7 protein-coding genes and 1 pseudogene (1 of these 8 running past the window's edge) are annotated in these 57,671 nt (G+C 75.4%); 1 reads left to right on the top strand and 7 read right to left on the bottom strand.

Annotated elements, in window-relative coordinates; all coding sequences use genetic code 11:
• The 3 genes in view from ACFPIJ_RS62245 to ACFPIJ_RS62235 are tightly spaced (at most 25 nt apart) and all read right to left on the bottom strand, a layout consistent with a single transcriptional unit that may run on beyond the window.
• Nucleotides 1-3,470: the start of a type I polyketide synthase gene (locus ACFPIJ_RS62245; RefSeq protein ID WP_465252356.1), read on the bottom strand. 8,107 nt of this gene lie to the left of the window's left edge; 3,470 of the gene's 11,577 nt are visible here — the first part of the coding sequence; the start codon lies at nucleotides 3,468-3,470; its stop codon lies off the left edge, out of view.
• 19 nt (nucleotides 3,471-3,489) lie between these two features.
• Nucleotides 3,490-8,358: a type I polyketide synthase gene (locus ACFPIJ_RS62240; RefSeq protein WP_465252354.1), complete on the bottom strand. Its 4,869-nt coding sequence runs from the start codon at nucleotides 8,356-8,358 to the stop codon at nucleotides 3,490-3,492.
• A 25-nt stretch (nucleotides 8,359-8,383) separates the two neighbouring features.
• The gene (locus ACFPIJ_RS62235) at nucleotides 8,384-24,760 is read right to left on the bottom strand and encodes a type I polyketide synthase (protein ID WP_380129009.1); all 16,377 of its coding nucleotides are present in this window, start codon (nucleotides 24,758-24,760) and stop codon (nucleotides 8,384-8,386) included.
• Between the two features lie 351 nt (nucleotides 24,761-25,111).
• Here ACFPIJ_RS62235 and ACFPIJ_RS62230 point away from each other — a divergent pair, with 351 nt between their 5' ends.
• Entirely contained in the window at nucleotides 25,112-26,329 is a 1,218-nt protein-coding gene (locus ACFPIJ_RS62230) for a cytochrome P450 (RefSeq protein ID WP_380129008.1), read from the top strand.
• A 139-nt stretch (nucleotides 26,330-26,468) separates the two neighbouring features.
• Here the strand turns inward: ACFPIJ_RS62230 and ACFPIJ_RS62225 are convergent.
• From ACFPIJ_RS62225 to ACFPIJ_RS62210, 4 genes and pseudogenes are all read right to left on the bottom strand, one after another.
• Nucleotides 26,469-36,623: pseudogene (locus tag ACFPIJ_RS62225) on the bottom strand (type I polyketide synthase); the annotation flags it as partial.
• Between the two features lie 53 nt (nucleotides 36,624-36,676).
• A complete protein-coding gene (locus ACFPIJ_RS62220; protein ID WP_380129006.1) occupies nucleotides 36,677-46,117 on the bottom strand; it encodes a type I polyketide synthase in 9,441 nt (3,146 codons plus the stop codon).
• 36 nt (nucleotides 46,118-46,153) lie between these two features.
• Nucleotides 46,154-56,572 carry an SDR family NAD(P)-dependent oxidoreductase gene (locus tag ACFPIJ_RS62215; protein ID WP_380129371.1) on the bottom strand — a complete coding sequence of 3,473 codons (10,419 nt, stop codon included), beginning with the start codon at nucleotides 56,570-56,572 and terminating at the stop codon, nucleotides 46,154-46,156.
• A gap of 36 nt (nucleotides 56,573-56,608) precedes the next feature.
• Nucleotides 56,609-57,671: beta-ketoacyl reductase (locus ACFPIJ_RS62210; RefSeq protein WP_380129005.1), on the bottom strand; the 1,063-nt coding region annotated here is incomplete at its 5' end.

Below are 57,671 nucleotides of genomic sequence, written 5' to 3'. Positions count from 1 at the left end.
GGACGGATCGCCACCTGGTCCTCGTCGCCCGCCGCGAGCACGGCCACGAGGCGGTGCGCGGTGCGCGCGTCCAGGACCTCGGACAGGTCCGCGCCGGGCAGGTCGACGAGGCCGCCCCAGCGCCGCGGCTGTTCGAGCGCGGCCACCCGGCCGAGGCCCCAGACCTGCGCCTGGGCCGGATGCGGGACCTGGTCCGCGGCGGCGGTGCGCACCGCACCTCCGGTCAGGCACCAAAGGGCGCCCGGCAGCTCGGCGTCGCCGAGTGCCTGCAGCAGCGTCAGCGTCAGGCCCGCACCGCGGATGAGCCCGCCGCCGGGCAGCGGGGTGTCGTCGAGGCCGGCGAGCGAGACGATGCCGGCGAGGCCGTCGGGGGCCAGCCCGCGCAGTCGCGCGGCGAGCCGGGCCCGGTCGAGGTCGGCGGTGGTGAGGTCGAACAGCGTCACCTCGGCGCCACCGGCGTGCAGCGCGTCCGCGACGGGGCCGCCGTCGACGCCGTCGGGCGCGGCGACCAGCCAGGCGCCGGTGAGGCTGCCCGCGGGTGGGGTGACCGGGCGCCAGACCGTGCGGTAGCGCCAGTCGTCGATGGTCGCGCGGGCGCGGCTGGTGCGGCGCCAGGAGGACAGCGCGTCGACGGCCGTGCGCAGCTCGTCCGGGTCGGCGACGCCGAGCAGGCCGGCGAGTCCGTCGGCGTCGGCGCGCTCGACCGCCGCCCAGAACCCGCCCTCCGCGGCGCCGGCGCCCCCGTGCTCCGCGGTCGGGACCGGCCGGTGCGGCCCGGGCCAGAACCGCTCCCGCTGGAACGCGTAGGTCGGCAGGTCGAGCGGCGGTCCCGCCCAGGCCTCGGCCGGGCCACCGAGCACCGCCCGCCAGTCGACGGGCACGCCCGCGGTGTACAGCCGGCCCACCGCCTCCAGCAGGACCTCCGGCTCGTCGCGGTCCTTGCGCGCCGCGGGGACCAGCACGGTGTCGTCGCCGTCCGGGCGCTCGGCGAGGCAGGTCCGCGCCATGGCGATGAGCACGCCGGACGGACCGACCTCCAGGTAGCGCGCGACACCGTCCTCGGCCAGCCGGTCGACGCCGTCGGCGAACCGGACCGCCTCACGCACGTGCCGCACCCAGTAGTCGGCGGTGTACTCCTCGACGAGCTGCCCGGTCAGGTTGGACACGATCGGGATGCTCGGCGGTGCATAGGACAGGCCGGCGGCGACCGCCCGGAATTCCTCCAGCATCGGTTCCATCAGCGGCGAGTGGAACGCGTGCGACACCGTGAGCCGCGAGGTCTTCCGGTCCCTGAAGAGCTCGTCGATCGCCGACGCCTCCCCGGACACCACGATTGAGGTCGGGCCGTTGACGGCGGCGATGTCGACCCGGCCGGCGAACGGCTCCAATGCGGAACGGACCTCGGCTTCGGTGGCCTGCACCGCCAGCATCGCCCCACCCGCGGGCAGCGCCTGCATCAGCCGGCCCCGCGCGGCGACCAGCGCAACGGCGTCGTCCAGCGGCAGCACGTCCGCGACGTGGGCGGCGGCCAGCTCGCCGATCGAGTGGCCGAGCAGGCGGTCCGGGACGATGCCGAAGGACTCCAGCAGCCGGAACATCGCGACCTCGAACGCGAACAACGACGCCTGCGTGTACACGGTCTGGTGCACGTCCGCCTCGCGGAGCGGCACATCCAGCAGGGTGTCGAACCGGGCGCGGATCTGGTCGTACACCTCAGCGAAGACGGGGAAACGTGCGTGCAGCCCCCGACCCATCCCCGGGCGCTGCGCACCCTGACCGGTGAAGAGGAACGCGAGTTTGCCCGCACCGACCTCGCCCGTCGCGACGCCCGGTGCGGTCTCGCCCCGCTCGACGGCCGTGAGGCCGTGCACGAGCGCCGCCGCGTCGTTGCCGATGACGACGGCGCGGTGTTCCAGCCCGGCCCGGCTGGTCGCGAGCGCGCGGGCCACCCCGGCCGGTTCCGGGACCGGCCCACAGGTGACGAAGTCGCGCAGGCGGGCCGCCTGGGCCCGCAGCCCCGGCGCGGTCCGGGCCGACACGACCCAGGCCAGCGCGGCGCCGTCCGGGTCGGCGGGCGCCGGAGGTGCCGACCCGTCCGCGACGGCGGGTGCCTCCTCGATGATGGCGTGGGCGTTGGTGCCGCTGACGCCGAACGACGACACACCGGCCCGGCGGGGCCGGTCGGTGGCCGGCCACGCCACCGGCTCGGTGAGCAGCCGGACGGTGCCGCCGCTCCAGTCGACGTGCGGCGACGGCGCGTCGACGTGCAGCGTCCTGGGCAGTCGCCCGTGGTGCAGCGCCATCACCATCTTGATGACCCCCGCCACGCCGGCGGCGGCCTGGGTGTGGCCGATGTTCGACTTGACCGCACCGAGCCACAGTGGACGGTCGGCGGGCCGGTCCCGGCCGTACGTCGCGATCAGCGCCCGTGCCTCGATCGGGTCGCCCAGCCGGGTCCCGGTGCCGTGCGCCTCCACCGCGTCGACGTCGGCGGCGTCCAGCCCGGCACCGGCCAGCGCCTGGCGGATCACCCGGCGCTGCGCGGGGCCGTTGGGTGCGGTGAGCCCGTTGCTGGCACCGTCCTGGTTGACCGCGCTGCCGCGCAGGACCCCGAGGACACGGTGCCCCAGCCGCTGCGCGTCGGCGAGCCGCTCCAGCACCAGCACGCCGACGCCCTCGGCCCACCCGGTGCCGTCCGCGCCGGCGGCGAACGGCTTGCAGCGGCCGTCGGCCGCGAGGCCCTGCTGGCGGCTGAACTCACTGAACACGTCCGGTGTCACCAGGACCGTGACGCCGGCGGCCAGCGCCGTCGAGCATTCCTCGCGGCGCAGCGCCTGCGCGGCGAGGTGGAGCGCGACCAGCGACGAGGAGCAGGCCGTGTCGACGGTGACCGCCGGGCCCTCCAGGCCCAGCGCGTAGGCCACCCGGCCGGACAGGACACTGGTGGCGCTGCCCGTCAGGGCGTAGCCCTCGGCCGTGGGATCGCCGTGCAGCACGAAGTTGTAGCCGGAGGTCGCCGCGCCGACGAAGACGCCGGTGCGGGTGCCCCGCAGCGCGTCGGCGTCGATCCCGGCGCGCTCGATGGCCTCCCAGGACGTCTCCAGCAGCAGCCGCTGCTGCGGGTCCATCGCCACGGCCTCCCGTGGGGAGATCCCGAAGAACGTGGCGTCGAAGTCGGCGCCGCCGGTCAGGAAGCCGCCCTGCGCCGCGTACGTCGAGGCGTCCGGGTCGACGTGCCAGCCCCGGTCGGCCGGGAAGCCGGTGATGGCGTCGCCGCCGGTGTCGACGAGGCGCCACAGGTCCTCGGGCGACTCGATCCCGCCCGGAAACCGGCAGGCCATGCCGACGATCGCGATCGGTGCGCTCGCGGCCTCGGTCAGCGCCCGGTTCTGGGCGCGCAGGCGCTCCGTCTCCTTCAGCGAGGACCGCAGGGCGGCGACGTAGTCTTCGGTCGAGGCAGCCATCACCAGCTCCAAGCGGTGTGCACGGTCAGTGGTCCCGGTCGCCGAGGGCCAGCCGCAGCAGGTCCTCGCCGTCCAGCTGGTCGATCGCGTCCGGCTCCGCGGGCGGATCCGACGGGCCGGTGCCCCGATCCGTCAGGCGCATGAGGGCGTCGAGGAGCCCGGCGTCGCGCAACCGGGCGACCGGTATGGTCGCCAGCACCCGCCGGACATTCGCGTCCTCGTCATCGGGGTCCTCCGCCGCGCCGAAGAGCACCGCGTCGAGCTCCGTGGCGAGGGCCCGGACCGTGGGGTGGTCGAACACGATCGTCGCGGGCAGGCTCTCCCCGACCGCCCGGCTGAGCTGGTTGCGCAGCTCGACCGCGGTCAGCGAGTCCAGCCCCAGCTCCTGCAGCGCCCGGTCGACGCGCAGCGCGGTGGGGTTCGCATAGCCCAGGACGAGCGCGGCGTGCCGCTGGACGGCCTCCACCAACGCGCCGGTCCGGACCGGGCCGGTGAGCGCGGCCAGCCGGGCCCGCAGCTCGCCGGACCGCTCGCCGGCGGTCTCGTCCCGGTCGGCGGCGACCTGGGCCGCGCGCACCGCGGGGATGTCGGCCAGCAACGGCTGCGGCCGCGACGCGGTGAAGGACAGCGCGAACCGGGCCCAGTCGACGTCGGCGACCAGGATGCACGCGTCCCCGCCGTCCACGGCGCGGGCGAGCGCCGCCACCGCCCGCTGCGGCTCCATCGGCAGCAGCCCGCGCCGGGCCAGGTATTCGTCGGTGCCGTCGTGGCCGGCCATGCCGTCGCCGGCCCACGGACCCCAGGCCACCGAGGTCCCGGTCAGGCCGCGGGCCCGGCGCCGCCGGACGAGGGCGTCCAGGTAGGCGTTCGCCGCCGAGTAGGCCGCCTGCCCGCCCGCGCCCCAGACCCCGGCGACCGAGCCGAAGACCACGAACGCGTCGAGCGGTGTCTCGCCGAGGACGTCCTCGAGGATGTCGGCGCCGGCGGACTTCGCCCGCAGGACGGCGGCGAAGCCCTCGGCCGTGCTGTGCGCGATCGGGGAGACCGCGCCCGTTCCGGCGGCATGGACCACTGCGGACAGCGGCCACTGCCCGGGCACGGCGTCGAGCATCTCCACCACGGCCGCGCGGTCGGCGACGTCGCAGGCGGCGACGGTGACCTCGGTGCCGAGCCCGCGCAGCTCCGCGACCAGCTCGGCCACGCCGGGCGCCATGGCGCCGCGACGGCCGGCCAGCAGCAGGTGCGGTGCACCCCGGGCGGCGAGCCACCGGGCGACGTGGGCCCCGAGCGCGCCGGTGCCGCCGGTGACCAGGACCGTGCCGGAGGGCCGCCATTCGCCTGCGACCGACCCGGCGGGACCGTCGGACGCGCCGCTGCCGGCGGTGACGAGCCGGCGGGCGAAGGCGCCGGCGACACGGATCGAGATCTGGTCCTCCCGGCCGTCGGCGAGGACCGCCACGAGATGCTGGGCGCTGCGCGCGTCGAGCACCGCCGGCACGTCGACGAGGCCGCCCCACCGCTGCGGGTGCTCCAGCGCCGCGACCCGGCCGAGGCCCCAGACCAGCTCCTGGTCCGGGTCGCCGCCGCCGTCGGAGGGCGCGACCACCGTCGCCGCCCGGGTCAGGCACCACAGCCGGGCGGCAGTGCCGGTGTCGTCCAGGGCCTGGATCAGCGCCAGGGTGAGGGCCGCGCCCGCCGGCAGGACGCCGTCGACGGCCGGGCCGGCCGCCGCGGCGGTCGCCGCCACGATGCCGGTGAGGTCCGCCGTGAGGTGGTCCCGCAGCCGCCCGGCCACGGACGCGGGGTCGGGCGCGGCCGGGTCGAGGCGCACCACGGCCGCGTCGGCGCCGCCGGCGCGCAGCGCGTCGACGAGGTCGCCGACGTGTGCTCCGGGCCCGTCGTCGGGGGCCACGACCAGCCAGGTCCCGGCGAGTGGGGCGGGGACCGGATTCGTCGGCCGCCACTCGGTGCGATACCGCCAGGCATCGGTCGTCCGCTCCACGACGGCGCGGCGGCGCCACGCCGACAGCGCGGGCAGCACCCGCTCCACCGCGTCGGGCTCCTCGACGCCGATCGTGCGCGCGACCCGGCCGGCGTCGCCGTCCTCGACCGCCAGCCAGAACAGCGACTCGGTCGCACCCGTGTCACCGGGGACCGCGCCGGTGCGCGGCGGGGCGATCTCGGGCCAGTACCGGTCCCGCTCGAACGCGTAGGTGGGCAGCTCGGTCTGGTGCCCGCCGAAGTTGCGGTAGACCGCGGCCCAGTCGACGCTCTGGCCGACGACGTGCAGCTCGGCGACGGCACCCAGCAGGGTGGCCACCTCGGGCCGGTCCCGGCGCAGGGCGGTCGTGATGACGGTCGCCGCGCCGTCCGAGCGGAACGTCAGCGAGTCCTGCGTCAGGGCGGTAAGCACCGCCTGCGGCCCCAGCTCCAGGAACCGGGACACGCCCTTGGCCTCCAGCAGGTCCACCCCGTCGGCGAACCGGACGGCATGGCGGACGTGCTCGACCCAGTAGTCCGCGTCGAGCCGGTCGATCAGGTCGCCGGTCAGGTTGGACACGATCGGGATGCGCGGCGGCGCGTAGGTCAGCCCGGCGGCCACCGCCCGGAACTCGGCGAGCATCGGCTCCATCCGCCGGGAGTGGAAGGCGTGCGAGACGCGCAGGCGGCTGGTCTTGCGGCCGAGGGCGCCCCAGCGGGCCGCGAGCTCCACCACGGCGTCCTCGTCGCCGGAGACGACCACCTGCGCGTGGCCGTTGACCGCGGCCAGGTCCAGCCGGCCGGTGAAGTCCTCCAGCGCCGCGACGGCCTCCTCCTCGGTGGCGTGCATGGCCAGCATCGCTCCGCCCGCGGGCAGGTCCTGCATGAGCCGGCCGCGGGCGGCCACGAGCGTGCACGCGTCGTCGAGTGACAGCACCCCGGCGACGTGCGCGGCGGCGATCTCGCCGATCGAGTGCCCGAGCAGGAAGTCGGGCGCGACGCCCCAGCTGCCGACCAGCCGGTACAGCGCGACCTCGAGCGCGAAGAGCCCGGCCTGGGTGTAGCAGGTCTGGCCGAGCCGCTCGGGATCGTCGAGGATGACCTCCTGCAGCGGCCGGTCGAAGTGGCCGTCGAAGCGGGCGCACACGGTGTCGAACGCGGCCGCGAACACCGGGAAGGCGGCGCGCAGCTCGAATCCCATGCCGGGGCGCTGGGCGCCCTGGCCGGTGAACAACATGGCCAGACTGCCGTCGGCGATGGTGCCGCGCACCACGGCCGGGCTCGCCTGGCCGTGCCGCAGCGCCGCCAGCCCGTCGAGGAGGGCCGCGGCGTCGCCCGCGAGGACGACCGCGCGCTCGTCGAGCCCCGTGCGGGTGGTGGCCAGCGACAGCCCGACGTCGACCGGCTCGGGGGCCCGGCCCAGCAGGAACCCGTGCAGCCGGGCGGCCTGGTTGCGCAGCGCCGCGCCCGAGCGCGCCGACAGCAGGAAGGGCAGGGTGCCGTGCGGCGCGTCGGTGCCGTCCGTGGCGGCGGGCTGCGCCGCCGGGACCGGGGGCTCCTCGACGATGACGTGCGCGTTGGTGCCGCTCACCCCGAACGACGAGATGCCGGCCCGCCGCGGATGGCCGTTGACCTTCCACGGCACCGGCTCGGCCAGCAGCGACACCGCGCCCATCGACCAGTCGACGTGCGGCGTGGGCCGGTCCACGTGCAGGGTGCGCGGCAGCAGCTCGTGCCGCATCGCCATGACCATCTTGATGATGCCGGCCACCCCGGCGGCGGCCTGGGTGTGCCCGAGATTGGACTTGATCGAGCCGAGCCACAGCGGGCGGTCGGCGGGCCGGTCCTGGCCGTAGGTCGCCAGCAGCGCCTGGGCCTCGATGGGATCGCCGAGCCGGGTGCCGGTGCCGTGCGCCTCGACCGCGTCGACGTCGCCGGCGGACAGGTCGGCACCGGCCAGGGCCTGTGCGATGACCCGCTGCTGGGCGGGGCCATTGGGCGCGGTCAGGCCGCTGGAGGCGCCGTCCTGGTTGACGGCGCTGCCGCGGATCACCGCGAGGACCGGATGCTCGTTGCGCAGTGCGTCGCTGAGGCGTTCCAGCAGCAGCAACCCGGCCCCTTCGGACCAGGAGGTGCCGTCCGCCGCGGCGGCGAACGACTTGCAGCGGGCGTCGGCTGCCAGCCCGCTCTCGACGGTGAAGTCCGCGATCACGCTCGGGGTGGCCATGACGGTCACCCCGCCCGCGAGCGCCATCGTGCACTCGCCCTGCCGCAGCGCCTGCGCGGCAAGGTGCACCGCCACGAGCGACGACGAGCAGGCCGTGTCGACGGTGACGGCCGGACCCTCCAGGCCGAACGTGTACGCCACCCGGCCGGACACCGCACTGCCGGCCGTTCCGGTCGCCCGGTAGCTCTCGGTCTGCTCGCCCGCGGCCGCCGCGTAGGCGCCGTAGTCGTGGTACATGACGCCGGCGAACACGCCCGTCCGGGTGCCGCGCAGCTGGGTGTGGTCGAAGCCGGCCCGCTCGAACGCCTCCCACGCCACCTCGAGCATGAGCCGCTGCTGCGGGTCCATGCCGAGCGCCTCGCGCGGGGAGATGCCGAACAGCTCGGCGTCGAACTCGGTCGCGCCGCGCAGGAAGCCGCCCTCGCGCGGGCGGGTCGCCGTCGCGCCGAGGCGGTCGAGGTCCCAGCCACGGTCGGTCGGCAGCCCCGCGATCGCGTCGCCGTCGGAGGCCACGAGGTCCCAGAGGTCCTCGGGGCCGGCGACGTCGCCCGGGTATCGGCAGGCCATCGCGACGATCGCCACCGGCTCACGGGAGCGGTCCTGCAGCTCCCGCATCCGCTCGCGGGTGTCGCGCAGCTCGACGGTGGCCCGCTTCAGGTATTCCAGCAGCCTGGCGTCTTCGGGCATCTCACATCACTCCTGCCGGGCCGGCCTACAACGACCGGTCGAGGAAGTCGAACAGCTCCTCGGCGGTTGCCGATTCGAGGTTGCCGGCGGCGCCGGCGTCCGGCCCGCCGTTCCACGTCGCCAGCAGCTCGCGCAGCCGGCGACCGACCCTCGCGCGGTCCTCGTCGTCGGCGTGCACCGCGCCGAGCACCACTTCGAGCCGGTCGAGTTCGTCGAGCGCCGTGTCGGCCGGGGCCTTCGGCGGCGGCACCAGTGCGTGCCGCAGATGATGGGCGAGCGCGACCGGCGTCGGGTGGTCGAACACCAGCGTCGCCGGCAGTCGCAGGCCCGTCACGGCGGCGATGCGGTTGCGCAGCTCGACCCCGGTGAGCGAGTCCATGCCGAGGTCGAGGAAGCCGCGTTCGGACCGGACCTCGCCCGGCGAGGTGTAGCCGAGCACGATCGCCACGTGTGACCGGACGAGGTCGAGCACGGCGCCGTGACGCTCCTCGTCGGGCAGGTCGTGCAGCTGCCGGCGTAGCTGCGCGGAGTCGCCATGCGCCGGTGCCGCCTCCTGGCGCACCGGGGTGCGCACGAGCGAGCGCAGCAGGTGCAGCAGCGGCCCGTTCGCGGCCCGCAGCGCGCCGGTCTCGAAGAGCATCGGGATGACGACCGGCGCCCCGTCGCGCACGGCCGCGTCGAACAGGGCCATGCCGTCGGGGGTGGACATCGGCCGCAGCCCGGTGCGGCGCACGCGCATGACGTCGGCCTCGCTCAGCGCGCCGGTCATCCCGGTCGGCTGCTCCCACGGCCCCCACGGCAGCGACGTCGCGACCAGTCCCGCGGCGCGCCGGCGCTGGGCCAGGGCGTCGAGGAACGCGTTCGCGGCCGCGTAGTTGCCCTGCCCCGCGCCGCCGAACGTGCCGGCCGCGGAGGAGAAGAGCACGAAGGCCGACAGGTTCGCGTCGCTGGTCAGCTCGTGCAGGTTGACCGCGCCGCGGACCTTGCCGCGCATGACCCGGTCCACCCGCGCCGGGTCCAGCGCGGCGATGATCCCGTCGTCGAGCAACCCGACGGTGTGCACGACCGCGGTGAGCGGCCGGTCGGCGGGGATCGCCGCGAGCAGTTCCGCCAGCGCGTCCCGGTCGGCGGTGTCGCAGGCGGCCACGGTCACCTCGGTGCCGAGCGCGGCCAGGTCGGCGGCGAGCACGTCCGCACCCGGTGCGGCGGGGCCGCGGCGGCTGGTGATCAGCAGGTGGCGGACGCCGTGCACGGTGACCAGGTGCCGGGCGAGGGCGCTGCCGAGGGTACCGGTGCCGCCCGTCACGAGCACGGTGCCGGCGGGATCGATCACCGGCCCGGTGTCGCCGGCCGAGGTGGCGATGCGGGTCAGCCGGGGCGCGGTGATCCGCCCGGCGCGGATCGCGGTCTGCGGCTCGCCGGTCAGGACGGCGGCCGGCACCTGGTCCAGCGAGGCGTCGTCGGCGACGTCGACCAGGACGAACCGGCCGGGATGCTCGGACTGCGCGGAGCGCAGCAGGCCCCACGCCGAGGCGTGGGCGAGGTCGGGCGCCTCGGTGTCGTCGATCGCGACCGCGCCCCGGGTGAGCACGACCAGCCGGGCCTCGCCGAACCGTTCGTCGCCGATCCAGCGCTGGGCGAGCGCGAGCGCCCGATGGACGGCGCGCTCCGCCGCACCGGCGGGATCGCCGTCCTCGGGCCCGGGCAGCTCGACCGTGACCAGCCCGGGATCGTCGCCGCCGGTCCCGAAGTGCTCGCCGATCTGCGCCGCGTCGGCGCAGGTGAGGACCGTGTTGCCGGACGCCTCGACGGCCGTGGCGAGCGCGGGCCCGTCGACGACCAGCCAGCGGCCGGGGTAGCCGGCGGGGTCGGCCGGCACGTCGACCCAGTCGAGGTGGAACAGCGCGTCGCGGCGCAGCCGGTCGGCCGCGCCCGCCGCGCCGAAGCCGCTGGGCAGCGGGCGGGCGACGAGCGCACCGACGGTGGCGACCGGCGCGCCGGTGGCGTCGGCGACCCGCACCGCGATGCCGTCCGGGCCGTGCGCCGACAGCCGGACCCGCACGCTCGCCGCGCCGGTGGCGAAGAGCCGCACGCCGGACCAGGAGAACGGCAGCTCAGCGCCGCGGGGCGGGGCGTCGTCGCCCTGGTTCAGCGTGCGCAGCAGCCCGATGCCGTGCAGGGCCGCGTCGAGCAGCGCGGGGTGGATGCCGTAGGCACCGGCCGGTCCGGCCTCGTCCTCGGGGAGCGCCACCTCGGCGAAGACCTCGCCGTCGCGCTGCCACATCGCCCGCATGCCCTGGAAGGAGCGGCCGTACTCGTAGCCCCGGTCGGTGAGGTCGTCGTAGAACCCGTCGATCTCGACCGCCTCGGCGCCGGACGGGGGCCATTGCGCCAGGTCGAAGTCGGGTGCGCCACCGGTGGCGGTCAGGGTCGCGCTCGCGTGCCTGGTCCAGGCGGCTGGACCGGATGTGTCGTCGCCTTCCGGCCGCGCGTGGATCGTCACGGTGCGCCGGCCGGCGGCGTCGGCTGCGCCGACCACGACCTGCAGCTGCGCCGCGCCGCGCTCGGGAAGCACCAGCGGCGACTCGATGGTCAGCTCCTCCAGGTCGGCGGCGCCGACCTGCTCCCCAGCCTGCAGCGCGAGCTCGACGAAGGCGGTGCCGGGCAGCAGCACGGTCCCCATGACGGCGTGGTCGGCGAGCCAGGGCCGGTCGGCGGCGCTGAGCCGGCCGGTGAGCAGCAGGCCGTCGGTCTCGGCGAGGCCGACCGCCGCACCGAGCAGCGGGTGGTCCGGCGTCGCCAGGCCGGCCGCGCGCAGGTCGCCCTGCACCGCGGCGGGACCGGGGGTGAGCCAGTACCGCCGGTGCTGGAACGGATAGGTGGGCAGCGGGACGATCCGCGCGGCGGGCGCGGCGGTGACCGCCGCCCAGTCGACCGGCACGCCGTGGACGTGGAGTTCGGCGGCGGAGCGCACCATCCGGTCGAGGCCGGTGTCGTCGCGGCGCAGCGAGCCGACGACCACGGCCGCGTCGTCGGCGCGGTCCTCGACGGTGTCGAGGGTGCCGCGGACCGCGACGGCCAGCACCGGGTGCGGGCTGACCTCCAGGAAGGCGCGGTATCCGTCCGCGGCCAGGGCACGGATGCCGGGCTCCAGCAGGACGGTCTGGCGCAGGTTGCGGAACCAGTACTCCGCGTCGAGCGTCCGCGTGTCGGTCCAGCGGTTGTCCACAGTGGACCAGAATGGGACGTCCGACGCCCGTGGGGTGAGGCCGGCGAGCGCGGCCAGCAGCGGCTCGCGCAGCACCTCCATCTCCGCGGTGTGGGAGGCGTAGTCGACGACAATGCGCTTCACCCGGACCTGGTCGGTGCCGCAGTCGGCGGTGAACGCGTCGAGGTCGGCCACCGGGCCGGCGACCACCGTCACGCCCGGTCCGTTGACGGCCGCGACGGACAGCGTGGGGAAGCGCTCCAGCCGTTCCTGGGCCTGTGCCGGTGACAGCCAGACCGAGGCCATGCCGCCACCGCCGGTGATCCCGGCGAGCAGCCGGCCGCGCACCGCCGCCAGGCGGGCGGCGTCTTCGAGGGTGAGGCCACCGGCCGCGTATGCGGCGGCCACCTCTCCCTGCGAGTGGCCGATGACGGCGTCGGGGCGCACGCCCCACGAGCGCCACAGCGCGGTGAGCCCGGCCATGACGGCGAACAGCGCTGGCTGCACCACGTCGACCCGGTCGAGCGACGCGGCGCCGGGCGTGTCGCGCAGCACGTCGTGCAGCGACCAGTCGACGTGTGGGGCCAGCGCCAGCGCGCAGGCGTCGATCGCGTCGGCGAAGACCGGCGAGGAGTCCAGCAGCCCCGCCGCCATGCCCGCCGACTGCCCGCCCTGCCCGGGGAAGACGAAGGCGACGCCGCCCTCCCGGGCCGTGCCCGTGATGATCCCGGCGCCGGCCCGGCCCTCGGCCAGGTCGTCCAGGCGGTCCAGCAGCGCGTCCCGGCCGGCGCCGAGGAGCACCGCGCGGTGTTCGAACGAGGTGCGGGTGGTGGCCAGGGAGTGCGCGACATCCGTGGCGCCGCTGCCGGCGGCCCCGCGCAGGTGGTCACGCAGCTGCCGGGCCTGCTCGCGCAGCGCGTCCTCGCTGCGGGCCGACACCAGCCACGGTGCGACGCCGTCCGCGGGTTCGGCGGCGACCGGCTCCGGGTCCGGTGCCTGCTCGATGACCGCGTGGGCGTTGGTGCCGCTGCCGCCGAAGGACGAGACCCCGGCGCGACGCGGCCGGCCGGTCTCCGGCCACGGCTGGGTGTCGGTGAGCAGCTCCACCGCGCCGGCCGTCCAGTCGACGTGCGGGGTCGGCTCGTCGACGTGCAGCGTCCTGGGCAGGACGCCGTGCCGGATGGCCATCACCATCTTGATCACGCCGGCGACGCCCGCCGCGGACTGGGTGTGGCCGATGTTCGACTTGACCGAGCCGAGCCACAGCGGGCGCTCGGCCGGACGGTCCTGCCCGTAGGTCGCCAGGATCGCCTGCGCCTCGATCGGGTCGCCGAGCGTCGTGCCGGTGCCGTGTGCCTCCACCGCGTCCACTTCGGACGCCTGCAGGCCGGCGTTGGCGAGGGCCTGGGCGATGACCCGCTGCTGTGACGGACCGTTCGGGGCGGTGAGACCGTTGCTGGCGCCGTCCTGGTTGGTCGCCGAGCCAGCGAGGACCGCCAGGATCGGGTGGCCGTTGCGCCGGGCGTCGGAGAGGCGCTCGACGAGCACCACGCCGGCGCCCTCGCCCCAGCCGGTGCCGTCGGCGGCGGCCGCGAACGCCTTGCAGCGCCCGTCGGGTGCGAGGCCGCGCTGGCGGCTGAACTCGGTGAAGGACACCGGGGTCGGCAGCACCGCCACGCCGCCGGCGATCGCGAGGTCACACTCGCCCTGCCGCAGCGCCTGCGCCGCCAGGTGCAGGGCGACCAGCGACGAGGAGCAGGCCGTGTCCACCGTGACCGCGGGGCCCTCCAGTCCGAAGGTGTAGGCGACCCGCCCGGAGACCGCGGCGGTGCCGGTGCCGGTGAGGAAGAAGCCCTCCGCGGCGCCGAGGCCGTGATGGGCGCCGAGGCCGTACCCCTGGAACGACGTGCCGACGAACACCCCGGACCGGCTGCCGGCGAGGCTGCGCGGGTCGATGCCGCCGCGTTCGATCGCCTCCCACGACGTCTCCAGCAGCAGCCGCTGCTGCGGGTCCATGGCGAGGGCCTCACGCGGGCTGATGCTGAAGAACTCGGCGTCGAAGAGGCCGGCGTCGTAGATGAAGCCACCCTCGCGGACGTAGGAGGCGCCGAGCTTCTCCGGGTCCGGGTCGTAGAGCGCCTCGAGGTCCCAGCCCCGGTCGTCCGGGAAGCCGCCGATGGCGTCGCCGCCGGTCAGCACCAGCTCCCAGAGGTCCTCCGGGCTGCGCACGCCACCGGCGTACCGGCAGCCCATCCCGATGATCGCGATTGGTTCGTCGGCGCCGGCCGCAGCGACCGCGACCGGGCCCGCGACCTCCCCGCCGAGCAGGGCGGTGCGCAGGTGCTCGGCGAGCACGACCGGCGTCGGGTGGTCGAACACCAGCGTCGTGGGCAGCTTGAGGCCGGTGGCGGCGCGCAGCCGGTTGCGGACCTCGACCGCGGTCAGCGAGTCGAAGCCGACCTCCCGGAAGGCGCGACCGGGCTCGATCTCCTCCGGGCCGGAGAAGCCCAGCGCCGCGGCCGCGTGGGTGCGCACCAGGTCCAGCAGGTAACGCTTGTGCTCACCGGCCGGCAGCGTGGCGAGATGGGCCGCGACCTCGTTCGTCTGCGCCTCACCCGGCGCCGAGCCGGACCGGTCGGTCTCCTGCAGGAGGTGTACCTCCGCAATGTCGCCGATGAGCGGCCGGGACCTGGCGGCGGTGTAGCCGGGGGTGAACCGTTGCCAGTCGATGTCGGCGACGGTCAGCAGCGGCTCGGTGCCGCCGATCGCCTGGGCCAGGGCCTCGATCGCCAGGTCGGGCGCCATGACGTGCAGCCCCCGCCGGCCGAGCTGCTCGACCGCTTCGGCGGAGGCCATGCCACCGCCGGCCCAACCGCCCCACGAGACGGACAGCGCCGCCAGCCCGCGGGCGCGCCGGCGCAGGCACAGCGCGTCGAGGTGGGCGTTCGCCGCCGCGTACGCGGCCTGGCCGGCGCCGCCCCAGACACTCGCGCCCGAGGAGAAGACGACGAACGCCTCGAGGTCGTCGCCGGTCAGTTCGTCGAGGTTGGTGGCGCCGGTCGCCTTGGCCCGGGCCGTCATGGCGAACTCCGCCAGGTCGATCCCGGTCACCGGCGTCGACTGGGCGACGCCGGCCGCGTGGATCACCGCGGTGAGCGGCGGGCCGTCGGCGAGCGAGGCCAGCAGGCCGGCGAGGGCGGCCCGGTCGGCGACGTCGCACGCCTCGACGCGGACGTCGACGCCGGTGTCGGCGAGCTCCCGGGCCAGTTCCGCGGCACCGGCGGCGCTCGGGCCGCTGCGGCTGGTCAGCACGAGCCGCTCGGCGCCGGCGCCGGCCAGCCACCGGGCCACGTGTGCGCCGATCGCGCCGGTGCCGCCGGTGACCAGCACCGTCCCGTGCGGCTGCCAGCGCTCGCGCGGGTCGGCGGTCGCCGGCTCCGCGCGGACCATGCGGCGGGCGTGGACACCGGCGGCGCGGACCGCGACCTGGTCCTCGCCGTGCGCACCGCCCAGCACGGCCGCGATCCGCGCGGCGGCCCGCGCGTCGACGGTCTCCGGCAGGTCGAGCAGGCCACCCCACAGGCCCGGCAGCTCCAGGCCCGCGACGAGGCCGAGGCCCCAGGTCTGTGCCTGGGCCGGGGCGGCGACCCGATCGGCGCGGCTCACGCCCACGGCGCCGCGGGTGGCGAACCAGAGCGGGACCTCGAACCCGGCGTCGGTCGTCAGCGCCGCCATGGCGTGCACGAACGCGAGGTTGCCGGCGGTGCCGCGGGTGACGTCGGGGTGCTCCGGGTGGGCGGTCCCGTCGAGGGCGAGCAGGGACAGGATGCCGGCCGGAGGCGCCGCCGGGTCGACCGCCGCGGCGAGGATGCCGGCGACCTGCCCGGCGTCGCGGCACGCGAGGGTGATCGCGCTGCCGCCGTGCTCGGTGAGCAGGGCCGCGCACCGGTCCGTCAGGTCGGCCGCGCCGTCCTGCGGGGCGAGCACCAGCCAGGTGCCGGACAGCGCCGGCTCGCCGGGGGTGACGGGCCGCCACCGGACCTCGTAGCGCCATCCGTCCACGGTGGACCTGCGGCTCTGCCGGGCCCGCCACGACGCGAGGACGGGCAGGGCGGGTGCGAGCCGGTCGGTGTCGTCCTCGGCCAGGGCGTCCGCGAGCGCGGTGAGATCGGCCCGGTCGACCGCGTCCCAGAACCGTGCCTCGGCGGGGTCGTGCCCGCCCGTCGCGACGGCCGGCTCGGCGGCGGGCTCCAGCCAGAAGCGGCGGCGCTGGAACGCGTAGGTCGGCAGGGGCACCGCGTCCGCTTGCCGTTGTGGCAGCGCGGTCCAGGCGAACGGCGCGCCGACAAACGCCTCGGCGACCGACGCCAGGAACTGGTCCTCGCCGCCCTCGTCGCGGCGCAGGGTGCCGACGGCGACGATCTCGGTCCCGGCGTCCTCGGCGCTGTCCTGCACCGCGGCGTGCAGCACCGGATGCGGGCTCGCCTCGACGAACACCGAGTGGCCGTCGCGCAGCAGCGCCCCCACCGCCGGCCCGAAGCGGACCGGCTGGCGCATGTTGCGGAACCAGTACCCGGCGTCGAGTTCGGCCGTGTCCAGCGGACCGCCGGTGACGGTGGAGTAGAACACGATCTCGCCGCCGGGCAGCGGCGCGACGTCGCGGAACGCCTCGAGCGCCCGCTCGTGCAGGACGTCGATCTGCGGCGAGTGGCCGGCCCCGTTGATGCGGACCTTGCGCACCCGCAGCCCCTCCGCGGTGAGTTCCTCGGCGAGCTGGTCGACGAGGGCCGGGAGCCCGGAGACCGCGACGACGCGCGGCCCGTTGATCGCGGCGACGTGCAGCCCGTCGCGGCCGGCCAGCCGGGCCTCGACCTCGTCGGCCGGCAGCGGCACCGCGAGCATCGAACCCTGCCCGGCCAGGTCGGCGAGCATCCGGCTGCGCAGCGCGACGATCCTGGCCGCGTCGGGCAGGGTGAGCCCGCCGGCGACGTACGCGGCGGCGATCTCGCCCTGCGAGTGCCCCACGACGGCGGACGGCCGCAGGCCCTGCGAACGCCACAGCGCCGCGAGCGAGACCATCATCGTGAACAGCACCGGCTGCACGACGTCCATGCGCTCCAGCGGGTGCTCGTCGTCGGCCCCGCGCAGCACATCACCGACGGACCAGCCCAGGAACGGCCGGAGCGCGTCGTCGCACTCCTGGACGCTCGCGGCGAACACCGGCGAGGAGTCCAGCAGGGCGGTGGCCATCCCGGCCCACTGCGAGCCCTGGCCGGGGAAGACGAACGCGACCTTGCCGCCCGGCCCGGCGGTGCCGCGCACCAGCCCAGGTGCGTCGGAGTCCGCGGCGAGCGCGTCGAGGAGGCCGGCGAAGCCGGCGCGGTCCCCGGCGAGGAGGACGGCGCGGTGCGGCAGGCGGCTGCGGGTGGTGCCGAGCGCGTGGGCGACGGCCGCGGGCGCCAGCTCCGGGTGCTCGTCCAGGTGCGTGCGCAGCCGTGCGGCCTGGGCGCGCAGGGCGGCGGCGCTGCGCGCGGACAGCAGCCAGGGCGCGCCCGCGGGCGGCTCGCCGGGTGGCGCGATGAAGCCCGGCGACGGTGGTGCCTGCTCGATGATGACGTGGGCGTTCGTGCCGCTCATGCCGAACGAGGAGACGCCGGCCCGGCGCGGCGCGCCGTGCTGCGGCCAGGCCGTCGGCTCGGTCAGCAGGCGCACGGTGCCGTCGGACCAGTCCACGAAGGTGGACGGCTCGCCGACGTGCAGGGTCGCCGGGAGCAGCCCGTGCCGCATCGCGAGCACCATCTTGATGACGCCGGCGATGCCGGCGGCGGACTGGGTGTGACCGATGTTCGACTTGATCGAGCCGAGCCACAGCGGACGCTCCGCGGTGCGGGCCCGGCCGTACGTGGCGAGCAGGGCCTGCGCCTCGATCGGGTCGCCCAGCGCGGTGCCGGTGCCGTGCGCCTCGACGGCGTCCACCTCGGACGCGTCGAGCCCGGCGTTGGCCAGCGCACTGGCGATGACCCGCTGCTGCGAGGGGCCGTTCGGGGCGGTCAGCCCGTTGCTGGCGCCGTCGTGGTTGACGGCCGAGCCGCGCACGATGCCGAGCACCGGGTGGCCGAGCCGGCGGGCGTCGGAGAGCCGCTCGACGACCACGACGCCGACGCCCTCGCCCCAGCCGGTGCCGTCGGCGCCCGCGGCGAAGGCCTTGCACCGGCCGTCGGGGGCGAGTGCGCCGCCACGGCTGCTGTCGATGAACATGCCCGGCGTGGTCATGACGGTCGCGCCGCCGGCCACGGCGAGGTCGCACTCGTCGCGGCGGAGCGCCTCGGCTGCCAGATGCAGCGCGACGAGCGACGACGAGCACGCCGTGTCGATGGTGACGACCGGCCCTTCGAGCCCGAACGTGTAGGCCAGCCGGCCCGACATGACGCTGGTGGCGGTCCCGGTGAGCAGGTGCGGGGCGCTGCCCTCCGGCAGGTCGAAACGACCGATGCCGTAGCCGGTGGTCGCGGTGCCGACGAAGACGCCGGTCCGGCTGCCGCGCAGCGCCTCCGGGTCGATCCCGGCCCGCTCGAACGCCTCCCAGGAGGTCTCCAGCAGCAGCCGCTGCTGCGGGTCCATCGTGACCGCCTCGCGCGGGCTGATGGCGAAGAACGCCGCGTCGAAGTCGGCGACGGTGTCGACGAAGCCGCCCTCGTACGTGTAGGAGCTGCCCGGCTCGTACAGGTGCTCGACCGCCCAGCCCCGGTCCGCCGGGAACGCCCCGACGACGTCCTGGCTCGCCGCGACGATCCGCCACAGGTCCTCGGGGGTGTCGGCGCCGCCGGGGAACCGGCAGCCGATCCCGACGATCGCGATCGGGTCGTCGGTGGCGGCGTCGCGGCGGGTGGCAGCGGCGCCGGCCCCGGCAGCCGGCTGGGCGTCGGCGTCGCCGAGGAGGCCGTCCAGCAGCTCCCGCAGCAGGTGCACGGTGACGGCGTCCGGCGTGGGGTGGTCGAAGACCAGGGTCGCCGGCAGCCGCAGCCCGGTGGCCGCCGCGAGCCGGTTGCGCAGCTCGATCGAGGTCAGCGAGTCGAAGCCGAGCTCCTTGAAGGCGCGGCCCGGCTCGACCGCCTCGGGTCCGGGCAGGCCCACGACCGCGGCCGCGTCGGCGCGGACCCGGTCCAGCAGGATGCGGTGCCGGTCGGCCGGCGAGTGCCCGATGAGCTGGTACGCGAGCCCGGTGCCGCCGTCGCCGTCGGCGCTGGCGGCGGCCCGGCGCGAGGGCGCGCGGACCAGGCCGCGCAGCAGCGGCGGCAGGCCGGCCGCGGCGGCGGTGAGCACGGTGAGGTCGAGGCCGGTCGGCACGAGCGCGGCGGCCGGCGCGGCCAGCGCGGCGTCGAGCAGCGCCAGGCCCTCCGCCGGGGCCAGCGGCGGGAAGCCGGAGCCCTCGATGCGCGCCCGGTCGCCGTCGGTGAGCCGGCCGACCATGCCGCCGCCGGCCCACGCGCCCCAGGCGAGGGACTGTGCGGGGAGGCCGTCGGCATGCCGGCGGTGGGCGATCGCGTCGAGGCAGGCGTTGGCGGCGGCGTATCCGCCCTGGCCGGCGGCGCCGATGGTCCCCGAGACCGAGGAGAACATGACGAAGGCGGCCAGGTCGAGGTCGCGGGTCAGCGCGTCGAGGTGCAGGGCGGCGTCGACCTTCGGCGCCAGGACGGTGTCGAGGCGCTGCGGGTCGAGGGCGCCGAGCACGCCGTCGTCGAGGACGCCGGCGGTGTGGAACACGCCGGTGAGCGGGCGGGTCGCGGGCACCGCGCCGAGCAGCGCGGCCAGGGCGGCCCGGTCGGTGACGTCGCAGGCGACGACGTCGGCGGCGGCGCCGAGGGCGGCGAGGTCCGCCACGAGCTCGGCGGCGCCGGGTGCGTCGGGTCCGCGCCGCCCGGTGAGCAGGAAGTGCCGGACGCCGTGCTCGGCGGCGAGGTGACGGGCGAGCAGGCCCGCGAGCCGGCCGGTGCCGCCGGTGACGAGCACGGTGCCCTCGGGGTCGAGGGGCCGGGGCACGGTCAGGACCACCTTGCCGATCTGGCGGGCCTGGCTGACGTGCCGGAACGCATCGGGGGCACGCCTGACGTCCCACGCCCGGATCGGCGGCAGGCGCAGTGTGCCGTCGGCGAACCACGCCATGAGCTGGACCAGGATGGCCTGGATCCGTTCGGGTCCGGCCTCGATGAAGTCGAACGCCCGGTAGCGCACGCCGGGATGGTCGACCGCGACCTCGTCCGGGTCGCGCACGTCGTTCTTGCCCATCTCGACGAACTGGCCGCCGCGCGGCAGCAGCCGCAGCGAGGCGTCGACGAACTCGCCGGCCAGGGCGTCGAGCACCACGTCCACGCCGCGACCGCCGGTCGTCGCGGAGAAGCGCGCCTCGAAGTCGAGGTCGCGGGACGACGCGATGTGGTCGTCGGGGATGCCGATCGCTCGCAGCCCGTCCTGCTTCGCCGGGGCGGCGGTGGCGAAGACCTCGGCCCCGAGGTGCCGGGCCAGCTGCACGGCGGCCGTGCCGACGCCGCCGGTCGCCGCGTGCACGAGGACCGACTGCCCGGCCGAGAGCCCGGCGAGGTCGACGAGCCCGTAGTAGGCGGTGCCGAACACGATCGGCACCGCGGCCGCCTGGGCGAACGTCCAGCCCTCGGGCATGCGGGCGAGCAGCCGGTGATCGGCGACCGCGACCGGGCCGAACGATCCGGCGCAGATCCCGAGGACCCGGTCACCGGGGCGCAGCGCGTCGACCCCGGCGCCGACCTCCAGGACCACCCCGGCGACCTCGGCGCCGAGCAGGACGTCTCCGGGGTACATGTCGAGGGCGCGCAGCACGTCGCGGAAGTTCAGACCCGCGGCCCGGACGCCGACCCGGACCTGGCCCTCGCCGAGCGGGCCCGCCGCGTCGTGCGGCACCAGGCGCAGCCCGTCCAGGGAACCGGCCGCGTGGGTGTCGAGTCGCCACGGGTGGCCGGCGGGCGGGCGCAGCCCGGGGTCGGCGTCGGCCCGGGCGAGCCGCGCGGCGTACAGGGCGTCGCCGCGCACGGCCAGTTGAGGTTCGCCGGAGGCGAGCGCGGCGCGCAGCGCGTCGTCGTGTTCGCCAGCCGTGAGCCGGCCGATGGGAAGGTCGTTGGGGAGGTCGACGGGGAGGTCGACCAGGACGATGCCGCCGGGGTGCTCGGTCTGTGCGGTGCGGGCCAGACCCCACACGGCGGCGCCGGCGAGATCGGTGACGCGGTCCTCGGCGGTCGCGGCGACCGCGCCCCGCGTGACGAGCAGCAGCTTGCTGCCGGCGGCGTCGGCGGTGGCCAGCCAGTCCTGCAGGAGGCGCAGCGCGGCGCCGGTCGCTGCCCGCACCCCGGCGGCGGTGGCGGGGTGTCCGGCGACCGGCGCCACCACCACGTCCGGGAACCCGTCGGCGGGCAGGTCCGCGAGGCCGCCCGCGCCGGTGGTGGCCCAGGTCAGCTCGTCGGACGGGGCCGCGCCGGTGGTGACCGGCGACCAGCGCAGTTGCAGCAGGCCGGCCGGGCCGGCCGTGCGGGTGTCGAGCTGGTCCGCCGAGACGGGACGCAGCACGACCCGCGAGACGGACGCGACCGGCGCCCCGTCGGTGTCGAACGCGTCGAGCGAGACGGCGTCGGCGCCGTCGGGCCGCAACCGGACGCGCAGCCTCGCCGCGCCGGTGGCGCGCAGGACGACGCCGGAGAACGAGAACGGCAGCCCGGCCCGTGCCTCGCCCGCGCCGGGCTCGGCCCCGCGGCCGGCGAGGGCCTGCAGCCCCGCGTCGAGCAGTGCCGGGTGCAGCCCGTAGCGGCGGGCCTCGGGCTCCTCGTCGGCCGGCAGCTCCAGCTCGGCGAAGAGTTCGTCGCCGCGCCGGCGGACCGTGCGGACGCCGCGGAACACGGGACCGTAGTCCAGGCCCAGGCCGGTGAGCATCCCGTACAGGTCCTCGGCGGCGAGCTCCGGCGCGTCCGACGGCCACGACAGCGGCTCGGGGTCCTGCGCCGGCTGCGGCGCCGGCGCGAGGGTGCCGCCGGCGTGTCTGGTCCAGGGCGCGTCCGGCCAGCCGTCGGCCGCGGCGTCCTCGACGCGGGAGTGGAACGCGATCGAGCGGCGCCCGCCGGCGTCGGCCGCGCCGACCAGCACCTGCAGCTGCACCGCCGCGTCGGGCGGGATCACCAGCGGCTGCTCCAGGACGAGCTCCTCCACGACCGCGCAGTCGACCTGGTCGCCGGCGCGGATCGCGAGCTCGACGAAGGCCGTGCCGGGCAGCACGACCCGGCCCAGCACGACGTGGTCGGCGAGGACCGGGTGGGTGGCGGTCGAGAGGCGGCCGGTGAAGAGCACCTCGTCACCGTTGGCGAGCGCGACCCCGGCGCCGAGCAGTGGGTGGTCGGTGACGCCGAGGCCTGCGGCCGCGACGTTGCCGCGCCCGGGTGCGGGCCGCGGCCAGAACCGCTGGTGCTGGAACGCGTACGTGGGCAGGGGCACGCGCCGGCCCCGGCCGCCGTGCAGGGCGGGCCAGTCGATCGCCACGCCGAGGGTGTGCAGCGTGGCGACCGCGGTGCGCAGCGTCGGGACCTCCGCGCGGCCGCGGCGCATGGTGGGAACCGTCCGCGCCTCGCCCAGGACGTCCTGCGCCATGGCGGTCAGCACACCGTCCGGGCCGATCTCGACGTACGTCGCGGTGTTGCCGGCGGCGAGCCAGGCGATCCCGTCGGCGAAGCGGACCGCCTCGCGGACGTGGCGCACCCAGTACTCCGGGGTGCACAGCTCGGCCGGATCGGCGGGCAGGCCGGTCAGGTTGGACACGACCGGCAGCCGCGGCGGGTGGAACGTCAGCCGCCGCAGCTCGCCGGCGAACGCCTCCAGCATCGCGTCCATGCGCGGGGAGTGGAACGCGTGCGAGACCTGGAGCCGGCGGGTCTTCCAGCCGTCGGCGGTCCACCGCGCGTCCAGGGCGTCGACGGCGTCGGCGTCGCCGGAGACCACCACGGACAGCGGCCCGTTGACGGCTGCGACGTCGACCCGGCCGGTCAGCCCGGCCAGCGCGGCGCGCACGTCGTCCTCGGCGGCGCGCACCGACAGCATGGCGCCGCCGGCGGGCAGCTCCTGCATGAGCCGGCCCCGGGCGGCGACGAGCGCGCAGGCGTCCTCGAGGCTCAGCACGCCGGCGACGTGTGCGGCCACGATCTCGCCGATGGAGTGCCCGAGCAGGTGATCGGGGTGGACGCCCCAGTGCGCGAGCCGGCGGGTCAGCGCGACCTCGACCGCGAACAGCGCGGCCTGGGTCCACATCGTCTGGTCGAGCAGGCCGGTGTCGTCGGAGAACACGACCTCCCGCAGCGGCCGGGGCAGGTGCGGGTCGAGGTGGCGGCACACCTCGTCGAAGGCGGCGGCGAAGACGGTGTCGGCCGCGTACAGCTCGCGTCCCATCCCGGCCCGCTGGGCCCCCTGGCCGGTGAAGAGGAACGTCACCTTGCCCTCGCGGGCCGTGCCGCACACGACGTCCTCGCGAGCGGTGCCCTCCTCCAGCGCAGTGAGCGCGGCGAGCAGTCCGTCCCGGTCGGCGGCGAGGACGACGGCCCGGTGCTCCATCGCGGCGCGGGTCGTGGCGAGCGAGTGGCCGAGGTCGGCGAGGTCGGCGGCGGGGTCGGCGGCGATGTCGGCCCGCAGCCGGGCGGCCTGGGCACGCAGCGCCTCGGGCGTCCGCGCGGACACCGGCACGGCGACGACGCCGGCGGGCGCGCCGTCCCCGGGTTCGGCTCCGGGCGTCTCGGGCTGCTCCGGCGCGGGCGCCTGTTCGACGATGACGTGCGCGTTGGTGCCGCTGACGCCGAATGACGAGACACCGGCCCGCCGGGGGCGGCCGGTGTCCGGCCAGTCGCGGGCCTCGGTCAGCAGGGCGACGTCGCCCGCCGTCCATTCGACGTGCGGGGTGGGCTCGTCGACGTGCAGCGTCTTGGGCAGGACGCCGTGGCGGATGGCCATCACGGCCTTGATGACACCGGCGACGCCGGCGGCGGCCTGCGGGTGGCCGATGTTCGACTTGACCGAACCCACGAAGAGGGGCGCGCCGCCGGCCCGGTCCTGCCCGTACGTGGCGATGAGCGCCTGCGCCTCGATCGGGTCACCGAGCGTCGTGCCGGTGCCGTGCGCCTCGACGGTGTCCACATCGGACGGTGCGAGGCCGGCGTTGGCGAGTGCCTGGAGGATGACCCGCTGCTGGGAGGGGCCGTTGGGGGCGGTGAGCCCGTTGGAGGCGCCGTCCTGATTGACCGCGGAGCCGCGGACCACGGCGAGGACGGGATGGCCGTTGCGGCGCGCGTCCGACAGCCGCTCGACGAGCAGCACGCCGACGCCCTCCGACCAGCCGGTGCCGTCGGCGGCGGCCGCGAACGACTTGCACCGCCCGTCGCCGGCCAGTCCGCGCTGCCGGCTGAACTCGGTGAACACGCCCGGCGTGGCCATCACCGTCACGCCGCTGGCGAGCGCGAGCGTGCACTCGCCCCGGCGCAGCGACTGGACGGCGAGATGCAGCGCGACCAGCGACGAGGAGCAGGCGGTGTCGACGGTCACCGCGGGTCCCTCGAGGCCGAGCACGTAGGACACCCGCCCGGAGACCACGGCGGTGGCGCCACCGGTGAGCAGGTAGCCCTCGCTGTCGTGGACCGCGCCGGCCAGCAGCGCGAGGTAGCTCTGGTCGCTGGTGCCGGCGAAGACCCCGGTGCCGGTGCCACGCAACGACGTCGGATCGATCCCGGCGCGTTCGACGGCCTCCCAGGACGCCTCCAGCAGCAGCCGCTGCTGCGGGTCCATGGCGAGCGCCTCGCGCGGGGAGATGCCGAAGAAGGCCGGGTCGAAGTCCCCGGCGTCGTCGACGAAGCCGCCCTCGCGCACGTAGCTCGTCGCTGGGCGGTCGGGGTCCGCGTCGAACAGCCGGCCCAGGTCCCACCCGCGGTCGGTGGGGAACGGGCCGATGCCGTCTGCGCCCGCCGCGACGAGCTGCCACAGCCGCTCCGGCGAGTCGACCCCGCCCGGGTAGCGGCAGCTCATGCCGACGATGGCGACCGGCTCCCGCTCGCTGTCCTCCACCTCGCGCAGCCGTTGCCGCGTCCGGTGCAGGTCAGCCGAGACCAGCTTGAGGTACTCACGAAGCGTGTCGTTGTCTGCCATCTGTGGGGACCTCTTCAGTGGACGAGTGCGCCGGATGCCCGTGGCCGACCGGCCCGGGCTGATCCGCCGGTCTGTTCAGACTTGAGTTCTCCGCCGATCGGCGACGACTGTCGCTGCAATGACCGGGTGTGCACGCCCCGCCCGCACATCGCCACCTGGCACGTGACACTAATGACCGGTGCCGATGCCCGACACCCCTAGCACGGGCCGCCCGCACCCTTAACCGGCGGCCTTGCCGGTCAACGGTTTGCGGCCGTCCTCCCGACGTTGCGGGGGGTTCGCTAGGGGTTGACCGGCCGGCGCGGGGAACCGGACAGTTGGGCTCGAACCCCGACCAGATCGGCTGCGACGATGACGACCTTCGGCACGAAGCTGCTCTTCGACCTGCGGGACCCGCTGCTGCAGAGCGATCGGTACGAGTACTACCGGCGGCTGCGCGAGGCAGACCCGATCCACCACTCCCCGCTCGGCTACTGGGTGCTCACCCGGTTCGACGACTGTGACGCGTTCCTGCGCGCCCCCGGCGTGTCCGCGAACTACACCGACGACCCCGAGTGGGTCCGGGTCCGCGGCGGGCCCAACAGCCCAATCGTGCGCAGCACCAAGCGCTGGATGCTGACCAATGACGGCGCGGTGCACCGGCGGCTGCGCCGGCTGGTCGCCCGCGCACTGACCCCGGCCGCCGTGGAGCGCCTCAAGCCCCGGATCGCCGCGATGATCAACGACATGATCGATGCGATGGGCGACGGCGAGATCGACCTCATCAACGGCATCGCGCTGCCCCTGCCGGTCTACGTCGTCTGCGAGCTGCTCGGCATCCCGATCGAGGACGCCGAGCGCTGCCGGCACTGGACGAACACCATCGCCGACGTCGTCGACCCGCTCGTCACCCCGCAGATGCGGATCCGGATGAACCGGGCCGAGCCGGAGTTCCGCGCCTACATCGGCGAGCGGCTGCGCGAGCGCCGCGTCCACCCGCGCGAGGACGTCCTGTCGATGCTGCTGGAGCCCGACGCAGACGGCGAGGTGATGTCCGAGGAGGACATCGTCGCCCAGGTCCTGCTGCTGTTCAACGCCGGCCACGAGACGTCGGTCAACGTCCTCGGCAACGGGATGTTCGCGCTGCTGGAGCACCCGGAGCAGCTGCGGCTCCTGCAGCAGCGGCCCGACCTGGTCGATCACAGCTTCGAGGAGCTCGCCCGGTTCAACTCCGCGGTGCAGGTCCTCGCCCGGCGCACCACCGCGGCCGTCACCCTCGGCGACACCACGATCCCGGCCGACTCGGCCGTGCTGGTGGTGCTCGGGGCCGGGCACCGCGACCCGGAGAAGTATCCGGACCCCGACCGTCTCGACATCACCCGGCCCGCCACGAAGTCGCTGGCGTTCGGCTCCGGCCCGCACTACTGCATCGCCGCGACGCTCGGCCGGCTCGAGGTCGTGATGGCGTTCCAGCAGCTGCTGCAGCGGTACCGCACGATCGAGCTCGCGAGCACGGATCTCGAGTGGTTCTCCCATTTCACGTTCCTGCTCGGCCTGAAGCGACTGCCGCTGCGGGTCACCTTCCGCTGAGCCGCACCGCCTGTGAACGGCCGTCCGCACCCGCGGGCGGCCGTTCTCGCGTGTTGTGCCACGGCAGAACGCCCCGCCGCCGGACCGGCGGCGGGGCGGGTGCGTGCCGTCAGCCGAGCGTCTCCAGCCAGGCGTTGACGGCGGCGGTCGTGGTGTCCACGTGCTCGGCCATCACCGAGAAGTGGTTGCCCGGCACGTCCACCGGCGTGTGCGGCAGGTCCCAGGTGGCCCGCCAGTCATCGTCGCGGTCCCACGGGCCCATGGGCTCGCTGGCCCGAATCAGCAGCGTCGGCGCCGCGACCTCCTCGGCGAGGAAGCCGACGGTCATCATGCCGTAGGCGGCCTGGGCGGTGAGCCGGATGTCGTCCATCGGCACGTACGTGTGCTCGCGCTCGAAGACGCCCTCCGACAGTTCGTTCTGCCAGACCAGGTGGACCGGCCGGGACAGCGGGTAGACGTCGACGAGCACCACGCCGGCTGGTCGTACCCCGGCCGCCTCGAGGTGACTGGTCAGTGCGTGCGCCAGGATGCCGCCGCCGGAGTGCCCGACGAGCACGAACGGCTCGTCCCCGACCAGGTCGAGCAGCGTCGCGGCCTGCCACTGCAGCGCAACGTCGCCGTCCGCGGGCAGCAGCTCGCCGCGGCCGAAGCCGGGCAGCGGCAGCACCGAGACGTCCCGCTGACCGCGGAAGCCGGCCGCGAAGCGGGCGAACTCGTGCGGCCCGCCGATCGCCGTGATGCCCGTCTGGCAGACGATCCGCGGCCGCCGCGCCCCCCGGGCCAGGTGCACGACGGCGGGCGGGTCGACGAGTTCCTCGGGGCGGTGGAACACGGGCCGGAACTCCGCCGCGTCGACCACGACCGTCATGAACTGCTCGACCCGGTTCGTCCGGATCGCCTGACGGTACAGCGAGTTGAGCAGGCCGACGGGGTTCGCGTCGTCGGGCGCGATACCCAGGACCGGCGCGGCGGCAGCCTCCGTCCCGTTGCCGGCGGATTCCAGCAGCGCCTGCTCCACGTGGCCGGCGAGGCGCAGCACCGTCGGGTGGTCGAAGACCGCCGTGGCCGACAGGGTGAGCCCGGTGGCCGCCTGGAGCCGGTTGCGCAGCTCGATCGAGGTGAGCGAGTCGAAGCCGAGCTCCAGGAACGCGTCGTCGACGCCGAACGCGTCGGCGGTGAGGTGGCCGAGCACCGTGGCGGCGTGACCGCGCACCAGATCGAGGAGCGTGGCCGACCGGTCGGGGCCGGCGAGGTCGAGCAGTCCGTTGCGCACCCCCGCCGGGTCGGCGCCGGCCGGCTCCCCGGGTTCGGTGCCGGCGTCGGTGGCGGGGCCACCCGCCCCGGGCACGGTGTCGAACAGCGGGCGGCGCCCGGTCATGGTGAACGACTCCATGAACGGTGCCCATCGCACGTCGGCGGCCACCAGGACCGGCTCGCGCCGGTCGACGGCCTGGCCGAGCACGTCGAGGGCGAGGTCGGGCGCCATGGGCGGCAGGCCGAGCCGGCGCAGCCGCTCCTGCACCGATGCGGCGCCGGCGATGCCGTCCGGGTCGGCCCACGGCCCCCAGGCGATCGCGGTGGCCGGCAGTCCCACCGCCCGACGGTGTTCGGCGAGCGCGTCGAGGAAGGCGTTCGCGGCGGCGTGAGCGCCCTGACGGCTGCCGCCCCAGACCCCGGCCGCGGAGGAGAACAGGACGAACGCCGACAGCGGCAGGTGGCAGGTGAGCTCGTGCAGGTGCCAGGCGCCGTCGGCCTTGGGCCGCAGCACCTCGGCGCTGTGCTGCGGGGTGAGCGACACGATCTCGGTGTCGTCGAACACGCCGGCGGCGTGGAACACCGCGTCGAGAGGGTGCTCGGCCGGGATCGCCGCGAGCAGTTCCGCGACGGCGGCCCGATCGGCGACGTCGCAGGCGACGACGCTGAGCCGCGTGCCGGCCGCCTCGAGTTCGGCGGCGAGACCGGCCAGATCGTCGGGGCGATCGGTCGCCGCGCCGCGCCGCGCGGCCAGCACGATGTGCGGGGCACCCCGACCGGCCAGCCACCGCGCCAGCCGCCGGCCCAGCGCGCCCGTGCCACCGGTGACGAGCACGGTGCCGCCGGGCCGCCACGCCGCGATGCCGGGGTCGGCCGCGCCGAGCGGGGCGCGCACCAGCCGCCGGGCGAAGGTGCCGGCCGGCCGGAGCGCGACCTGGTCCTCGGTGCCGTCCGCGAGCAGCCGGACGAGCGCGGTGCCGATCCGGTCGTCGACGTGCTCGGGCAGGTCGACGAGCCCGCCCCAGCGCCTGGGCTGTTCCAGGGCGATGACCCGGCCGAGACCCCAGACGGACGCCTGACGCGGCGCCGGCAGCGGGTCGGCGTGGCCGACGCCGACCGCTCCGCTGGTGAGGCACCACAGCGGCAGCTCCGCGTCGGCCTTGGCGAGCGCCTGCACCAGGTGCGCGGTCGCGTCGACCGCGCGCCGGGCGGCGTCCGGCGCCGCACCGCGCCCGTCGAGCGCGAGCAGGGACACGACCCCGGCGAGCGGGCCGGCCGCCGTCATCAGCGCGCCGATCCGCTCGGCCAGCGCGCCGGGGTCGTGCTCGTCGGTGGTGGTGATCGTGACGGTGCTGCCGCCGTGGGCGTGCACCGCGCGGGCGACCGCCACGGCGGACGCCTCGGCGCCGGCACCGGCGGGCGCGACCAGCAGCCAGGTGCCGGTCAGCGCCGGCGGCGCGGTCTCGGGGACCGCCTGCCAGGAGACGCGGTACCGCCATCCGTCCACCGTGGACTCCGCGCGCCGCCGGCGGCGCCAGGCCGCGAGCGCCGGCACGACGTCGCGCATGGTGTCCGGCCCGGCGGCGGCAAGCTCGGTGGCGACCGCCGCGCTGTCGATGCGGTCGACCGCGTCCCAGAACCGGGCCTCGGCGGGGTCGGCACCGGCTGCGGGCGCGGGTTCGACGGCGGCCGGCGCCTCCAGCCAGTAGCGGCGACGCTGGAAGGCATACGTGGGCACGGCGATCCGGCGCGCACCCCGGCCCTCGAACACGGCGGCCCAGTCGACGGCGGCGCCGGCCACGTGCAACCGGGCCACGGCGTCCAGCAGGGCCCGCACCTCGTCCCGGTCGGCGCGCAGCGCGGGCACCAGCAGCGGCGGCTCCGACCGGTCCGCGAAGCAGAGCTGGGCCATCCCGGTGAGGACGCCGGCCGGGCCGACCTCCAGGAAACGGTTCACGCCGTCGGCGGCGAGCCGCTCGATGCCGTCGGCGAAGCGGACCGCCTCCCGCGCGTGCAGCACCCAGTAGCCGGCGGTGAACGCCTCGACCGGCGCTCCGGTCAGGTTGGACACGACGGGGATGTTCGGCCGCTCGTAGGTGAGGCCGTCCAGCACCGCGGCGAACTGCGCGAGCATCGGCTCCATCCGGGCGGAATGGAAGGCGTGCGACACCCGGAGCCGGTTGGTCTTGCGCCCGGTCCCGGCGAACCGCGCCGCGACCTCGTCCACGGCGTCGGCGTCGCCGGAGACGACCACCGCCGACGGGGCGTTGACGGCGGCGACGCCGATGCCGCCGGTCACGTCGGCGAGCACCGCGCGGACCTCGTCCTCGCCGGCCTGCACCGCCAGCATCGCGCCGCCCTCGGGGAGGGCCTGCATGAGCCGGCCCCGGGCCGCGACGAGCGTGCAGGCGTCGTCGAGCGACAGCACACCGGCGACGTGCGCGGCGACGACCTCGCCGACCGAGTGGCCGAGGACGGCGGCGGGGCGCACGCCCCAGTGCTCCAGCAGCCGGTAGAGCGCCACCTCGACGGCGAACAGGGCGGCCTGCGTGTATGCCGTGCGGTCGAGCAGCTCGCCGCCGTCGAACACCACGTCGTGCAGGGGCCGGTCGAGTGCGCCGTCGAGGCGGGCGCAGACGGCGTCGAACGCCTCCGCGTAGACCGGGAACGCCTCGTACAGCGCCCGTCCCATCCCGGCGCGCTGAGCTCCCTGGCCGGTGAACATCATCGCGAGCCGGCCCGGCCCGGTGCGGCCGTGTGCGACGCCGGCCACGGACTCGTCGGCGGCCAGCGCGGTGAGGCCGTCGAGCAGCTCGGCCGGGTCGGTGGCGGTGACGACGGCCCGGTGTTCGAGCGCGGCCCGGCCGGTGGCGAGGGAGTACCCGGCGTCGAGCAGGTCCCCGGTGCCGCCGGCGACGAACGCGCGCAGCCGCTCGGCCTGGGCGCTGAGCCCTTCGGCGGTCTTCGCCGACAGCAGCCACGGCACCGGTCCGGGGACGGTGTCACGGGTGGGCGCGGGCGGGTCGGCCGGTGGCTCCTCGATGATCAGGTGGGCGTTGGTGCCGCTGATCCCGAACGCGGAGACCCCGGCGCGCCTCGCCCGCTCCCCCGGCTCCCACGCGACGGGCTCCGTGAGCAGCGCGACCTCGCCCGCGGACCAGTCGACGTGCGGCGTGGGCGCGTCGACGTGCAGCGTGCGGGGCAGCTGTCCGTGCCGCAGCGCCAGCACCATCTTGATGACGCCGGCGACGCCGGCGGCGGCCTGCGGGTGGCCGAGGTTCGACTTGATCGAGCCGAGCAGCAGCGGCCGGCCGGCCGGGCGGTGCTGTCCGTAGGTGGCGATGAGCGCCTGCGCCTCGATCGGGTCGCCGAGGGTGGTGCCGGTGCCGTGCGCCTCCACCGCGTCCACATCGGACGGTGCGAGACCGGCGTCGGCGAGCGCCTGCAGGATGACCCGCTGCTGGGAGGGCCCGTTCGGCGCGGTCAGGCCGTTGGAGGCGCCGTCCTGGTTGACGGCCGAGCCGCGGACGACGGCGAGCACCTCGTGGCCCTGCCGGCGCGCCTCGGAGAGCCGCTCGAGCAGCACCAGTCCGACGCCTTCGCCCCAGCCGGTGCCGTCGGCCGCGGCGGCGAAGGGCTTGCACCGGCCGTCGGCCGCCAGACCGCCCTGCTTGCTGAACTCGGCGAAGACCATCGGGGTCGGCATGATGGACACGCCGCCGGCGACCGCCATCGCGCACTCGCCGCGGCGCAGTGCCTGGACGGCGAGGTGCAGGGCGACCAGCGACGAGGAGCAGGCGGTGTCGACGGTCACCGCCGGGCCTTCGAGCCCGAAGGTGTACGCGATCCGGCCGGACATGACGCTTGCCGCGTTGCCGGTCATGTAGTGACCCTCGGCGCCGGGCGGGAGGGCGACGCCGGCGCCGTAGCCGGCCGCCGAGCCGCCCACGAAGACGCCGGTGCTGCTGCCGCGCAGCGATCGCGGGTCGATGCCGGCCCGCTCGAACGCCTCCCACGCGGTCTCCAGCAGCAGCCGCTGCTGGGGGTCCATCGCGACGGCCTCGCGCGGCGAGATGCCGAACAGGCCGGCGTCGAACAGCGCGGCGTCGTACAGGAAGCCGCCCTCGGGCGCGAACCCGCCGGCGTGGATCGCGGGCCAGCCCCGGTCGGTGGGGAACAGCGAGACACCGTCGACGCCGTCGGCCAGCAGCCGCCACAGGTCCTCGGGTGAGGCGACGCCGCCGGGGAACCGGCAGCTGACCGCGACGATCGCGATCGGCTCGTCCGCGTGGGGCGCGGCCGCCGCACCGGTCCCGCCGACGCCCGCGACCGGGTCCGCGCCGGCGACGCCGACCCGATCGAGGAGGTGCCCGGCCAGTGCCTGCGGGGTCGGGAAGTCGAAGATCAGGGTGGCCGGCAGACGCAGTCCGGTGGCCGTGCCGATCAGGTTGCGCAGGTCCAGCGCGGTCAGCGAGTCGAAGCCGAGGTCGCGGAACGCGCGGGCGGCGTCGATGGCGTCACCGGAGGCGTGGCCGAGCACCATGGCGGCCTGGGTGCGGACGAGGTCGAGCACGACATCGAGCCGGCCGGCCGGTGCCACGGCCGCGAGCCGGGCCGCCAACGTGGCCGCCGGGTCAGCACCGGTGGTGCCCGCCGCCGCGACCTGGGCGGCGGCGTGCCGGACCTCCGGCAGGTCGCCGATGAGCGGGCTGGGCCGGACCGCCGCGAAGGCGCCGGCGAACCGGCCCCAGTCGATGTCGGCGACGGCGACGAAGGTCTCGTCGTGCTCGACCGCCGCGGCGAACGCGGCCATCGCCAGCCGCGGGTCCATCGGCGGCACCCCGCCGCGGCGCAGCCGCTGGAGCACCACGTCGTCGGTGGCGAGCCCCGCCTCGCCCCAGGCACCCCAGGCGATCGAGGTGGCGACCAGGCCCCGGTCCCGGCGGTGCCGGGCGAGCCCGTCGAGGTAGGCGTTGGCCGCGGCGTAGTTCGCCTGTCCCGGGTTGCCGATCGTGCCGGCCATCGAGCTGAACATGACGAACATCGACAGCGGCAGGTCCGCGGTCAGCTCGTCCAGGTGCCGCGCCGCGAGGGCCTTGGCGCGCAGGACACCGTCGAGGCGGTCCGGGGTCAGCGCCTCGAGCACCCCGTCGTCGACCAGCCCGGCGGCGTGCACCACGCCGGTGAGCGGGTGTTCGGCCGGGATCGCGTCCAGGACCCCGGCCAGCGCGGCGCGGTCGCCCGCGTCGCAGGCGGCCACGGTGACCCGGGTCCCGGCCGCGGTGAGCTCCGCGACGAGCGCGTCCACGCCGGGCGCGGCCGGGCCGCGGCGGCTGGTGAGGACGAGGTGTGGCACGCCGCGCCCGGCGAGCCAGCGGGCGACCAGCGCGCCGAGCGCGCCGGTGCCGCCGGTGACGAGCACGGTGCCGGCGCCGCGCCACTCCCCGGCGGGCTCCACGACCGGCTCCACGGCCGGTTCCACGACCGGTTCGGCGCGTTCCAGCCGCCGGACGAAGACCCCGGAGGCCCGGATCGCGGCCTGGTCCTCGCCGGTGCCGGCGGACAGCAGCGCCGCCAGCCGGCGCTCGTCGCGCTCCCCGAGCTCGTCGGGCAGGTCGACCAGGCCGCCCCACCGGTCCGGGAACTCGAGCGCGGCGATGCGGCCCAGGCCCCAGGCGTGCGCCTGGACGGCGCTGCGCTGCGGGTCGGAGCGGCCGACGGACACGCCGCCGCGGGTGAGGCACCATACGGGCGCCGGCAGGCCGGCGTCGTCGAGGGCCTGCAACAGGACCACGGACGCGGCCAGTCCGGCGGGGACCGCCTCGTGCCCGGCGAGGGGTGCCTCGGCCGCGGGCAGCAGCGACACCACGCCGGCGAGGCCGGGTCCAGCAACGGTCAGCAGCCGGTCGGTGAGGTCCGCGCGGCCGGTCGTGGCCGGGTCGACGGTGAGCTCGACCGTGGCGGCGCCGGCGCGGTGCAGCGCGCGGGTCACGTCCCCGGTCTGCGTCCCGTCCGGGGCGATCACGAGCCAGGTGCCGGTGAGCGCGCCGCCGGGTAGCTCCTGCAGCGGCTTCCAGACGATGCGGTACCGCCACGCGTCCACGGTGGACTCCGCGCGCCGGCGCCGACGCCAGGCCGCCAGGGCCGGCAGCACCGCGCCGAGCTCCCCGTGGGCGTCCGGAGCGTCGAGTCCGAGCGTGCCGGCGAGACCGGCGAGGTCGCCGCGCTCGACCGCCTGCCAGAAGCGGGTCTCCGCCGGGTCGGCCGCGACCGGTTCGGGTGCGACCTGGGCCGGCGGGTCCAGCCAGTACCGGTGCCGCAGGAACGCCGTCGTCGGCAGGTCGACCTTCCGGGCGCCGCGCCCGTCGAGGACGGCGCTCCAGTCGACCGCGACGCCGTGGGTGTACAGCTCGGCGAGCCCGCGCAGCGCCGCCTCCGCCTCGGGGCGGTCGGTGCGCAGGGCGGCGGTGAGGACCGCCGTGCGGTTGTCCTGCGCCTCCTCCAGCGTGAGCCGGGCCATCCCGGTCAGGACGCCGTCGGGGCCGAGCTCCAGGAACCGGGTGACGCCGTCGCGGCGCAGCCACTCGATGGCGTCGGCGAAGCGGACCGGGCGCCGGGCGTGCCGGACCCAGTAGTCGGGTTCGCGGATGTCGTCGCCGGCCGGGGCGCCGGTCATGTCGGAGATGACGGGGATCACGGGCGGGTCGTGGCGCAGGGCGCCGGTGATCGCACCGAACTCCTCGAGGATCGGCTCGACCAGCGGTGAGTGCGATGAGAACGAGATGTTGAGCCGGGTGGTCTTGCGGCCCTCCGACTTCCAGCGGGCGACCAGCTCGCCGATGGCGTCCACGTCGCCGGACACGACCACGGAGGTCGGCCCGTTGATCGCGGCGACGTCGACGAGGGCCTCGTAGCCGACGAGCGCGGCGCGGACGTCGGCCTCGCCGGCCTGCACCGCGAGCATCGCCCCGCCGGGCGGGAGGGCGTGCATGAGCCGGCCGCGCGCGGCGACGAGCACGCAGGCGTCCTCGAGCGACAGCACGCCGCCGACGTGCGCGGCGGCGGCCTCGCCGAGGGAGTGCCCGAGCACGTAGTCGGGGGTGACGCCCCACGACTCGAACAGCCGGAACAGCGCCACCTCGATCGCGAACGTGGCGGGCTGCGTGTAGAGGGTCTGGTCCAGCAGGGCCGCCTCGGGCGAGCCCGGCGCGGAGAAGACGAGGTCGCGCAGCGGGTGCGCGAGCATCGGCGCGAAGGCGGCGCAGACCGCGTCGAACGCGGCGGCGTACGCGGGGAACGCGTCGTACAACTCGCGGCCCATCCCGGCCCGCTGCACGCCCTGCCCGGGGAACAGGAAGACGAGCTTGCCCGTGGTGGCCACGCCGGAGACGACGCTGGGCGACGGGGTGCCCCGCTCAACCGCGGCGAGGCCGGCAGTGAGGGCCTCGTCCTCCGCGGCGACGACCACGGCGCGGTGCTCGTGCTCGCCGCGGGTCGTCACCAGCGACCAGGCGACGTCGGCGGCGTGCGGCGACGCCGCGGTGACGTGTGCGCGCAGCCGCGCGGCCTGGGCGGCGAGCCCCTCGGCGGAGCGGCTCGACACGACCCACGGCACGACGCCGGGTCGCGGCGCGGTGCCGGACGCCGGCTCGCCGTCGGCGGGCGGCGCCTGCTCGACGACGGTGTGCACGTTGGTGCCGCTGATGCCGAACGCGGACACCGCGGCCCGCCGCGGTGCTCCCGTGTCGGGCCAGGGCAGCGCCTCGGTCAGCAGCTCCACCTGTCCGGCCGACCAGTCCACGTGCGGCGTCGGCGCGTCGATGTGCAGCGTCTTGGGCAGGATCCCGTGCTGCATGGCCAGGACCATCTTCATGACGCCGGCGACGCCGGAGGTCTGCTGGGTATGGCCGATGTTCGACTTGAGCGAGCCCACGAAGAGGGGCCGCCCGGCGGTGCGGTCCTGCCCGTACGTGGCGATGAGCGCCTGTGCCTCGATCGGGTCGCCCAGCGTGGTGCCGGTGCCGTGCGCCTCGACGACGTCGATCTGCTCCGGGGACAGCCGCGCGTTGGCGAGGGCCTGCCGGATCACCCGCTGCTGCGAGGGCCCGTTCGGGGCGGTGAGCCCGTTGGAGGCGCCGTCCTGGTTGACCGCGGAGCCGCGGATGACCGCGAGGACGGTGTGGCCGTTGCGCCGGGCGTCTTCGAGCCGCTCCAGCAGCAGCACGGCGGCGCCCTCGGCCATGCCCATGCCGTCGGCGGCGGCGGCGAACGCCTTGCACCGGCCGTCGGCGGCGAGCGCCCGCTGCCGGCTGAACTCGACCAGGCCGAGCGGGTTGGGCACGACGGTCACGCCACCGGCCAGCGCCATCGTGCACTCGCGTTGGCGCAGCGCCTGGACCGCCAGGTGCAGGCCGACGGACGAGGACGAGCACGCGGTGTCCACCGTGACGGCCGGTCCCTCGGTCCCGAGCGTGTACGCGATGCGGCCGGAGACCACCGAGGTGGCGCCGCCGGTCAGCACGTATCCTTCGGAGCCCTCGGCGGCGTGCAGCAGCCCGGCACCGTAGCCCTGCCCGCTCGCGCCGATGAACACGCCGGTCCGGGTGCCGCGCAGGGCGGACGGGGCGATGCCGGCGCGTTCGACGGTCTCCCAGCAGACCTCGAGGATCATCCGCTGCTGCGGGTCCATGACCACGGCCTCGCGCGGGCTGATGCCGAAGAAGCCCGGGTCGAACGCCGTCGCCTCGGGCACGAAGCCGCCCTCGGCGACGTAGGTCGCGCCGGAGCGGTCCGGGTCGGGGTCGTAGAGGTCGGCGACGTCGAACCCACGGTCGGTGGGGATGGGACCGACGGCGTCGCCACCGTCGGCGACCAGGCGCCACAGATCGTCGGGGCTGTTGACGCCGCCCGGCAGCCGGCAGCCCATGGCGACGATCGCGATGGGCTCCTGGTCGCCGGACTCGGCGTTGCGCAGCCGCTGCCGCGTGTCGTGCAATTCGGCGATCACCCGGGTCAGGTAAGCGCGGAGCTTCTCCTCGTCCGCCATGGGAACGTCTTTCCTTCCGGAAGGTTGGCCGGCTGGGTGTGGACGGGTCACGCGAGTCCGAGATCCTGGTCCACGAGCGCGAAGAGCTCGTCGTTGGAGACTGAGCCCAGCTTGTCGATGAGTTCGGTGCCGCCCTCGGAGCCACCGGGCCGGGCGTGCCGCGACAGCAGCGACTCCAGCCGCAGCACGATGCGGACCCGTTCGATGTCGTCGGCCGGCAGCGCCGCCAGCGCGCCGTCGAGCCGGTCGAGGTCCTCGGCCGTGGGCAGTTCGGCGTCCGCCGCCCGCGGCACCAGCTCGTCGCACAGGAACGTGGTGAGCACCGCCGGGGTCGGATGGTCGAACACCATCGTGGCCGGCAGGGTCAGGCCGGTCGCGTCCGCGAGCCGGTTGCGCAGCTCCACCGCGGTGAGGGAGTCGAACCCGAGCTCGCGGAACGGCTTCTCCGGCTCGACCGCGTCGCCGCCGGCATGCCGGAGGACGACCGCGGCGTGCCGGCGCACCAGGTCGAGCACGAAGCGGTCCCGGTCGGTGCCGGACATCGCCCCGACCCGCTGCCGCAGCTGCTGCAGCGTCTCGGCGGCGGTGCCCGCGTTGGCGTCGGCCTGCTCGGCCGCGGCGGCGAGCAGCTGCCGGGCCTCCGGCACGTCGCCGATGAGCGGGCTCGGTCGCAGGCCGGTGAAGGCGGGCACGAACCGTTCCCAGTCGACGTCCACGAGCGCGACGTAGGTGTCGTCGTGGTCCAGCGAGTGCTGCATCGCGGCGAGCGCCTGGGCCGGGTCGAGCAGCGGCACACCGCGGCGGTGCATCGGCGTCTCGGCGGTGGCGTGCACCATCCCGCCGCCGCCCCAGGGGCCCCAGGCGATCGACAGGACCGGCGCGCCCTCGGCGCGCCGGCGCTGCGCGAGGGCGTCCAGGTAGGCGTTGGCGGCCGCGTAGCCGCCGTGCTGCCCGACGCCCCACATGCCGGCGATCGAGGAGAAGTACACGACGGCGTCGAGGCTTGCCGGGTCGAGCAGCTCGTCGAGGTGGCGCGCGCCGGCGATCTTGCCGGTGGCGATGTGCGCCAGCTCGGTGAGATCCGTGTCGGTCAGGTCCACGAGCGAGCCGACGCCGGCGGTGTGGAACACCGACCGGACGGGCGTACCGGCCTCTTCGAGGCCCGCAAGGAGCGCGGCCACCTGTTCCCGGACGGCCAGGTCGCAGGACGCGACGCTGACCCGGGTGCCGGCCGCTTCGAGCTCGGCCTCCAGGTCCAGGACCCCGGGCGCGGCCCGGCCGCTGCGGCTGGTGAGCACGACGTGCTCGGCGCCTCGGCCGGCGAGCCAGCGCGCGACGTGCCCGCCGAGGGCGCCGGTGCCGCCGGTGACCAGCACGGTCCCGGCCGGCTCCCAGGTGCGCAGGGCGGCGGCGTCACCGACGGCCGCGCGGGCGAGCCGGCGGACGTAGACGCCTGCGGTCCGCACCGCCAGCTGGTCCTCGCCGTCCGCCCGGCCGAGGGCGCCGGCCAGCCGCGACACGACCCGGTTGTCGACGACCGGGGGCAGGTCGACCAGGCCGCCCCAGTGCCACGGCTGTTCGAGCGCGGCGACCCGGCCCAGCCCCCAGATCTGGGCCTGGACGGGGTCGGCGACGGTCTCCTGGCCGGTGGCCGCGACCGCGCCCTGCGTCACGCACCACAGGGGCGCGCCGGCGCGGACGTCGTTCACGGCGTGCAGCAGGTCGAGGGTCGCCGTCAGCCCGACCGGCAGCTCGGGGTGCTCGGGGTGCGGGCCGGTGTCGAAGCCCAGCAGCGACAGGATGCCGGTGGGCGCGGTGCCCTGCTCCACGGCGTCGCGCAGGTCGGCGCCCAGCCCGTCCCGGTCGGCCGTGGCGGGATCGACGACGACGGTCGTGACCTCGGCGCCGTAGGTGCACAGCCCCTTGACGCAGGCCACGACGTGCTCGTCGGCGACGTGACCGGCCGGGACCAGGGCGATCCAGCGGCCGTTGAGGACCGGGACGGAGGTCTCCGAGGTGATCTTCCAGGTCACCGTGTACCGCAGGCGGTCCGCGGCCGACACCTCGCGGCCACGGCGGTGCCAGGACGACAGGGCGGGCAGCAGGGCGTCGAGGGACTCCCCGGCACCCGCTGGGTCCAGCCGCAGCGATCGGGTCAGCTCGTCGCGGTCGTGCCGCTCGACGGCCGCCCAGAACTGGGACTCGAACGCCGGGGCGCCGCCCACCGCCGGGTTCTCGGGCGCCTGCGCCACGCGGATGCGGGGCCAGTACCGCTGGCGCTGGAACGCGTACGTGGGCAGGTCCACCGGGCGTTCCAGCCGGCCCGTGGAGACCGTCCAGTCGACCGGGACGCCGCGCACATAGGCCTCGGCGAGACTGGTGAGCAGCCGGTCCGGGCCGCCCTCGCCCCGCCGCAGCGTGCCGATGGCCGTGGCCGGTGACGAGCCTGGGCCGACCGCCTCCGTGAAGATCTCGGTGAGCGCCATGGTGAGGACCGGGTGCGGGCTCACCTCGATGAAGACCTGGCGGCTGCCGGGCACGGCCCTGACCGCGTCGTCGAAGCGGACGGTCTCGCGCAGGTTGCGGAACCAGTAGCCGGCGTCGAGGGCCTCGGTGTCCAGCCGGTCGCCGGTCACCGCCGAGTAGAACGGCACGGTCGAGCGCCGCGCGTCCACGTCACCCAGCAGCCGGGTCAGGGTCTCCCGCAGCGGCTCCACGTGGTGGGAGTGCGAGGCGTAGTCCACCGGGATCCGCCGGGCCCGCACGCCGTCGGTCTCGCAGCCGGCGAGCAGCTCGTCCAGGGCGGCGGCGTCGCCGGAGACCACGACCGAGGACGGGCCGTTGACGGCGGCGACGGACAGCCGGCCGGGCCACGCGGCGAGCCGTTCACCGACCTGGCCCACGGTGAGCGCCAGGGAGACCATGCCACCGGCGCCGCCGAGGTCCACGAGGGCCCGGCTGCGCAGCGCCACCACCTTCGCGGCGTCCTCCAGCGTGAGGGCGCCGGCCACGCACGCGGCGGCGATCTCGCCCTGGCTGTGCCCGATGACCGCGGCCGGATACACGCCGCGGGAGCGCCAGACGGCGGCGAGGGAGACCATGACGGCGAAGAGCATCGGCTGCACCACGTCGACGCGTTCCAGCGACGGCGCGCCGGGGACGCCGAGCAGCACGTCCAGCGGCGCCCAGTCGACGTGCGGCGTGAGGGCCCCGGCGCAGGCGTCGAACCGTTCGCGGAACACCGGCTCCCGCTCGTACAGGTCGATCGCCATGCCTTCCCATTGGGAGCCCTGGCCGGGGAAGACGAAGACGGCGTCGCTGTCGCCCCGGCCGGCGCCGGTGACGACGGCCGGTGACGGATCGCGGGCGGCGAGGGCTTCCAGGCCGCGGACCAGGTCGGCGCGGTCGCGTCCGGTGATGACGGCGCGGTGCTCGAAGCGGCTGCGGGTGGCCGCGAGCGCGGCGCTGATGTCGGGCGCCGTGAGCTCCGGATGCGCCGCCAGATGCGCCTGCAGCCGCAGTGCCTGGGTCTGCAGGGCGGCCTCGCCCCGCCCGGACAGCAGCCAGGCCAGCGTTTCCGGCGCGTGTTGCGGCGCTGTCTCCGGCGCCTTCTCCGGTGCGGTGGCTGGTGCCGGTTGCTCAATGATGACGTGCGCGTTGGTGCCGCTGGCGCCGAAGGCGGAGATGCCCGCGCGGCGGGCCCGCCCGGTGTCGGGCCAGGACAGCGGCTCGGCGGCGAGCCGCACCGCACCGGCCGACCAGTCCACGTGCGAGGTCGGCGCGTCGACGTGCAGGGTCTGCGGGACGATCCCGTGCCGCAGCGCCATCACCATCTTGATGACGCCGGCCATCCCGGCGGCGGCCTGGGTGTGGCCGATGTTCGACTTGACCGACCCGAGCCACAGCGGCCGGTCGTCCGGGCGGTCCTGGCCGTAGGTGGCGAGCAGCGCCTGCGCCTCGATCGGGTCGCCGAGCGTCGTCGCGGTGCCGTGCGCCTCCACGACGTCCACGTCGGCCGTGGTGAGGCCGGCGTTGGCGAGCGCCTGGCGGATGACCCGCTGCTGGGAGGGGCCGTTCGGCGCGGTCAGGCCGTTGCTGGCGCCGTCCTGGTTCAGGGCGCCGCCGCGGATCACGGCGAGCACCGGGTGCCCGTTGCGGCGGGCGTCGGACAGCCGTTCCAGGAGCACGACGCCGGCGCCCTCGCCCCAGCCGGTGCCGTCGGCGGCCTCCGCGAAGGGCTTGCACCGGCCGTCGGGCGCGAGCCCGTCGAGCCGGCTGAACTCGACGAACGGCCCGGGCGTCGACATGACCGTCACGCCGGCGGCCAGCGCGAGCGCGCAGTCGCCCTGCCGGACCGCCTGCGCGGCGAGATGCAGCGCCACCAGCGACGACGAGCAGGCCGTGTCGACGCTCACCGCCGAGCCCTCCAGCCCGAAGGTGTACGCGAGCCGGCCGGACAGGATGCTCGCGTTGACGCCGGTCAGCATGTGCCCTTCGGCGCTGTCCTCGGCGTTCATGAGGACGACCGCGTAGTCCTGGACGGTGCTGCCGACGTAGACGCCGGTGTCGGAGCCGCGGAGGGTGTGCGGGTCGATGCCGGCCCGTTCGAACGCCTCCCACGAGGTCTCCAGCAGCAGCCGCTGCTGCGGGTCCATGGTGACCGCCTCGCGCGGGCTGATCTCGAAGAAGGCCGCGTCGAAGTCACCCACGTCGTAGAGGAAGCCACCGGCGCGCGCGAACCCGCCGTTGTCGGCCAGGTCCCAGCCGCGGTCGGTCGGGAACTCGCCCACGGCGTCACCACCGGCCGCGACGAGTTCCCAGAGGTCTTCCGCGGAGCGGATGCCGCCGGGGTACCGGCAGCCGATGCCGACGATCGCGATGGGCTCGTCACCGGCGTTTGCGGCCTTCGCGACGGCCGCGCGCTCGCGGTGCGGCTCCGGGGCGAGGGCTCCGAGCAGGTGCCGGGTGAGCACGGCCGGCGTCGGGTGGTCGAAGGCGAGGGTGGCGGGCAGGCGCAGCCCGGTGACGGTGTTGAGCCGGTTGCGCAACTCCACCGCGGTCGTCGAGTCGAACCCGAGGTCCTTGAAGGGGCGGCTGGCCTCGACCGCCTCGGCGCCGGCGTACTTGAGCACGGCGGCGACCGCGGTGCGGACCGCGTCGAGCACGAGGGCGGCGCGCTCCGCCTCGGTGGCGCCGGCGAGCCGCTCCGCGAGCGGGGTGACGGGCCGGCCGTCGCCGGTGCCACCGGCCGCGGCGAGCAGCCGTGCGACCTCGGGCAGGTCCGCGAGCAGGGGGCTGGGCCGGCTGGAGACGAACGCGGGTGCGAAGCGTTCCCAGTCGATGTCGGCGACGACGACGCTGCCGACGCCGGCGTCGACGGCCTCGGCGAGCGCCTCGACCGCGAGCGCGGGGTCCATCGGGGCCAGGCCGCGGCGGCGCAGGAACGCGGTGCCCTCGCCGAGTGAGGCCATGCCGTCGCCGGCCCACGCGCCCCAGGCGACCGCGGTCGCCGGCAGTCCACGGGCCCGCCGGTCCTGGGCGAGCGCGTCGAGGAAGGCGTTGCCGGCCGCGTACGCCGCCTGCCCGCCGCCGCCCCAGATCCCGGCGCCGGAGGAGAACACGACGAACCGCTCCAGTGGCAGGTCCGCGGTCAGTTCGTCGAGGTTGACGGCGCCGGCGACCTTGCCCCGCACGGTGTCGCTGAGCGCGTCCGGGTCGAGCTCGGTCAGCGGGGCCGCCGTGCCGACGCCGGCGGCGTGGATGACGGCGGTCAGCGGGTGCTCCGCCGGGATCGCGGTCAACACCGCCGCCAGCGCATCCCGATCGGCCACATCACACGCCACCACCGACACCACCACCCCCAACGCCGTCAACTCATCCACCAGCTCCGCGGCACCCGGCGCGTCCAGACCACGACGACTCGTCAACACCAGCCGCGGCACCCCACGACCAGCCAGCCACCGCGCCACATGCGCACCCAACGCCCCCGTCCCACCAGTCACCAACACACTGCCCCGCGGCACCCACACCGCCGGCGCCGCAACCCCCGACGCCCGCACCAACCGCCGCCCGAACACCCCCGAGGCACGCACCACCACCTGGTCCTCGACCCGCTGCGCGAGCACCGAGACGAGCCGCTCTCCGACCCGCCCGTCAACGGTTTCGGGCAGATCGATCAGGCCACCCCACCACCGCGGGAACTCCAGCGCCGCGACCCGGCCCAAACCCCACACCTGCGCCTGCACCATGCTGTGCAGCGGCTCCACCCGGCCCACCGACACCGCACCGCGCGTCACACACCACACCGGCACCCCGAGATCCGCCGTATCCAGCGCCTGCAGCAGCAGCACCGTCGCGGCCGTTGCGGTGTCGCCCCCGGCGGGCAGCCAGAGCACGCCGGTGGGTTCGCCGGCGTCGGCGAGCGCCTCGAACAGCCGGTCGGCGACCGCGGCGCGGTCGGTGTCGCCGGCCTCGAGCCGCAGGTGGTGCACGGTGGCGCCGGCGGCACGCAGCGCGTCGGTCACGTCGGCGCCGGTGTCGTCCTGCGTCGCCACGAGCCAGGTGCCCGGCAGCGGCGCGGCGGCGGGTTCCGGGATGGGCTTCCACGTCACCTGGTAGCGCCAGGAGTCGACGGTCGAGCGGGACTTCCGGCGTCGGTGCCAGTTCGACAGCGCCGGCAGCAGCGTCTCCAGCGAGGCGACGTCGTCGTCGGTGTCGAGGTGCAGCAGGCGGGCCAGCCCGTCCCGGTCGCCCTGCTCGACCTCGTCCCAGAACGCGGTCTCCACGCCGTCGGTGGCGCCGGGCGGGGACGCGGGTCCGCTCAGCCAGAAGTGTTCGCGCTGGAACGCGTACGTCGGCAGCGGATGCGGCTCGCCGTCGGCGCCGCCGACGATGGCCGACCAGTCGACGTCGACGCCGCCGATCCACACCTGGGCGGCGGCGCGCAGGATCTGCTCCCAGTCGCCCTCGTCGCGCCGCAGTGTTCCGGTGACGAGGCCGTCGACCTGGCCGACCCGGTCCTGCACCGCGCCGGTCAGCACCGGGTGCGGGCTGACTTCGACAAACGCGGTGTGCCCGTCGGCGACCAGCGATGCGATGACGTCATCGAACCGCACCGGACGACGCAGGTTGTCGAACCAGTACCGGGCGTCCAGCACCGTGCCGTCAATCCGCTCCCCCGTCACCGTCGAGTAGAACGGCAACCGGCCCGGCTGCGCGGTCAACCCTTCCAGCGCGGCGAGGAGCGGCTCCCGGATCGCCTCCACATGCACCGAATGGGAGGCGTAGTCCACCGGGACCCGCTTCGCCCACACACCCCGCTGGGCGCAGTCCGCGGCAACCGCGTCCAAGCCGGCGATATCGCCAGACACGACGATCAGGCTCGGGCCGTTGACCGCCGCGACGCCCACGCCGTCGGGCAACTCACCCAGTTCGTCCACCGGGGCGCCGACGACCAGCATGCCGCCGGTGCCGGCCAGATCCCGCAACAACCGCGACCGCGCCGACACCACCAACGCACCATCAGCCAGGCTCAACGCACCCGCGACGACCGCGGCGGCGATCTCACCCTGTGAGTGGCCGACCACCCCGGCGATCGGGACCCCGAAGGATTCCCACACCGCAGCCAGGGACACCATCACGGCCCAGAGGACCGGTTGGACGACGTCGACCCGCTCCAGCCACTCCTGGTCAGCACCGGTCAGGATCTCGATCAGCGGGAAGTCCAGCACGGCGTCGCACTCCCGCAACCGGGCCGCGAACACCGGGGAACGCTCCAGCAGCTCCACTGCCATGCCGGCCCACTGGCCGCCCTGGCCCGGGAACACCAGCACCACGCCGGTCCCGGCGGGGACCCGGCCGGTAGGAACGTCCTCGACGGTGCCGGACGCGACGGCGGCCAGCCCTTCCAGGTGGCCGGTGAGGTCGCGGGCGAGCACGACGGCGCGGTGTTCGAAGGTGGCGCGGGTCAGCGCGAGGGCGCGGGCCACCCCGGCGCGGTCGACCGGGCCGGCCGCGAAGGCGGAAAGCCGGCCCGCCTGCGCGCGGAGCGCCGGCGCCGACCGGCCGGAGATCGGCCAGGGCAGGAGGGCGTCCCCGGCAGGGGCGGCGCCGGCCGCCTCTGGCGCCGCCGGGGGCTCTTCCACGATCACGTGCGCGTTGGTGCCGCTGATGCCGAAGGAGGACACCCCGGCGCGGCGCGGGCGGTCGCCGGCGGGCCAGGGCGCGGGCTCGGTGAGCAGCCGCACCGCGCCCGCGGACCAGTCGACCTGGCGGGTCGGCGCGTCGACGTGCAGGGTGCGCGGCAGCGTCTCGTGGCGCAGCGCCATGACGATCTTGATGATGCCGGCGACGCCTGCGGCGGCCTGGGTGTGGCCGATGTTGGACTTGACGGAGCCCAGCCGCAGCGGCCGGTCGTCGGGCCGGTCCTGGCCGTACGTGGCGAGCAGCGCCTGCGCCTCGATCGGGTCGCCGAGGGTGGTGCCGGTGCCGTGCGCCTCGACGACGTCCACGTCGGCCGTCTCCAGGCCCGCGTTGGCGAGCGCCTCGCGGATCACCCGCTGCTGGGACGGCCCGTTCGGGGCGGTCAGCCCGCTGGACGCGCCGTCCTGGTTGACCGCCGTGCCGCGGACCACCGCGAGGACCGGGTGCCCGTTGCGGCGGGCGTCGGACAGCCGCTCGAGGAGCAGCACGCCGACACCCTCGGCCCATCCGGTGCCGTCGGCCGCGTCGGCGAACGACTTGCAGCGCCCGTCATCGGCGAGGGCGCCCTGCAGTTCGAAGTCGAGGAACGTGTTCGGGGTGACCATGACGGTGACACCGCCGGCGAGGGCGAGGGTGCTCTCCCCCGAGCGCAGCGACCTGGCGGCGAGGTGGAGCGCGACGAGCGACGACGAGCACGCAGTGTCGACCGTGACCGCGGGCCCTTCCAGGCCGAGGCTGTAGGACACCCGGCCCGAGACGATGCTGCCGGTGTTGCCGGTGCCGAGGAAGGTCTCCACGCCGGCCGGCACGTCGAGGATCCGGGAGGCGTACTCCTGATACATGACGCCGGCGAAGACCCCGGTCCGGCTGCCTCGCAGCGCGCTCGGATCGATGCCGGCCCGCTCGACCGCCTCCCACGACGCCTCCAGCAGGAGCCGTTGCTGCGGGTCCATCGCGAGGGCCTCGCGCGGGGAGATGCCGAAGAACGCGGCGTCGAAGTGGGTGGCGTCGTGGACGAAACCGCCGACGGGCGTGAGCGTGTCCCGCGCGGGACCGATCTCCCAGCCGCGGTCGGTCGGGAAGTCCGACATCGCGTCCGTTTCGGCGGCGACGAGTTCCCACAGCGCTTCGGGGGTGTTGGCGCCGCCGGGGTACCGGCAGCTCATCCCGATGATCGCGATCGGCTCCCGGTCGGCCTCCTCGGCCACGCGCAGGCGCTGCCGCACCTGGTGCAGGTCGGCGGTGACGCGCTTGAGGTAGTCGCGAAGCTTGCCTTCGTTCGTCATCGAATCCCCGCAATGGTGAAGGAGCGCGTTGTCCGGTCAGGACGCGCCGAGCTCGTTGTCAATGAAGTCGAAGATCTCGTCGTCGGTGGCGCTGTCCAGGCTCTCCGCCACCGAGTCCGGCTCGCCGGTCTCGCCGCCGAACTTGGCGACGAGCGCCGACAGCCTCGCCACCGCCCGCCGCCGCACGTCGTCGTCGACGCCGGCTCCCGCGAGGGTCTCGGCGACGCGGTCCAGGTCGTCGAGGAGCCCGGCGCCGGCGGGTGCCGCCGTCACCAGCTCGCGGGTGAGGTGGTCGGCCAGCTTCGTCGCGCTGGGGTAGTCGAAGACCAGCGTGGCCGGCAGGCGCAGACCCGTCGCGGCGGCGAGCCGGTTGCGCAGCTCGACGGCGGTCAGCGAGTCGAAGCCCAGTTCGGTGAAGCCGCGGTCGATCTCGACCGCCGCGGCCGAGGCGTGGCCGAGCACCCCCGCGGCCCGCGCACGGACCAGGCCGAGCATCAGGCGCTGCTGCTCGGCCGGAGTCCGCCCGGCGAGCTGCGCGGCCAGGTCCTGTTCCTGCCGTGCGGCCCCACCCGCCCGGCGCGGTGGCGGCGGAACGAGCGCCCGCATGAGCGCCGGCACCTCGGCCGCCCCACGGGCCCGCAGGCCGCGTACGTCGATCCGGTTGGGCACCACGTGCGCGTGCCCGGAGCTCACGGCCAGGTCGAACAGCGCCAGCCCGTCGGCGGTGGAGAGGCCGCCACCGGCCCGCGCCAGGTCGCGGGTGCCGAGGTGGGCGGTCATGCCCGACGCCTCGGCCCACAACCCCCAGCCCAACGAGACACCCGGCAGCCCGGCACCACGCCGGTAGGACACCAGACCGTCCAGGAACGCGTTCGCCGCCGCGTAGTTCGCCTGCCCGGCACCGCCGAACGTCGCCGACGCCGACGAGAACATCACGAACCACGCCAGGTCCATGTCTTTCGTCAGCTCATGCAGGTGTACCGCCGCATCCACCTTCGGCCGCAACACGCCTTCCAGGCGGTCGAGGGTCAACGCCCCGAACACCCCGTCGTCAAGCACCCCAGCGGCATGCACGACACCGGTCAGCGGCACCTCCGCCGGAACCGCGGCCAACACCCCGGCCAGCGCCGCACGATCGGCCGCGTCGCACGCCACCACCTCGACGGACGCACCCGCCCCCGACAGCCGATCGAGCAGTTCCGCCGCACCTGGGGTATCCGCGCCCCGACGGCTGGTGAGGACCAGGTGCCGCACACCGTGGGCACGGACCAGATGCTCGGCCACGATTCCACCCAGCACACCGGTACCACCGGTGATCAGCACGGTCCCGTGCGCCGGCGGCTCAGCCGGTGCGGCGTCCAGGGTCGCGCGCGCCAGCCGTGGGACAACCGCTTCCCCGGCGCGGATCGCCAGTGCGGGCTCGTCCGACCCGGCAACGCCGAGCACGAGCGGCCACGAGGCGTCCGCACCATCCACGTCGACCAGCACGATCCGGCCCGGGTTCTCGGTCTGCGCCGAACGCAGCAACCCCCAGACGGCCGAGCCCACCGGATCGGTGACCGGCCCGCCTGCCGGCACCGCACCGCGGGTCAGCACGATGAGGGTCGAGTCCTCGAACCGCTCGGCGGAAAGCCACTCCTGGACCACGCCCAGGACCGAGCCCGTCGCGGCACGGACCCGGTCGTGGATCCCGTCCGCGCCGGAATCCTGCACCGGGAGCACGACCACGGAGGGCACGGCGTCGTCGAGGCCGGGCAGCCGGTCGGCCGTGTCGGCGCCGAGGTGCCCGGCGATGCCGGCGTCGCCGATCACGAGCGCGCCGGCGCCGGTCGTGGCCGGGATCGCGGCCGGCACGGTCCAGTCGACACCGTAGAACGATTCCGTCACCGCCGGGCCGGCCGCGGGCATCGTCGCGGTCGAAACGGGACGCAGCGCCAGTCCGGTGACGGTGGCCACCGGCGCACCGGTGCCGTCGGCGAGTTGCAGGGCGACCGTGTCGGCGCCGGCCGGGGTGATCCGCACCCGGAGCGTCGAGGCGCCGATGGCGTACAGCGACACTCCGGTCCAGGAGAACGGCAGCCAGGCCTGAGCCGCGTCGGCAACGAACGCGCCGAGCCCGATGCCGTGCAGGGCCGCGTCGAAGAGGGCGGGGTGCAGCGCGTAGCGCTGGGCGTCGGCGGTCTCGGGGACGGAGACCTCGGCGTAGACGTCCTCGCCGAGGCGCCAGGCGCGGTCGAGGCCCTGGAACACCGGCCCGTAGTCGAGGCCGAGGGCCATCGCGCCGGCGTACAGGTCGTCGACGTCGACCGGCTCGGCGCCAACGGGGGGCCAGGTGGTCAGGTCGAAGGTGGGGTTTGCGGGTCCGGGGGCGATGAGGCCGGTGGCGTGGTGGGTCCAGGTGTCTTCGTTGTTGGAGGAGATCCGGACCGGCCGGTCGCCGGTTTCGTCCGCTGCCCCGACCCGGACCTGCAGGGTGACGCTGCCGGTGTCCGGGACAACGAGGGGTGCTTCGATCGTCAGCTCCCGCACCGCACCTGCGTGCAACGCGAGTTCGACGAACGCCGTCCCGGGCAGCAGCACCCGGTCCAGGACCCGATGGTCAGCCAGCCACGGATGCGTGCTCAGCGACAGGCGACCGGTGAACACCGTGCCGTCACCGTCTGCCAGCTGCACCCCGGTGCCGAGGAGTGCCTCGCTCGCACCCGACGGCCAGAACCGCTGCCGCTGGAACGGATACGTCGGCAGGTCCACGACCCCCGCGCGCTCACCGAGCGCTGTTGTCCAGTCGACCTCAACGCCAGCCGCCCACAGTTCGCCGGCGGAGCGCAGCATCCGATCCCAGCCACCCTCATCCCGGCGCAGGGTCCCGACCACCACCGCGGCGCGTTCACCCACCCCACCGGTCAACACCGGATGCGGGCTCACCTCAACGAACGCGGTGTGCCCGTCGGCGACCAGCGATGCGATGACGTCATCGAACCGGACCGGGTGACGCAGGTTGTCGAACCAGTACTGGGCGTCCAACGTGGTGCCGTCGATGAGTTGCCCGGTGACCGTGGAGTAGAACGGGAACCGGCACTGTTGCGCGGTCAGGCCGTCCAAGGCTGCGAGGAGCGGTTCCCGGATCGCCTCCACGTGCGCGGAGTGGGAGGCGTAGTCGACGGGGACCCGTTTGGCCCACAGACCCCGCTCGGCGCACGCTGCGGCGACGGTGTCCAAGCCTGCGTTGTCGCCGGACACCACGATCAGCCTCGGGCCGTTGACCGCCGCGACACTCACACCGTCGGGCAACTCACCCAGTTCGTCCACCGGGGCGCCGACGACGAGCATGCCGCCGGTGCCGGCCAGGTCCCGCAGCAGCCGCGACCGTGCCGACACCACCAACGCACCATCAGCCAGGCTCAACGCACCGGCCACGACCGCTGCCGCGATCTCGCCCTGCGAGTGCCCGACCACCCCCGCGATCGGGACCCCGAAGGATTCCCACACCGCCGCGAGGGACACCATCACGGCCCACAGCACCGGCTGGACGACGTCGACCTGCTCCAGCCACTCCTGATCTCCGCCGGTCAGGACCTCGATCAGGGGGAAGTCCAGCACCGCGTCGCATTCCCGCAACCGGGCCGCGAACACCGGCGAACTCTCCAACAGCTCCACCGCCATGCCCGGCCACTGACCGCCCTGGCCCGGGAAGACCAGCACCACACCAGTCGAACCCGCCGCCGCGTTCACCGGCTCGACCGTCTCCAGACCGGCGATGAAACCGGCCGCGTCCTCGGCCACGACCACGGCGCGGTGCTCCAGCGCGGCGCGGGTCGTCGCCAGAGCGCGAGCCACCGCCACTACGTCAGCGCCGGCGAGCGACGCCAGTTGTGCCGCCTGTGCCCGCAACGCCGCCGGGGACTTCCCGGAGATCAGCCACGGCACCGGACCCGCCACGACCGGCGACGGTGCCACGGGCGACGGTTCCGGCTCCTCGACAATGACGTGCGCGTTCGTGCCGCTGACACCGAACGACGAGACACCGGCCCGGCGTGGACGGCGGTCGTTGCGGGGCCAGGACCGGGCCTCCGTCAGCAGTTCCACCGCGCCCGAGGACCAGTCCACGTGCGGCGACGGCGCATCCACGTGCAGGGTTCGCGGCAGCAGGTCGTGCCGCATCGCCATGACCATCTTGATGATCCCGGCCACCCCGGCCGCGGCCTGGGTGTGGCCGATGTTCGACTTGATCGAGCCGAGCCACAGTGGACGGTCGTCGGTGCGGTCCTGGCCGTACGTGGCCAGCAGCGCCTCCGCCTCGATCGGGTCACCGAGGGTGGTGCCGGTGCCGTGCGCCTCGACGACGTCGATCTGCTCCGGGGACAGCCGCGCGTTGGCGAGGGCCTGCCGGATCACCCGCTGCTGCGAGGGCCCGTTCGGGGCGGTGAGCCCGTTGGAGGCGCCGTCCTGGTTGACCGCGGAACCGCGGACCACGGCGAGGACCCGGTGGCCGTTGCGCCTGGCGTCCGACAGCCGCTCCACCAGCAGCAGCCCGACGCCCTCGGCCCAACCGGTGCCGTCGGCCGCCTCCGCGAACGACTTGCACCGCCCGTCGGCGGCGAGGCCGCGCTGGCGGCTGAAGTCGATGAACACCGCCGGGGTGGACATGACCGTGACGCCGCCGACGAGCGCCATGTCGCACTCGGCGGAGCGCAGCGCCTGCGCCGCCCAGTGCAGGGCGACCAGCGAGGACGAGCAGGCCGTGTCGACGGTGACGGCCGGACCTTCGAGGCCCAGGGCGTAGGCGACCCGCCCGGAGGCCACGCTGCCCGCCGTGCCGGTGCCGAGGTAGCCGGCGACGCTGTCGGGGATCTCGTGCATGGTTGAGGCGTAGTCGTGATACATGACGCCGGCGAACACGCCGGTGCGGCTGCCCCGTGCGGTGTGGGGGTCGATGCCGGCGGACTCGAACGCCTCCCACGCCGTCTCCAGCAACAGCCGCTGCTGCGGATCCATTGCCAGGGCCTCTCGTGGCGAGATGCCGAAGAACGCCGCGTCGAACGCGTCGGCGTCGTGCAGGAACCCGCCCTGGACGGTGGTCGACGTGCCGGGGCTGTCCGGGTCGGGGTCGTAGAGGGCGTCGACGTTCCAGCCCCGGTTCGTCGGGAACGACGACACGCCGTCGCCGCCGGTTTCGACGAGCCGCCACAGGTCGTCGGGGCTGCTCACGCCGCCCGGGTACCGGCAGCTCATGCCGATGATGGCGATCGGCTCGTCGGCTACCGCGGCCGGCGCGGCGACGACGGAGTCCACTGTGGATGCCCGCGCGGCGAGCTTGTCGAGGAGGTGCTCGGTGAGTGCCTCCGGGTTCGGGTAGGAGAAGATCAACGTCGCCGGGAGTCGTACGCCGGCGGCCTGGGCGAGACGGTTGCGCAGTTCCAGCGCGGTCAGGGAGTCGAAGCCGAGTTCCTTGAACGCGCGGTCGGGGGCGACCGCGGCCGGCGACGCGTGGCCGAGGACGGCGGCGGCCTGGGTGCGCACCAGGTCGAGCACGAGGCGGCGCTGCTCCACTTCGGACCGGGAGGCGAGCTGGCGGGCCAGGCCGGCGGGCTCCTCGACGGTGGCGGCGCGGCGCGGCGGCACGGGCACGAGCCCACGCAGCAGCGCCGGCACGTCGATCGTGGCGGCGCGGGCCCGCAGCCCCCGCACGTCGAGCCGGGTTGGCACGGCGTGCCCGAGCTCGGCCCCGACGGCGCCGTCGAACAGCGCGAGGGCGTCCACGGTGGACAGTCCACCGCCGGCGCGGGCGACGTCGCGGCCCTCGAGGTGGCCGGTCATGCCGGACGCCTCGGCCCAGAGTCCCCACCCGAGCGACAGGCCCGGCAGGCCGAGACCGCGCCGGTGCGAGACGAGACCGTCGAGGAAGGCGTTGGCGGCGGCGTAGTTGGCCTGGCCGGCCGAGCCGAAGGTCGCCGCGGCGGACGAGAAGACCACGAACCATGCCAGGTCCGCGTCCCGGGTCAGCTCGTGCAGGTGCACCGCGGCGTCGGCCTTCGGCCGCAGGACCGCGTCGATCCGTTCGGGGGTCAACGTGGCGAGCACGCCGTCGTCCAGGACGCCCGCGCAGTGCACGACGCCGGTCAGTGCGGCGTCCGGTGGGACGCTGTCGAGGACGCAGGCCAGGGCGTCGCGGTCCGCGGCGTCGCAGGCCACGACCGACGCCTCGGCGCCCAGCTCCGCCAGGCGCGCGACCAGGTCGGCGGCGCCGGGCGCGGCCGGGCCGCGACGGCTGGTGAGGATGAGGTGCCGCACGCCGTGGGTACGGACCAGGTGTTCGGCCAGCAGCCCGGCCAGGACGCCGGTGCCGCCGGTGATCAGCACCGTGCCCGGCAGGTCCCGCGGCGTGGGCGCCGCCACGGTCGCCCGGGCCAGCCGCGGCACGAGAACGGCTCCGGCGCGGATCGCCAGTTGCGGCTCGCCCGACCCGGCCGCGCCGAGCACGAGCGGCCACGACGCGGCGCTGTCGTCCACGTCGACCAGCACGATCCGGCCCGGGTTTTCGGTCTGCGCCGATCGGACCAGGCCCCAGACCGCGGCGCCCGGCAGATCCGTGACCGGGTCGCCGGCGGGCACCGCCCCGCAGGTCAGCACGACCAGCCGGGCCGCGTCCGAGCGTTCGTCGGCGAGCCACGCCTGCAGCAGAGCAAGCGTCCCACGGCAGGCCGCGGCGGCCCGCTCGCCGGCCCCGGCAGTCCCGTGGCCCGGGTCGGTCGCCGTCAGCACCAGCACCGGCGGCATCGCGTCGCCGGCGGCGGGAAGGCCGTCCAGCCGCGGCAGCCCGAGCCGTTCCGCCCACGCCTGGTCGCCGACGACCGCGGCGGCCTGCGGCGCGTCGCCCAGCGCGCTCGGCGGCGCGACCCAGTCGACGGCGAACAGGGACTCCGTGGTGGCGGCGCCCGCCAGTTGCGGCGCCACGGCCGGGCGCAGCGCCAGGCTCCCGACGTCGGCGACCGGTGCACCGGCCGCGTCGGCGATCTGCAGCGCCACCATGTCGGTGCCGGCGGGGCTGAGCCGGACCCGAAGGACGGGCGCGCCGACCGCGTACACCGTGACGCCCGACCACGCGAAGGGCAGGCGAGCTCCCGCGGTACCGCTGAAAAAGTCACCGAACCCGGCGGCGTGCAGGGCGGCGTCCAGCAGCGCCGGGTGGATGCCGAAGGGGGCGGCGTCGGCTCCGGGGAGCGCCACCTCGGCGTAGACGTCGCCGCCGAGGCGCCAGGCGCGGCGCAGGCCCTGGAACACCGGTCCGTACGTGAGGCCGAGCGCCGCAGCGCCGGCGTAGAAGCCGTCGAGGACCACCGGTTCGGCGCCGGCCGGCGGCCATTCCTCGAGCTGGAACGCGGGTGCGGCGGGTACGGCCCCGATGAGGCCTTCGGCGTGCCGGGTCCAGGTGGTCCCGTCGTCGGGCCGGGAGTAGATGCGCACGGGCCGGTCGCCGGCCTGGTCCGGGGCGCCGACGGTCACCTGGAGTTGCACGCCGCCGATGTCGGGCAGGACGAGAGGCGTCTCGATGGTGAGCTCCCGCACGGTGCCGGCGGCGACCAGGCGGCCGGCGTGCAGGGCGAGGTCGAGGAAGGCGGTGCCGGGCAGGATCACGCGGTCGAGGACGACGTGCTCGGCGAGCCACGGATGGGCGCCGGTGGACAGGCGGCCGGTGAGGACGAGGCCGTCGGTGTCGGCGGGCCAGACGGCCGCGGCCAGGAGCGGGTGCCCTGCGGAGTCCTGCCCGGTGCCGGTGAGGACGGGCGGCTTGAGCCAGTACCTGTCACCGTCGAAGGCGTACGTCGGCAGGTCCACGAGCGGGCCCTGGGGCAGGATCGCGGTCCAGTCCACACCGACCCCGTTGACGTGCAGGGTGCCCAGGGCGTGCAACAGGCTGGTGGGCTCGTCGCGGTCCTTGCGCAGCGCGGGAGCCAGGACGGTCTCACCGGTGAGGCAGCCCTGCGCCATCGCGGTGAGGACTCCGGACGGCCCGACCTCCAGGAACCTCGCGACACCGTTGGCTTCCAGCCACGCGACGCCGTCGGCGAACCGGACGGCCTCGCGGACGTGCCGGACCCAGTAGTCGGCGGTGTACTCCTCGACCGGCAGGCCGGTGAGGTTGGAGACGATCGGGATGCGCGGCGGGGCATAGGTGATGCCGGCGGCGATCGCCCGGAACTCGTCCAGCATCGGTTCCATCAGCGGCGAGTGGAACGCGTGCGACACCGTGAGCCGCGAGGTCTTGCGATCCTTGAAGAGTTGGTCGATCACCTCGGCGTCGCCGGAGATGACGATCGAGGTCGGGCCGTTGACGGCGGCGATGTCCACCCGTCCGGCGAACGGCTCCAACACCGCCCGGACCTCGGCCTCGGTCGCCTGCACCGCCAGCATCGCCCCGCCCGCAGGGAGCGCCTGCATCAACCGGCCACGGGCGGCGACCAACTGGATCGCGTCGTCCAGCGACAACACGTCCGCGACGTGCGCGGCGGCGAGCTCACCGATCGAGTGGCCCAGCAGGTAGTCCGGTTTGACCCCGAACGACTCCACCAGGCGGAACAGCGCCACCTCCAGCGCGAACAACGACGCCTGCGTGTACACCGTCTGGTTCACGTCCACGTCGCGCAGCGGCTCGTCGAGGTAGGCCGCGAAGCGCTCGCAGATGTCGTCATGCACCTCGGCGAACACCGGGAACTGTTCGTGCAGGCCGCGTCCCATATCGGAACGCTGCGCACCCTGACCGGTGAACAGCAGCGCCAGGCGGCCCTTGGCGACGGTGCCGGTGATCACGCCGGGTGCGTCCACGCCCTGCTCCAGCGCGGTGAGCCCGGGTAGGACGTCAGTGGCGACGACCACGGCACGGTGTTCGAGCGCGGCGCGGGTCGTCACGAGGGCTGCGGCGATGTCGCCGGGCCGGCAGGTGGGGTCGGCGAGCAGCAGTTCGCGGAGCCGGGCGGCCTGGCCGCGGAGACTGGCGGGGCTCTTCGCGGACAGCACCCACGGCAGGGGGCCGACGACGTCGACGGGCTCGACCGGGTCCGCTGCGGGCGGCGGCGCCTGTTCGAGGATGGCGTGGACGTTGGTGCCGCTGACGCCGAACGAGGAGACGCCGACCCGGCGTGGGCGGTCGCTCTCCGGCCACGGCCGGGCCTCCGACAGCAGCCGGACCGCACCGGCGGACCAGTCCACGTGCGGGGTCGGCTCGTCCACGTGCAGCGTCTGCGGCAACACTCCGTGCCGCATCGCCATCACCATTTTGATCACACCCGCGACACCCGCGGCCGCCTGCGTGTGCCCGATGTTCGACTTCACCGAACCCAGCCACAGGGGACGCTCGTCCGGACGGTCCTGCCCGTACGTCGCCAGCAACGCCTGCGCCTCGATCGGATCACCCAACCGGGTGCCCGTACCGTGCGCCTCGACGGCGTCGACGTCGGACGGGTTGAGACCGGCGTCGGTGAGGGCCTGGCGGATGACGCGGCGCTGGGACGGACCGTTCGGGGCCGTGAGACCGTTGGAGGCGCCGTCCTGGTTGACCGCGCTGCCGCGGACCACGGCGAGCACCCGGTGCCCGCGCCGCTGCGCGTCGCTGAGCCGCTCCAGCAGGAGCATGCCGATGCCCTCGCCCCAGCCGGTGCCGTCGGCGGCGGCCGCGAACGGCTTGCAGCGACCGTCGGTGGCCAGGCCCCGCTGCCGGCTGAACTCCACGAAGGCGCCGGGGGCGGCCATCACGGTGACACCGCCGACGAGCGCCATGTCGCACTCGGCGTGGCGCAGCGCGTGGGCGGCCCAGTGCAGGGCCACGAGCGACGAGGAGCAGGCGGTGTCGACGGTGACGGCCGGACCTTCCAGGCCGAACACGTACGAGAGCCGGCCCGACATGACGCTCGCGGTCGTGCCGGTGGCCAGGTACCCCTCTACGCCCTCCGGGATGCCGATCGGGATCGCGGCGTAGTCCTGGCCGTTGGTGCCGACGAACACGCCGATCTGCCTGCCGCGCAGCGACCGCGGGTTCAGCCCGGCACGTTCGAACGCCTCCCACGCGGTCTCCAGCAGCAGGCGCTGCTGCGGATCCATGGCGAGGGCCTCACGCGGCGAGATGCCGAACAGCGCGGCGTCGAAGCGGTCGACGTCGTCGAGGAAGCCGCCGCTGCCGACGTAGCTGGTGCCGATGCGCTCGGGGTCGTCGCCGACGAGGTTGTCGAGGTCCCAGCCGCGGTCGGTCGGGAAGCTGGTGATCGCGTCGGTGCCGTCGGCGACGAGGCGCCACAGATCCTCCGGTGAGCCGACGCCGCCCGGGAAGCGGCAGCTCATCCCGACGATGGCGATCGGCTCGTGCGCGCTCGCCTCGACGTCGCGCAGCCGCTGCCTCGTCTGGTGCAGGTCGGTGGTGACGCGGCGCAGGTACTCGACCAGCTTGTCTTGTTCCATAGTCAGCGACTCATCTCTGGGTGGAGTCGAGGGGCCACGTGCTCATGAGGAGAACCCGAGTTCCTGTTCGATGAACTCGGCCAGTTCGTCGGCCGACGCGTGCTGCAGTTTCTCGGTGACGTCCGGGCCGTCCGCGGGCGCCGGTTCGGTCCATGCGGCGAGGAGGCTGCGCAGCCGGGTCGTGACCGTGTTGCGCAGGTCGTGCTCGGGGCCGACCACGGCCAGCACCGTTTCGAGCCGGTTGAGCTCGGCGAGGATCGCCGCGTCGTCGGTGCCGTCGCCGGCCATCTCATCCCAGAGGTGGGCGGCGAGGAGGTCAGTGGTCGGGTAGTCGAACACCAGCGTGGCCGGCAGCCGGAGCCCGGTCGCGGCGCCGAGCAGGTTGCGCAGCTCCACCGCGGTGAGCGAGTCGAAGCCGAGTTCGCGGAAGGCGAGGCCGGCGTCGATGGCGTCGGCGCTGCCGTGGCCGAGGACGATCGCCGCCTGAGTGCGGACCAGGTCGACCAGCGTCTGGTGCCGCTCGGCCAGGGCGAGGCCGGCGAGTCGGCTGCGGAGCGCATCGGCCCGGACTTCGACGGCGGCGGGTTCGGCGATGACGTGCCGCGCTTCGGGGAGGTCGGCGATCAGCCGGCTCGGGCGGGCGGCGACCAGGCCGCCCGCGAACGGGGTCCAGTCGATGTCGGCGACCGTGACCGTGGCGGCGTTGCCGGCGACGGTCCGGGCGAGCGCGGCGATGGCGCCGGCCGGGTCCATCGGCGGCATCCCACCACGACGCAGACGCTGCGCGACGACGTCGTCGGTCGCCATACCCGCGTCGGCCCACGGACCCCACGCGATCGACGTCGCCACCAGACCCCGGTCCCGACGCTGCTGCGCCAGCGCATCCAGGAACGCGTTCGCGGCCGCGTAGTTCGCCTGACCGGCACTACCGACCGTACCGGCGACCGAGGAGAACAACACAAACATCGACAGGTCCAGACCAGCAGTCAGCTCATCCAGATGCGCGGCCGCCAGGGCCTTACCACGCAGGACCGTCTCGAACTGCTCCGCAGTCAACGACTCCAGCACACCATCGTCGAGAACGCCGGCGGCGTGGACCACGCCC

Source organism: Dactylosporangium cerinum, assembly GCF_042653625.1.
GTDB lineage: Bacteria > Actinomycetota > Actinomycetes > Mycobacteriales > Micromonosporaceae > Dactylosporangium > Dactylosporangium cerinum.
The sequence above is the reverse complement of the archived record's forward strand: the minus strand, read 5'-3'. Positions and strand labels throughout refer to the sequence as shown.

Coding starts and splice junctions, on each gene's coding strand:
- ACFPIJ_RS62230 (WP_380129008.1), top strand. CDS start 25,112: ATGACGACCTTCGGCACGAAGCTGCTCTTCGACCTGCGGGACCCGCTG.
- ACFPIJ_RS62220 (WP_380129006.1), bottom strand. CDS start 46,117: ATGACGAACGAAGGCAAGCTTCGCGACTACCTCAAGCGCGTCACCGCC.
- ACFPIJ_RS62235 (WP_380129009.1), bottom strand. CDS start 24,760: ATGGCAGACAACGACACGCTTCGTGAGTACCTCAAGCTGGTCTCGGCT.
- ACFPIJ_RS62240 (WP_465252354.1), bottom strand. CDS start 8,358: ATGCCCGAAGACGCCAGGCTGCTGGAATACCTGAAGCGGGCCACCGTC.